49 protein-coding genes and 1 tRNA gene (1 of these 50 only partly in view) are annotated in these 57,671 nt (G+C 49.0%); 28 read left to right on the forward strand and 22 right to left on the reverse strand.

The features are described from left to right. The first annotated feature begins 41 nt into the window (after positions 1-41). The 3 genes from gldB (at position 42) to ABD880_RS15275 (ending at position 5,733) form a co-directional block, all read left to right on the forward strand. Positions 42-1,034, forward strand: a complete 993-nt coding sequence (gene gldB / locus ABD880_RS15265; RefSeq protein ID WP_345167917.1) for a gliding motility lipoprotein GldB — start codon at positions 42-44, stop codon at positions 1,032-1,034. Between the two features lie 539 nt (positions 1,035-1,573). Next, the gene (locus tag ABD880_RS15270) at positions 1,574-2,779 is read left to right on the forward strand and encodes a glycosyltransferase family 4 protein (RefSeq protein ID WP_345167920.1); all 1,206 of its coding nucleotides are present in this window, start codon (positions 1,574-1,576) and stop codon (positions 2,777-2,779) included. 80 nt (positions 2,780-2,859) lie between these two features. Then, positions 2,860-5,733 (forward strand): CHAT domain-containing protein, encoded by a 2,874-nt coding sequence (locus tag ABD880_RS15275; protein ID WP_345167922.1) that lies wholly within the window; start codon positions 2,860-2,862, stop codon positions 5,731-5,733. Here ABD880_RS15275 and ABD880_RS15280 read toward each other — a convergent pair. The 3 genes from ABD880_RS15280 to nth form a co-directional block, all read right to left on the reverse strand. Beyond that, on the reverse strand, positions 5,713-6,435 hold the full coding sequence (locus tag ABD880_RS15280) for a tetratricopeptide repeat protein (protein ID WP_345167925.1): 723 nt from the start codon (positions 6,433-6,435) through the stop codon (positions 5,713-5,715). The two genes, ABD880_RS15275 and ABD880_RS15280, sit on opposite strands and share 21 nt — an antisense overlap. A 20-nt stretch (positions 6,436-6,455) precedes the next feature. After that, the gene (locus ABD880_RS15285; protein ID WP_345167928.1) at positions 6,456-7,022 is read right to left on the reverse strand and encodes an RNA polymerase sigma factor; all 567 of its coding nucleotides are present in this window, start codon (positions 7,020-7,022) and stop codon (positions 6,456-6,458) included. A 348-nt stretch (positions 7,023-7,370) separates the two neighbouring features. Then, positions 7,371-8,048, reverse strand: coding sequence for an endonuclease III (gene nth / locus ABD880_RS15290; protein ID WP_345167931.1), 678 nt, complete (start codon positions 8,046-8,048; stop codon positions 7,371-7,373). A gap of 136 nt (positions 8,049-8,184) precedes the next feature. Between nth and ABD880_RS15295 the strand changes: the two genes are divergently transcribed. After that, positions 8,185-8,760 carry a hypothetical protein gene (locus ABD880_RS15295; RefSeq protein WP_345167933.1) on the forward strand — a complete coding sequence of 192 codons (576 nt, stop codon included), beginning with the start codon at positions 8,185-8,187 and terminating at the stop codon, positions 8,758-8,760. Positions 8,761-8,819: 59 nt separating this feature from the next. Here ABD880_RS15295 and ABD880_RS15300 read toward each other — a convergent pair whose 3' ends face one another. From ABD880_RS15300 to ABD880_RS15310, 3 genes are all read right to left on the reverse strand, one after another. Beyond that, positions 8,820-9,050, reverse strand: a complete 231-nt coding sequence (locus tag ABD880_RS15300) for a hypothetical protein (protein ID WP_345167936.1) — start codon at positions 9,048-9,050, stop codon at positions 8,820-8,822. Next, complete coding sequence (locus ABD880_RS15305; protein ID WP_345167939.1) at positions 9,025-9,624, reverse strand: RNA polymerase sigma factor; 600 nt, start codon at positions 9,622-9,624, stop codon at positions 9,025-9,027. Before ABD880_RS15305 ends, ABD880_RS15300 begins: the two co-directional genes overlap by 26 nt. Before the next feature lie 285 nt (positions 9,625-9,909). Then, entirely contained in the window at positions 9,910-10,548 is a 639-nt protein-coding gene (locus ABD880_RS15310; RefSeq protein WP_345167942.1) for a hypothetical protein, read from the reverse strand. Positions 10,549-10,730: 182 nt separating this feature from the next. Between ABD880_RS15310 and ABD880_RS15315 the strand changes: the two genes are divergently transcribed. After that, positions 10,731-11,135: a YidH family protein gene (locus ABD880_RS15315; RefSeq protein WP_345167944.1), complete on the forward strand. Its 405-nt coding sequence runs from the start codon at positions 10,731-10,733 to the stop codon at positions 11,133-11,135. Between the two features lie 676 nt (positions 11,136-11,811). Here the strand turns inward: ABD880_RS15315 and ABD880_RS15320 are convergent. Then, a complete protein-coding gene (locus ABD880_RS15320; protein ID WP_345168078.1) occupies positions 11,812-12,207 on the reverse strand; it encodes a group III truncated hemoglobin in 396 nt (131 codons plus the stop codon). A gap of 203 nt (positions 12,208-12,410) precedes the next feature. On the opposite strand from ABD880_RS15320, the gene ABD880_RS15325 reads away from it, so the two are divergent. Next, positions 12,411-14,066 carry a peptide MFS transporter gene (locus ABD880_RS15325; protein WP_345167947.1) on the forward strand — a complete coding sequence of 552 codons (1,656 nt, stop codon included), beginning with the start codon at positions 12,411-12,413 and terminating at the stop codon, positions 14,064-14,066. Between the two features lie 129 nt (positions 14,067-14,195). On the opposite strand, the gene ABD880_RS15330 is transcribed toward ABD880_RS15325, so the two are convergent. Then, positions 14,196-14,630: a hypothetical protein gene (locus ABD880_RS15330; protein WP_345167949.1), complete on the reverse strand. Its 435-nt coding sequence runs from the start codon at positions 14,628-14,630 to the stop codon at positions 14,196-14,198. Positions 14,631-14,812: 182 nt separating this feature from the next. Between ABD880_RS15330 and ABD880_RS15335 the strand changes: the two genes are divergently transcribed. Continuing rightward, positions 14,813-16,075, forward strand: a complete 1,263-nt coding sequence (locus ABD880_RS15335) for an MFS transporter (protein WP_345167952.1) — start codon at positions 14,813-14,815, stop codon at positions 16,073-16,075. 717 nt (positions 16,076-16,792) lie between these two features. Here ABD880_RS15335 and tpiA read toward each other — a convergent pair. Together tpiA and uvrA are read right to left on the reverse strand one after the other, a co-directional pair. Then, a complete protein-coding gene (gene tpiA, locus ABD880_RS15340) occupies positions 16,793-17,557 on the reverse strand; it encodes a triose-phosphate isomerase (protein WP_345167955.1) in 765 nt (254 codons plus the stop codon). Between the two features lie 234 nt (positions 17,558-17,791). Next, positions 17,792-20,614 carry an excinuclease ABC subunit UvrA gene (gene uvrA / locus ABD880_RS15345; protein ID WP_345167957.1) on the reverse strand — a complete coding sequence of 941 codons (2,823 nt, stop codon included), beginning with the start codon at positions 20,612-20,614 and terminating at the stop codon, positions 17,792-17,794. 275 nt (positions 20,615-20,889) lie between these two features. Between uvrA and ABD880_RS15350 the strand changes: the two genes are divergently transcribed. The 5 genes from ABD880_RS15350 (at position 20,890) to ABD880_RS15370 (ending at position 30,387) form a co-directional block, all read left to right on the forward strand. Continuing rightward, complete coding sequence (locus ABD880_RS15350; protein ID WP_345167960.1) at positions 20,890-21,042, forward strand: 30S ribosomal protein THX; 153 nt, start codon at positions 20,890-20,892, stop codon at positions 21,040-21,042. A 1,007-nt stretch (positions 21,043-22,049) separates the two neighbouring features. Then, a complete protein-coding gene (prmA, locus tag ABD880_RS15355) occupies positions 22,050-22,883 on the forward strand; it encodes a 50S ribosomal protein L11 methyltransferase (protein ID WP_345167963.1) in 834 nt (277 codons plus the stop codon). A 25-nt stretch (positions 22,884-22,908) separates the two neighbouring features. Further along, positions 22,909-28,056 carry a hypothetical protein gene (locus tag ABD880_RS15360; RefSeq protein WP_345167965.1) on the forward strand — a complete coding sequence of 1,716 codons (5,148 nt, stop codon included), beginning with the start codon at positions 22,909-22,911 and terminating at the stop codon, positions 28,054-28,056. A 238-nt stretch (positions 28,057-28,294) separates the two neighbouring features. Then, positions 28,295-28,936, forward strand: coding sequence for a glycerol-3-phosphate 1-O-acyltransferase PlsY (plsY, locus tag ABD880_RS15365; protein ID WP_345167968.1), 642 nt, complete (start codon positions 28,295-28,297; stop codon positions 28,934-28,936). An 89-nt stretch (positions 28,937-29,025) separates the two neighbouring features. Continuing rightward, positions 29,026-30,387 carry a dipeptidase gene (locus ABD880_RS15370; RefSeq protein WP_345167971.1) on the forward strand — a complete coding sequence of 454 codons (1,362 nt, stop codon included), beginning with the start codon at positions 29,026-29,028 and terminating at the stop codon, positions 30,385-30,387. A gap of 199 nt (positions 30,388-30,586) precedes the next feature. Here the strand turns inward: ABD880_RS15370 and ABD880_RS15375 are convergent, their stop codons facing one another. The 10 genes from ABD880_RS15375 to ABD880_RS15420 form a co-directional block, all read right to left on the reverse strand. Next, the gene (locus tag ABD880_RS15375; RefSeq protein WP_345167973.1) at positions 30,587-31,237 is read right to left on the reverse strand and encodes a porin family protein; all 651 of its coding nucleotides are present in this window, start codon (positions 31,235-31,237) and stop codon (positions 30,587-30,589) included. 155 nt (positions 31,238-31,392) lie between these two features. Then, on the reverse strand, positions 31,393-32,043 hold the full coding sequence (locus ABD880_RS15380; RefSeq protein WP_345167976.1) for a porin family protein: 651 nt from the start codon (positions 32,041-32,043) through the stop codon (positions 31,393-31,395). A 294-nt stretch (positions 32,044-32,337) separates the two neighbouring features. Beyond that, positions 32,338-32,901: a porin family protein gene (locus ABD880_RS15385; RefSeq protein WP_345167978.1), complete on the reverse strand. Its 564-nt coding sequence runs from the start codon at positions 32,899-32,901 to the stop codon at positions 32,338-32,340. A 146-nt stretch (positions 32,902-33,047) separates the two neighbouring features. Then, a complete protein-coding gene (locus tag ABD880_RS15390) occupies positions 33,048-33,698 on the reverse strand; it encodes a porin family protein (protein ID WP_345167980.1) in 651 nt (216 codons plus the stop codon). A 260-nt stretch (positions 33,699-33,958) separates the two neighbouring features. Then, the gene (locus ABD880_RS15395) at positions 33,959-35,497 is read right to left on the reverse strand and encodes a YifB family Mg chelatase-like AAA ATPase (RefSeq protein ID WP_345167982.1); all 1,539 of its coding nucleotides are present in this window, start codon (positions 35,495-35,497) and stop codon (positions 33,959-33,961) included. 893 nt (positions 35,498-36,390) lie between these two features. Next, the gene (gene lpcA, locus ABD880_RS15400; protein ID WP_345167984.1) at positions 36,391-36,972 is read right to left on the reverse strand and encodes a D-sedoheptulose 7-phosphate isomerase; all 582 of its coding nucleotides are present in this window, start codon (positions 36,970-36,972) and stop codon (positions 36,391-36,393) included. After that, on the reverse strand, positions 36,973-37,452 hold the full coding sequence (locus ABD880_RS15405; RefSeq protein ID WP_345167986.1) for a hypothetical protein: 480 nt from the start codon (positions 37,450-37,452) through the stop codon (positions 36,973-36,975). A 140-nt stretch (positions 37,453-37,592) separates the two neighbouring features. After that, a complete protein-coding gene (locus tag ABD880_RS15410; RefSeq protein WP_345167989.1) occupies positions 37,593-37,997 on the reverse strand; it encodes a hypothetical protein in 405 nt (134 codons plus the stop codon). A gap of 22 nt (positions 37,998-38,019) precedes the next feature. Beyond that, a complete protein-coding gene (locus tag ABD880_RS15415) occupies positions 38,020-39,852 on the reverse strand; it encodes an ABC transporter ATP-binding protein (RefSeq protein ID WP_345167991.1) in 1,833 nt (610 codons plus the stop codon). A 578-nt stretch (positions 39,853-40,430) separates the two neighbouring features. Further along, complete coding sequence (locus ABD880_RS15420) at positions 40,431-42,122, reverse strand: hypothetical protein (RefSeq protein WP_345167994.1); 1,692 nt, start codon at positions 42,120-42,122, stop codon at positions 40,431-40,433. Positions 42,123-42,275: 153 nt separating this feature from the next. Here ABD880_RS15420 and ABD880_RS15425 point away from each other — a divergent pair, with 153 nt between their 5' ends. The 4 genes from ABD880_RS15425 (at position 42,276) to ABD880_RS15440 (ending at position 44,975) form a co-directional block, all read left to right on the forward strand. Next, positions 42,276-43,238: a GNAT family N-acetyltransferase gene (locus tag ABD880_RS15425; protein ID WP_345167996.1), complete on the forward strand. Its 963-nt coding sequence runs from the start codon at positions 42,276-42,278 to the stop codon at positions 43,236-43,238. After that, complete coding sequence (upp, locus tag ABD880_RS15430) at positions 43,193-43,846, forward strand: uracil phosphoribosyltransferase (RefSeq protein ID WP_345167999.1); 654 nt, start codon at positions 43,193-43,195, stop codon at positions 43,844-43,846. The genes ABD880_RS15425 and upp overlap by 46 nt, the downstream gene beginning before the upstream one ends. Before the next feature lie 161 nt (positions 43,847-44,007). Next, positions 44,008-44,469 (forward strand): hypothetical protein, encoded by a 462-nt coding sequence (locus ABD880_RS15435; RefSeq protein ID WP_345168002.1) that lies wholly within the window; start codon positions 44,008-44,010, stop codon positions 44,467-44,469. A 26-nt stretch (positions 44,470-44,495) separates the two neighbouring features. Continuing rightward, the gene (locus ABD880_RS15440) at positions 44,496-44,975 is read left to right on the forward strand and encodes an SMI1/KNR4 family protein (RefSeq protein WP_345168004.1); all 480 of its coding nucleotides are present in this window, start codon (positions 44,496-44,498) and stop codon (positions 44,973-44,975) included. A gap of 143 nt (positions 44,976-45,118) precedes the next feature. Here the strand turns inward: ABD880_RS15440 and ABD880_RS15445 are convergent, their stop codons facing one another. Next, entirely contained in the window at positions 45,119-46,615 is a 1,497-nt protein-coding gene (locus tag ABD880_RS15445; protein WP_345168007.1) for a DEAD/DEAH box helicase, read from the reverse strand. Between the two features lie 364 nt (positions 46,616-46,979). Between ABD880_RS15445 and ABD880_RS15450 the strand changes: the two genes are divergently transcribed. From ABD880_RS15450 to ABD880_RS15480, 7 genes are all read left to right on the forward strand, one after another. Further along, entirely contained in the window at positions 46,980-47,420 is a 441-nt protein-coding gene (locus ABD880_RS15450; RefSeq protein ID WP_345168010.1) for a nucleotidyltransferase, read from the forward strand. Between the two features lie 26 nt (positions 47,421-47,446). Continuing rightward, positions 47,447-48,787, forward strand: coding sequence for a dihydroorotase (locus ABD880_RS15455; protein WP_345168012.1), 1,341 nt, complete (start codon positions 47,447-47,449; stop codon positions 48,785-48,787). Between the two features lie 33 nt (positions 48,788-48,820). Next, positions 48,821-49,270 carry a hypothetical protein gene (locus ABD880_RS15460; protein ID WP_345168015.1) on the forward strand — a complete coding sequence of 150 codons (450 nt, stop codon included), beginning with the start codon at positions 48,821-48,823 and terminating at the stop codon, positions 49,268-49,270. A gap of 147 nt (positions 49,271-49,417) precedes the next feature. Further along, positions 49,418-49,491, forward strand: a tRNA-His gene (locus tag ABD880_RS15465). 240 nt (positions 49,492-49,731) lie between these two features. Further along, the gene (locus tag ABD880_RS15470) at positions 49,732-50,640 is read left to right on the forward strand and encodes a PfkB family carbohydrate kinase (protein WP_345168017.1); all 909 of its coding nucleotides are present in this window, start codon (positions 49,732-49,734) and stop codon (positions 50,638-50,640) included. 216 nt (positions 50,641-50,856) lie between these two features. Next, a complete protein-coding gene (locus ABD880_RS15475; protein ID WP_345168019.1) occupies positions 50,857-51,171 on the forward strand; it encodes a hypothetical protein in 315 nt (104 codons plus the stop codon). A 64-nt stretch (positions 51,172-51,235) separates the two neighbouring features. Then, positions 51,236-51,532 (forward strand): hypothetical protein, encoded by a 297-nt coding sequence (locus tag ABD880_RS15480; protein ID WP_345168022.1) that lies wholly within the window; start codon positions 51,236-51,238, stop codon positions 51,530-51,532. Positions 51,533-51,645: 113 nt separating this feature from the next. On the opposite strand, the gene ABD880_RS15485 is transcribed toward ABD880_RS15480, so the two are convergent. Then, on the reverse strand, positions 51,646-53,364 hold the full coding sequence (locus tag ABD880_RS15485; protein ID WP_345168024.1) for a M61 family metallopeptidase: 1,719 nt from the start codon (positions 53,362-53,364) through the stop codon (positions 51,646-51,648). 195 nt (positions 53,365-53,559) lie between these two features. On the opposite strand from ABD880_RS15485, the gene ABD880_RS15490 reads away from it, so the two are divergent. From ABD880_RS15490 to tsaB, 5 genes are all read left to right on the forward strand, one after another. Next, positions 53,560-54,201 (forward strand): Pycsar system effector family protein, encoded by a 642-nt coding sequence (locus ABD880_RS15490; protein WP_345168027.1) that lies wholly within the window; start codon positions 53,560-53,562, stop codon positions 54,199-54,201. Between the two features lie 361 nt (positions 54,202-54,562). After that, positions 54,563-54,721 (forward strand): 50S ribosomal protein L34, encoded by a 159-nt coding sequence (gene rpmH / locus ABD880_RS15495; protein WP_071885432.1) that lies wholly within the window; start codon positions 54,563-54,565, stop codon positions 54,719-54,721. A 35-nt stretch (positions 54,722-54,756) separates the two neighbouring features. Further along, positions 54,757-55,170: a ribonuclease P protein component gene (gene rnpA / locus ABD880_RS15500; RefSeq protein WP_345168037.1), complete on the forward strand. Its 414-nt coding sequence runs from the start codon at positions 54,757-54,759 to the stop codon at positions 55,168-55,170. A gap of 32 nt (positions 55,171-55,202) precedes the next feature. After that, positions 55,203-56,867 (forward strand): S41 family peptidase, encoded by a 1,665-nt coding sequence (locus ABD880_RS15505; protein WP_345168040.1) that lies wholly within the window; start codon positions 55,203-55,205, stop codon positions 56,865-56,867. Positions 56,868-56,987: 120 nt separating this feature from the next. Then, positions 56,988-57,671, forward strand: partial view of a tRNA (adenosine(37)-N6)-threonylcarbamoyltransferase complex dimerization subunit type 1 TsaB gene (gene tsaB / locus ABD880_RS15510; protein WP_345168042.1) — the 5' portion only. 6 nt of this gene lie beyond the right edge of the window; only the first 684 of its 690 coding nucleotides appear in the window; the start codon lies at positions 56,988-56,990; its stop codon lies beyond the right edge, outside the window.

Below are 57,671 nucleotides of genomic sequence, written 5' to 3' on the forward strand. Positions count from 1 at the left end.
AATGTTAAGTAAATTTGGCTTAAAGATAAAGAAGGAATACCATGAAAGGACGTTTGCTGTTGTTTTTTAGTGCAGTGCTGTGGTTTGGCTGCCAGAAGAAAGGCTGTGACATACCCCAGGAGATTGCCAAGCTGCCGGTAAAGGTAGAGGTGGAGCAATTGGAGAAGCGCTTTTTCTCTATAAAGACCCTGCCGCAGATGCAGGCCTTTCTGCAGGAAGAGCCTTTGTTTGCTGACCGGTTCCTGCAACGCAAAGGGTATCCTTCAGAAGAGATGTTGGCCCAGGGCCTGTTGAAGCTAGCCACAGACACCAGCCTCACCAAGCTGGTGAAGCAGTCAGATGCGGCGTTTGGGGATTTGTCTGCCGTAGAGAAGGAGTTGGAAAAAGGCTTCAAGCACGTGAAACATTATTATCCAACGTTTTATGTGCCGCCGGTTAAATCCTTCATCTCTGGCTTGAACCGTGATTTACTGGTCTCTGACAGCCTCATTGTGCTGGGACTGGACTTTTTCATAGGCAGAAAGGCCACCTACCGCCCCCAGGCGCCGCAGTACATTCTGGAGCGCTATGAAAAGGAGAACCTGGCCCCGTCTGTCATGCTGTTAGTGTCCAATAAATTCAACAAGACAGACTTTGTGAACAGCACCATGCTAGAGGAGATGATTGACTACGGCAAGTCTTATTACTTTGTAGAGCGCATGATGCCCTGCACGCCAGACTCCTTGATTATTGGCTACACCAGCCAGGCCATTGCCGATGTGCAACACAACGAGGGCAAGGTATGGGCACACTTTATAGAAAAGTCCCTGCTGTATGAGTCCAGCCAGTTCACCATCAGGAAATACATTGGCGAGCGCCCTAACGTACCCGAGATTAGTCAGCGGTGCCCGGGCCGCGTGGGCGCTTGGGTAGGCTGGCAGATTGTGCGCAAGTACATGGCCAACAACCCAAACGTTACGGTACCCCAGTTGATGAATGAGAAAGATGCCCGCAAGATTCTGGACCAGTCTAAGTACAAGCCTCAGAAGAAGTAAGTTTTCTTAGACATAAGACGCAAGACAAAAGATTCAAGACAGACTAGTTGAGTAGGGAATTCGTTGTTTTTGGCCTGTTTTCTGAGAAATAGGCCAAAAACGACTTAGAGCTCAAACCAAGCTTTGATTGGTTTGTCTGTTTTTAAGCGGTTCTTATGTTTGTCTCTATATTCTATGCTTACAACCGGCGCTAACCTATGCTGCCGATTCAGCTATATAATGTTGCATCCCTTGCCATTGTTGGTGTTATCACCAACAATCTAAGGACAGGTCTCAAGGCGTTATGAAACATGATATAGGGGGCACCTTTATGTGGATATTCTACATGGCGCTGGCTTTCTCAGGTATTCCAAATACAAAATGCGTGCGGATACAAGCGGACGCCTGCGCCATGGCATTTGTATTTGAATAGTGTTTAAAGCACATTCGCATACCTTATGGCCGGGCTGAGCTAGGCCGCCTAAGTAACCAAAGTTTCCGCAACTCTCGTTTTTGGCCTGATTTTCAGAAAACAGGCCAAAAACGATTTTCTAACGCTTATGCACATAGCGCTGTTTCATCAGTACCATCATAACCCAGACTGCCCGGCCACGTGCCGGCACTACACGTTCATGGCAGAGTTGGTGAAGCGGCATAAGGTGACCTTGATTACGTCAAATGCCTGGGAAAGCAAGCGCTTGACGCATTTGCATCCTTGGGTGCCTAAGGGCGTGGAGCTGGTGTCGGTGCCCGTGCCTTACCACAATAGAATGGGCAAGGTGCAGCGCCTGCAGGCCTTCGGGAGTTTTGCCATGCATGCGTTAGTGAAAGGCCTTAGAATGCCTAAGCCAGATGTCATCTGGGGCGTGTCTACCCCCTTGACCACCGCCTGGGCCGCCAGCAAAGTAGCCAGTCTTAGAAAGGTGCCCTGGGTGTTTGAAGTGCAGGATTTATGGCCTTCCTTCCCCATAGAGATGGGCGCGGTGCCATCCAGGTTCCTGCAAAAACAGTTGTACCAGCTAGAAAAGAACCTGTACCGCTCCGCTGACCACATCATACCACTGTCTAAGGGCATGGAAGAATATGTGCAGCAGCAGGGCATACCGCAGGAGAAGGTGACTACCCTAGTCAATGGAACCGAAGTGTCTTTGGGACGGGTCCCGGAAAATGACCAGGAACGCCTGCGCAAAGAACTGGGGCTAGAAGGCAAACAGGTAGTTCTGTACGCGGGTACGTATGGTCGGGCCAATGACATGCCCTTGCTGATAGAAGCCGCCCGCCGGTTGCAGCACAGATCAGATATTGCGTTTGTCTTTACCGGGCAAGGCTTTGATGAGCCGCTGCTGCAAAACGCCAGCCGTGCGTTGCCTAATATGCTTTTGCTTCCGCCGCTGCCCAGGCACCAGGTGTTTACCTTGTTTGCGCTGGCAGACGTGTCAGTGGTTTCCTTTATAGACTTGCCGGTGCTAAACGCTAATTCGCCGGGCAAGTTGTTTGACAGCCTGGCGGCAGGCACCCCGGTTATTATTACCAATCCCGGCTGGACGAAGGAGTTGGTAGAAGCCCACCTTTGTGGGTGGTATGTACCTGCCCACGACAGCGCACAGTTGGCATCTACTTTAGAAACCAGGTTGGGTGCCCATGACACCTTGCAGCAAATGGGTCAAAATGCCAGACAAGTAGCGGTGACTCAATTTGATAGGCGGCACATGGTGCCTATTTTAGAATCTATCTTTGAGCGCGTGGTTTCTGCCCGTAAAAAGTAGTCGCTCAAATTCTAATGAAAATTGTCTAGTTTAGGGTATAGAACTAATCCTAGCGCTTGATTCTCCCAGCCCGTACCTGTATGATGCTTGCTAAAAGGCTTGGCTTCGGCCTCTGGTTTTACATGGTGAGTTGTCTATTCTCATATGGCGCGCAGGCTTCTCAGTCAGTTCCCAACCCGCAGGTACAAAAACTCATCACATCCGCTGAAGAAGACCGGTTAGTGTTCCAGTTTGTGCCCGCTTACCTTAAATACAACCAAGCCTTAACTACGTCAGGAGTACTGGATTCGGCCCAATGGGTGACTATTCAGCATGGTATGGCCGCCTGCCTTATCAGGCTTAATGCTCCAGAGTCGGCCCAGAAACTCTTGTCTGCCAGCCATAAGGTGATTGCAAGGAGGTTTGGCAAAAAGAGCGGCCAGATGCTGGAGTGGTATGACTTGATGGGGGAGCTGTATTACAAGCGGTTGGTCATAGATCCGGCCCTGGCCTACTGGAAAAAAGCGAACCGGCTGGCATTGGACTTGTACGGGCCAAACCACATACACACGGCCAGAACCTATAGGCAGTTGGGCAGGTTTTTTATTGGCGAGGCAGACGTTGCGGTAGACTATGCCCTTACGGCCGTAAAGATTCTTAGGCGGCAGCCCAGGTATCTGCAATACAAAGAGGCCGTGCTCTATTACAACGTGCTGGGGTACGCCATCCATGAAGAGCAGTATGACCCACAAGGCTACACCCAGGAAGGAAGACGCTTTGCCAGTAATTTGCACGCCGCGCTTGCCTATTATGACAGCGCCCTGCTAGCCGATAAAAGCAGCCGGGGCAGTCAAAAAGCCACCAGTGCCATGGTGTACCACAACATGGGCAACTCTTACAACAACCTGTACGGGTTTAGGCAGGACTTGGCACCAATCCTGCAGAAGAACGCAGACCAATACTTTACATCGGCTAATCAATATTATGACAAAGCCATTGGACTGTTTGAGCAAACCAAGGTACATCCGGGCAGTGTTACGCTCACCTTGGTTACCAAAGCCATTCTGTTGCAATTGAAAGACGATTGGGAAACTAGTTTGCTCCTGTATACCCAGGGCCTGCAACGGCTCATGCCCCATGAGAAAATCACTGATCCTCTGCACTTACCTCCTTTTCCGGCTGGCGTACCGCAGCGTGAGTATCTGTTGCTGTTGACGGGCAAGATCAAGTCTCTGCTAAAACTATATGAAGCCAAGAAAGACGTAGCGTATCTACAGGCGTATCACCAGCATGTGGTGCAGTATATTTCGTTTCTGGAGGCCGCCAAGCGGGAGGCAACCTCTCTGGCGGGCAGTAAAGACAGGATTGATTATGAAGGCGCCTCTGAAGGCTACGGCTGGGGCATTAATGCTAGTTACCTCCTCTACCAGACCACGCGGCAGGAGCACTACAAACAACAGGCCCTGGACATTGCCAATCGGTTTAAGAGCTATAGTCTGTTGCACAATGAAGTAAACCACCAGGCTGGCAACCGTGAAAAGCCAACGCCCGAAAGCCTAGCCCAACAACAACTTGAAAAACGGTGGAAACGGCTAGAAGAAAGAAAATCCCTGCTTTTGCTGTACCCTGCGTTGCAACAGACCCAGTACTTTAAAAACGTACCGGTAGAATGGCAACAGGTCAGAGACCAACTTCAGGCACTGGAAAAAGCCAGTAACAGGCGGGCGCTTGTTCCGTCGGTGCAGACGTTGCCTACCATACAGCAGTTGCAGAAAGAACTGGCACCCGACGAGGCCTTGCTGGAGATGGTACATTTTGATCAGGGCATTACGCCCCAGCGCAACAAGTTGTTTGCCTTTGTCATCAGCAAAGAAGACATCACCTTCTTAAAACTGGAAGACATGGACACCACGCTGTTAACCAAGATCCCGGCCCTGCACCAAGCTTTGGCGCAGCGCGAAGATGCCGCCTATAGAACCAACGCCTATCATGTCTACCAAGAGGTGGCCAAGCCGCTAATGCGCCATATGCCGGCCCACGTCAAGAAGCTTATTTTCTTGCCAGACAGTGAGTATTGGCGCATACCGTTTGGCGCGCTTCTGACCAAGCCCGCCCAGCATGCCAACTTTAAGACATACCCGTACCTGTTACAAAAATACCATGTAAGCTATGCGCATTCATCGGCGTACTGGTATGTTCTGCGCCAAGGCAATGGAAATAGAGGCATGAACCAAGAATCCAGGGTGTTGGCCATGGCTCCCTTTGCCTTGCCCGCTAAGTTTTCTCAAGACGCCAGCCTGCAGCTGCCGTTTACAGCCTCCTTGCTTCAATACTTGAAAGGGAAGTTGCCAGGCACGTATCTGGTAGATGAGAAAGCCACTGAAGCCTACTTTAAGCAAAATGCCAGCCGCTACTCCATCCTGCACCTGGCCACCCACGCAGAAGCCAATACAGAAGAACCCGGTCTGTCAAAGTTTAGACTAGCTACCGGCGGAGGAGAAGACGGGGAGTTGCACCTTGAGGAATTGCTTGAGTTGAACCTGCGCCCGGCTTTGGCCATTTTAAGTGCCTGTGAAACCGCGATTGGCGTGTCTACCCACCGCAACCGCGCCGAGGTGCAGAGCCTGAGCTGGAGCTTTAAGTTTATAGGCGCTCAAAGTACGGTGGCCACCCTCTGGAAAGTAGACGACCGTAGTACCGCCGCGGTGCTCCAGGACTTTTATGCCGGTATTATGGCGGGTGAGGATAAATCTGTGGCCTTGTCCATGGCCAAGCGCCGCTACCTTGCCCAAGCCCGTACCTCTGAGGAGGCGCATCCTTTCTACTGGGCGGGTCTGGTGCTCAATGGGCAGGAGCAGGGGTTTGAGACGTCTGTCTCGCTGGCCTTTTGGCTGAAGCTGTCTGTCCTGGCCTATTTTTTAGTGTTACTGGGGTATGGGGTGCAGAGAGTCTATCTACAATGCACCAGACGCTAAAATCTGCTGGGCTTCTTTTTGGAAGGCGTGTCTTGGGTTCTTGGCAATTTCTTTAAATACCTGCTTCGCTTCTGACCCCTTTTTTACCTGCCACAACGCGTATGCTTTGTAATAACTTGCCTTTTCTGCATAGCTACTGGTTTCTAAAGAAGCATCACTGAAGTGGGCAAGAGCCGCAGTGGGTTGGTTTAGTTTTAGAGAAAATAAGCCTTTAAAGAAAGCAGTAGTATCTGTGCCCGCGTGCGCTGGGAGTTCTTGCAAGGCCACCGCGTACTTGCCCACTCTATACGCGTTCATGGCTGGGCTCCAGGCTTGCGTAGATCCCATCAAGACCGGTAAACCTGGCTCCTCTACGTAGTTCTGGGCTGTGAAAGCAGGAGTCTGCATGGTTCTGTATAAAAAGAGCGTGCCAGACAAAACCAAGAGCAAGGCAATACTGGCGGCTATCTTCCAGATAGAATTTCTTGGTTGTGCCACTGGTGGCATCTGAGCGTCCCAGGATTGGAGCTTTTGCTTGAGGTCCTGGCGTTTGGCTTCCTTTATGCCTTCTACCCAGCTCAGGTACTCTTGGTACAAAAGCATGAGGGCAGGGTCTTGGGCCAGTTCCTGCTCAAAGGCAAGCCTGTCCTGGGCTGGCATCTGTTCTCTGCGGTATGCCTCAAAGGTGATGTAGTGGGCCTCTTCGTCTATCAATGTCTGCAAAGGCGCTTAACACACAACGCCTAGATGTTTAAAAGTTCTACTTTCTCTTTTAAGATAACGGACAACTTGCGCAGGCATTGCAGTTTTTTCACTTTGGCCACGTTGTCATTCTTATACCCCATCTCACGGGCAATAGAAGCCATGTCATAGTCATGGAAGTAATAGAGCTCCAGTACTTTTCTGCTGTCTGGCGGTAAAAGGGCAATGGCCTGGTGCACCAGCGTTTTCTGGTGGTCCTGGGTCTCTGCTTCTTCTAGCGTGTTGTCATATTCCTTAATGTCAGAAACATCAACAAAGTTAGCGGCAGACGCTTTATTTCTTAAAAAATTATGGATGTGGTTTTTTGCGATGGCAAAAAGGTAGGTCTTTAGCTCACAAGAAAGGTGGGTGAGTTTGCCAGAGGCGGCATTTTCATAAAAGGCAAGCATGGTCACCTGGAAAATATCCTTGGCCTCATCCTGCTCTAACTGGTACTGCCGGCACGCCCAGTGCACAAAATCATCACGGTGCTGTTGGTACAGGTCCCGCAAACAGGTTTCGTCACCAGACCTAAGCCTGCTCAGAATCTTCTCTTCCCCTCTTATCACTGCCTTTATATTAAATATGGTATAGCATGCCTTACCTGCATTTCTAGCGTCTAATCATGCTTTTTGGGGGAGAAAGGCAGGTAATTAGAAAAAGAAAAGGAGGTCTTGTTTTGTGACTGCTAGTTTACAAAATATAAAATTGGTGCTTGCTACGTATAAAAAGCGATTTGACGGGTATTAATACTGATTTTTTAAAGATGTTCAAAAATGGGTAAATACTATGAACCGCTGGGCTTTAGTTGTTTGGCCTTCACCACCTATATGTAAAGCTTTCTTGCTACTATGTGGTTTGCCGGGAGTTTTGATTTTTGCCTCTTTTGCGCAAAACAAGCCAAAAACGCCATGCAGTTACCCTAGCTTATTCTGTGGATCATCTGGTTTGTTGGGCCAGTTCTTCTGGTAGTAGGCGCAAAAGTGCGTAAGCGGACAGCGCTCACACTGCGGCGTTCTAGCCAGACAGATGTAGCGGCCGTGCAGAATCAACCAATGGTGGGCCTTGGGCACCAAGTCCTCAGGTATGTACTGGAGCAGTTCTCTTTCTACCTCTAAAGGTGTTTTGGCAGTAGCACTTACCAAGCCCATGCGTTTAGAAACCCTAAACACGTGGGTGTCTACGGCCATGGCCGGCATGTTAAAGATCACGGATGAGATGACATTGGCCGTTTTTCTGCCTACGCCCGGCAGTTGCTGCAGCTCTTCTATGGTGCTGGGCACCTCGCTGTTAAAGCGTTCTACCAGCATTTTGCCCAATCCTGCCAGGTGCTTGGCCTTGTTGTTGGGGTAGGAGATGCTTTTGATGAACGGAAAAATGTCCTCTGAGCTGGCAGTGGCCAACACTTCGGCAGACGGGTAGGCCTCAAAGAGGGCGGGCGTCACTAGGTTCACGCGCTTGTCTGTGCACTGGGCACTCAACACCACGGCAATGAGCAGCTCATAGGGCGTACGGTAAGCCAGCTCGGTCTCAGGCTCTGGAAAATGCTCTGTGAAATAAGAGATAAGGTGACGGTACCGTTCTGGCTTGCGCATGGCTAGAGAAATATCTTGTGCACAAATTTACGTAAATGAGTGGTGATATACCCTTAGTTACGTGGCTAGTTAAGCTTCTTTTAACTGTTGTGATGACGTGAAGAAACGCCTACATTTATGACAGGAGGTTGATTATATGAGATTTAAATATTGCTATCTGTGGTTCTTTCTTCTTGCAGGAAGCTGTTGTACGGCATGTGAGCCCAAGGAGAAGTATTATAGTTTTTCAGAAAAGGAATTAGACTTTGTGAGCTATGAAGAGAAAGAAACCTTCAAGTTAATAGACTCTACCAAGGCAATCCATCAAATGAGCCAGAGCTTATATGACAGGTACTTTTTTGAATGGATAGGTTTCTTTGGGAGTTCTAATGAGTTTCAGGAAGTCTACCAGGTTTCATACGGTTCTGATGGCCCAAGCCCTATCGATCTTTCTGTTAATTTGGAAAGTTATATAGGAGAAGGCCATTCAGCCTACGACTTAAGGATACAGATAAATGAATTTGAAGTGTATGCTAGCCCAAATAAGTTGACTCCCTCTGTAGTACCCCTAGAGATAATGGGCCGACCTTATAACCGCGTATACTCCTTAAAAGCATATAGCTTAAAAGTCCCTAATGTGATACAAGACTCGGCTATCGTTCTCTGGAACCGGGAGTATGGGCTTATCCAGCTCCAATTCTCCAACGGAAAGACCATCACCAGAAAAGACTAAAAACAGCGAGGCCCTGTCTATTTTGCTAGACAGGGCCTCGCTGTTAAAATGGTGTACAATTAGGGATGCAAACTCAGGTTTTTGGAGTACTGCAGGATGGCGTTGGTGACCCGGTCACTTGGCTGGGCGTAGGCTTCTTGTAGGCGTGCGTGGGCCAGAAGCAAATCTGCACAGTCTTCGGCCAAGTCCTGGTCTGCCATGAAGGCGTCCTCCAGTAAAAGGCGCTGCCGCGGGGGCAATTCGTTGTAAAGATACTGTACTAGATCATTTTGAGTAAAGGTTTTGATCATAGGCTGTTTTATCAAGGGACATTTTTTTACGCAAGTTGATTAAAGCGTATCTCATTCTGCCCAATGCCGTGTTAATGCTAACTCCGGTAGCCTCTGCAATCTCCTGGAAACTCATGTCAGCGTAGTGGCGCATGATGAGCACCTCTTTCTGGGCCGGCGGCAAGAGCTGGATAAGCTCTCTTAGGCGGGCATGGGTTTCCTCTTTGATGCGAACCGTCTCTACAGACTCCTCAGAGAAGCTCAAGGTGTTAAACACGTTGCTGCCGTCTTCCAAGGTGATCATAGGGCTTCGCTTCTCCTTCCGGAAATAGTCAATGGCCATGTTATGGGCGATACGGCAGATCCAGGATGAAAATTTGCCTTCCTCATTGTAACGACCACTCTTCATGGTGTTGATGGCCTTCACAAACGTTTCCTGCAAGAGGTCTTCTGCCGTGTAGGTGTCTTTTACAATAAGTAGAATGGTGGTGAAAACCTTGCTTTTATGACGGTTCACCAATTCCTCAAACGCACTCTCGTTACCACCGATATACGACGTTACTAACGCCGAATCGTTGAGCTGTACTGTATTCATCTAAATCTACATGTAAGGTAACGTAGAGGTTTAAGCCATATTGTGAGGTTAGCGTGAATTGATGGGAATAACTTATATATCAAATATAAACAGTCTGCTATGATAAAGCAACGGGTCCTTTTCTTTTTTCAAAAAAAAATCTGTTTTCCGGCTAATTCCTCAAAAATAGCCGGAAAACAGAAGTAAGATGGTAATTCTTCCTGAAGGTTTAAAACTTTCCGCCAAAATCTCTTTAGATAAGAGGAGGTGGGCGGTGTAAGTTATTGCAAGACAGGGGTTAGGATTTTATTTCTGGGTGCCCAGTCTTTGCAGGTCTCTCTCTACGGTGGCAATGCGGGCGTTCATGCCTTTTATCTGGGCGGCGGTCTTCTCCTTCTCAGAGGCGGCTAGTCTGGCCTCCAGCAGTTTGGTGCGCTGCTCCAACAAGTCTACCAGTTGCTGGGTAAGCTCTACCTGGCGTTGCAGACCAACGGAGGTGGTAGTGACTTTGCCAGACTCTTTAATGGAGGAGATCTGGCCGTTGATGACCACAATCTTGGTTTCTGTGTCACCGGCCACCTGGCGCTCCTGCTCCTGTATGGTACTGTAGGTAAACAAGTCATCTGCCACCAGCACAATCTTGCCCTGCGGGTTTATAGCCTGTTTCAATGACAAGGTAGACGTGCGGCCGTTAGACAGGCGTACTTTCCCTTCTGGCGAGATGGACGTGCCGTTAGGATATTGGACGGTAGCGTCTATGGGCTCCAGATTGCCTTGGTTATGGCGCACCAGCCTGTTCTGGTTCCAGAAGATGGTGTTGTCTTTGAGCGTAGAGCGCGTTACCAAACTGTCTGTGCCAGAGGTGGTTGTTTGGGCCATGGCGCCATTAGAGAACCCAGAAAAAGCCAGGACAGCTAGCAGAGAAAGCGTGAAAAGTGTTTTCATGTAAGATGAAATTAAGCTGTAGGTACAGGCATATTTTTCCTGCATTTTGGTTAAAAAGTTTGGACAATTCACAAGATATTTTAATTAATCTCCTATTTATAGGATAAAGTTAAAAAAAATATTAAAAAGTTTATATATTGCATCGAATCTAAGCGCTAAATAGGGCGTATATATTGAATACTATGGAATACAACGTTTACATGAGCCCTGACTTAAAAGACGAGGTGAAGAGGGACCTCAAACTACAAGAGAAAGCCAATGGGGAGATCAAGGATACTCTGGCCATTGAGCGGACCTCTTTCGCCAATGAGCGCACCTTCTTAGCCTACATGCGCACCGCGCTATCGCTCATTGTGGCGGGGTTTTCCCTGCACCAGTTCTTCAAGTCAGACATCTCCATGTGGCTGGCCTGCATCCTCATTCCGGCGGGGGTGTACATTGGCTACAAAGGCTACCTCAAGTTTGTGAAGAAGCGCGCCATGATTAAACGCAAGCGCGCCGCGTACGTTCCGGCCAAGCAGATGCTGGCCCTTTTAAAGGCAGAGAAAGCCCAAGCCAAGGCCGAAGAAAGAAACCAAAGAATTTAGAAGACATATTGCTCTCGTAAACGTATTCCAGATAGTAGGAAATGGTGCGGTGTTGTGGAGATTGTGATGTTGAAAAGACAAGCCGCCCATTTCTCTTTTTTTTGATTGCCCCGTGAAAAGTAGCTTCAGGCACTTTCTTCCCAAATGACCAAACAGATATATTCACAGAAAGCGGAGGCCCCAACAGGCCTCCGCTTTTTGCTTTATGCCATTTTGATGCAGGTGCCGTTTTTGGCCTGTATTCTGAAAATTAACCCAAAAACGCCAATCCAACACAGTCTCAAATCCTTCCATGGCGCAAGCGTCCGCTTTTGTCCGCACGCATAGATAATGTATAAGAGAGACGCCCTCGCAACCGGGATTGTTTCTTACTGAGACCTACGACGAGGCACTTCCGTTTTTAGGCTGATTTCTGAAAAACAGGCCGAAAACTAAAGAACTCTGGAAAAGCATCGACTTTCCTATCTCTATGAATTAAAAAGTCCCAAAGCCTTGTAAACAGAAACGCCTGACTTAAGCATTACGCTACATCAGGCGCCTCCATGAAAATTAAGCTGATAATGGTGAGCAGTAAACAGTTAATAACACTAGCTCAGTGTATTCTTAATAGGGTAGTCGTTGCGTGGTGTTCCATTAGCAATTAACAATCAACAACCAGCAATCAAATCAAATCAAATCAAGGCTTGACCAGCGGCGTGGCCCAGAGACCCATCTTCATCTGGAAGATGTTGGCAATGCTGGCGGCTTTCTGCTTGGCCTGGTCGGCCATGTCACCAGAGAACAGCTCGTCTATGGTTTGGGTGAACAAGTGAATCCAGCGGGTAAAATGCTTACGCTCCACGGGCAGACCCATGTGCTTAGGAAACGGCTGACCCTTGTACGCCATAGACCCGAACAAGACCGTGCTCCAGAATTTGTACATGGTAGGCAAGTGGTGGTCCCAGTCTACCTGCGCGAAGTCATTGAACACCGGTCCTAGCAAGTCATCCTGGTTGACGTGGTCATAGAAGGTGTCCACCAAAAGTTTGATGTCTTCTTCTGAGGTGATGTCTGGTTTGCTGGGCGCGGTCATGGTCTTCAAATGTCTGTTCTGCCTGTAAAACAATGCAAGGTTACAGATTGGTGCCCCGCCGTCCAATGACATTCATCACTCTTGGTCGTTTTTGGCTTCTTTTCTGGAAAACAGGTCAAAAACGGGGCAGGGAAGGTTAAACTATTGGCCGGTTCAGTAGAAATACCTATTTTCAAAGCTTATTCCACTGCAAACAACAAACAATGTCTCAAGCAACCGGCAAACACCCTAAGGGGCTTTACTACCTTTTCCTGGCAGAAATGTGGGAACGCTTCGGCTATTACCTCATGATTGGTATCTTCTTCCTGTACATGACAGACGCCCAGAGCGGCGGTATGGGACTACCCAAAGACCAGGCCTCAGACATCTATGGAACCTTCATTGCACTAGTATTCTTAACGCCTTTCATTGGCGGGTTGCTGGCAGACAGATTGCTGGGCTACCGCTTGTCCATCACCCTGGGCGGCTTGCTCATGGGCTTGGGCTACTGCGGGCTGGGCATTCCCGGCGATTCTTTCTTCTACCTGTCCCTTGCCTTTATCATCATTGGAAACGGTTTCTTCAAGGCCAATATCTCCACCTTGCTGGGGAATTTGTACACCGAGGAAAAATACCTTCCGCAGAAGGATGCGGGTTACAACATCTTCTACATGGGCATTAACGTGGGGGCGTTCATCTGCAACTTTGTGGCGGCTTACCTACGCAATACCTATGGCTGGGGCTGGGCCTTTGTGGCGGCTGGTATTGGTATGTTCATTGGCTTGATCATCTTCTGGGTGGGCAACAAAACGCACCAGCACGCAGACATTAGAAAGCCAGCGCAACCGCATGACATGTCCCTGCTCAAGATTGTGGGTACGGTTATCTTCCCGGCGGCCATTGTGGGTATCTTGAGCTGGGTATTAATTCCGGGCAGTGTGTTTGGGTCAGACTCAACGGATGCGTTCATCTTCGGGTCTATTCCTATTGTATTGTTTTATGTGAGCCTTTGGGCAAGAGCCTCTAAGGAAGACAAGCGTCCTATTGCGGCTTTGCTGTCCATCTTTGCGGTGGTGATTGTGTTCTGGGCCGTCTTTAAGCAGAACGGTACGGCGCTCACCATCTGGGCCGAGCATTACACCGATAGAAGCATGCCGGCGCCATTAGAGAAGCCAGCCGCTTCTTTGGGCATGGTGCAAAGCATTGACGCTTCTACCAAAACAGTTCCAGACTTTGACAACGCCTTCAGGACCCGCACTGACGCAGATGGGAAAGTAGTCACAAAAGAAGGACTGGACCCTTACGTGAACAACCTGCCTAGAGAAGAGTGGCCTACGGAAGAGCGTTCTTTGTCATTGATTTCTACTGAGCTTTTCCAGTCCATCAATCCGTTCTTTGTGGTGATATTGACGCCCATAGTGGTGTCTTTCTGGGGTTTTATGCGAAGAAAAGGAAAGGAGCCGAGCACGCCCGCCAAGATGGCTTGGGGTCTTTTTATTACTGGTTTGTCTACGCTGGTGATGGTGGGTGCCGTTTGGGCTGGTGACAACGGTCAGGACAAGGTGTCCAGCATGTGGCTGGTAGGAACCTATTTTGTAGTGACCATTGGCGAACTCTGCCTGAGTCCTATGGGCTTGTCTCTGGTTTCTAAAGTGAGCCCGCCGCGTCTGACGGCCTTGTTGATGGGCGGTTGGTTTATGGCCACGTCTATTGGTAACAAACTGTCTGGGATTCTGGCCAGCCTCTGGGACACCTATGATGACAAGCAGTATTTCTTCTGGGTGAACTTTGCCGTGACTGTAGCCGCCGCGGCGGTGTTGGTGCTCATGCTCAAGTGGCTGAGAGAAATCATGGAAAACCCGTCTGGCAACAAAGCTTAACCAAGAAATCCGTTTTTGGGTTGTTTTGATGAAAACAGCCCAAAACGGATTCTTAAACACTTATAAAAAAGAAGAGGCGCTCTAACCAATAGAGCGCCTCTTCTTTTTTATGGAAAATCTGGTAGGAAGTTATTTGACTACTTCTACCAGCTGGCATCTTTTCAGCCATTGCAGGGCATCCACCTCAGAGGTGAAGCCTTCAAACTCTACAGCCTGGCCGTACCATTCTTTCTGGCGGAGTTCGTCTGCATGCGCCATGGTCACTTCATCTTCGGCGTGGCCAGGGGTAAGCAGGTACGCCACGTAAATCAGGCGGTCTATTTGGTTGTGCAGGGTGGGGTAGAAGACCTGTTTCACCCATTTCATGTCTTTCTCTGACAAAGGGCCCCTGCTCCTGATGTCAAACAGCCAATAGCGGGCATTGGTCTCCTGGGCCAGGTCCAGCACCTGGGTATAGACTTCGCGCGGTTTTAACGCATACACAGGCTGGGGCCAGCGCAGAAACAGCACGTCCATGTCTGGTCGATGGGCTAAGGCAATAGCGTCTAAAAATGCTGGAGACATAAGCTTTTGGTAAAACGGAAACAAATCTACTAACAAAACCCACAACCTCTTCTTTTACCTATTTAAAAAATATTGAGCAGTGGTATATAGCCAACATCTATATTAAATAATAGTTCAGTGTATGGGCAGTATAGGCCAATCGCCTTAAAAACCAGTAGCTTTGCTTTCTAATACTTTTGACTGTGTCTACACCTTCTTTTTCTCCCGGGCCTGAACGCCATGACCCCTACGCGGTGTTGCGCCTACCCGAGTTCAGGCTTTTTGTCTCTGCCCGTTTCTGCATCACGCTGGCCATGCAAATACAGGCTGTGGTGGTAGGCTGGCAGATCTATGACATCACCAAAGACCCTTTCTCCCTGGGCTTGATTGGCCTAGCCGAGGCCGTTCCTTCCATCACCGTGGCTTTGTATGCCGGGCACGTAGCCGATATTATGCCCCGCAAGCGCATCATCATTACCGTATTGAGCGTGTTGCTTTTCTGCTCGCTGGCCTTGCTAGTGTACACCATGGGCATCGGCGAATTTCTGCGGATATGGGGCACCATGCCCATTTACAGCATTATTTTCCTGAGTGGCATTGCCCGGGGTTTCATGGGGCCGGCGGTGTTCTCTTTTATGCCCCAGTTGGTCAAGGATAAGAATTTGTACTCTAATGCCATTTCCTGGAGTAGTACTACCTGGCAGGCGGCTTCAGTGGCGGGTCCGGCATTGGGCGGCTTGCTCTATGCGTTTGGCGGGGTGACCATGGCTTTTTCTGTAGACGCGGCGCTGGTACTATTGGCTCTGGTCTTTTATGGTCTCATTGCCGGCAGGCCTTTGCCTGAAAGCCAAGGCCCCAAGCTTAACATCAAGGAGAGTCTGCAGACGGGGCTCAAGTTCGTGTTTGGCAACCAGATCATTTTAAGTGCACTGGCGCTGGATATGTTTGCAGTGCTGTTTGGCGGAGCCGTGATTCTGTTGCCAGTGTTTGCCTCAGACATTCTGGAAATCGGGCCGCAGGGGTTGGGTGCCTTGCGCTCGGCGCCGGCCATTGGCTCGGTGGGGATGGCCTTGTATCTGGCCCATCATCCCATCACCAAAGGAGCGGGCAAGAAAATGCTTTGGTGTGTGGCTGGGTTTGGGGCATGCATCATTGGGTTTGGCTTGTCTAGCTGGTTCTGGCTGTCTTTTGTTCTCTTGCTATTAAGTGGTTTGTTAGACAGCGTCTCTATGATCATCCGGTCTACGCTTATTCATACGTTCACGCCTGAGTACATGAAAGGACGCGTCTCATCCGTGAACAACATCTTTGTGGGCTCAAGCAATGAGATTGGCTCTTTTGAATCTGGTCTGGCCGCTAAGCTGATGGGCGTGGTGCCGTCTGTAGTGTTCGGCGGGACCATGACTATTCTCATTGTAAGCTTCACCGCTTGGAAAGCGGATCAGTTGAGGAAGCTTAGTTTCTGATAGCAGTTATGGGGAGGTAAAGGTCTTTTATGACAGACCGTTTTTGGCTTATTTTCTGGGAATTAGGTGAAAATGGTTTTCTAATTGTTAATTGCTGGTTGTTATAACACCTTGACAATACAGCCCGCCGTTGTTGGTGTTATCACCAACGACCAATAATGCCGTCTGAGTCGTCTTTCCCTTTGCAATCTGGTGTAAGAACTATCCGCCTCTACCTCCCAAACTTGTCTTCCCATCTTCCTTCATTCTTACTTTCTGCCCGGGTTTGTCACTTTTCTCCTTGATGAGAAAAGTAACCAAAAGAATCAAGAAGAAAAGAAACTCGCTGAACGCTCGGACAGTCTTTTCTTCGGATTCTGCACCTGGCTGGCGAGATTTGTTTCATAGTGAGCTTACGCCGCTGCCACTTTAAGCGTCATTGATTTCTCCCTCGTGAAAAGAGACTTAAATTGACCAGTCTCTTTTCCCTCGGTCAAGGGCCGGCGGACTGCGGTTGGAGAAGTTGCAATGCCTTCATCGCCCTTTGGGCGGGATAAAAGATTGACTCGCTACTCAGGAATTTTCCAGACCTCGTAGTGTGTGGAGCTCCTACGAGTGCCTTCTGGCGTTTTAGCCTATTTTCCAGAAAACAGCCCGAAAACGAAAACAGCCGCTTCTCCAAAAGAAAAGCGGCTGTTTTATTACTAGTTGACTCGAGACTCAGAACTCGCGACTCATCTAGAAGGATTTGATGATGTCTGTGAAGTCTCTTGATTTCAAGGAAGCGCCGCCAATCAAGCCGCCGTCCACGTCTGGTTGCGCGAACAGTTCTTTGGCGTTCCCTGGGTTGGCACTGCCGCCGTACAAGATGGTTTTGTTGAAGGCAGCTTCAGAATCAAACAGTCTAGACAGTTCTTCTCTGATATAGGCGTGCATGTCCTGCGCTTGCTGGCTGCTAGCCGTGCGTCCAGTGCCAATCGCCCAGATAGGCTCATAGGCAACTACAATCTGATCAAACTCTTCGTTGCTCAAGTGCGCAACGGTGTCGCGTAATTGCTGGCCTACGTACTCAAAATGCTTTTCAGACTCGCGTACTTCTAATGGCTCGCCGCAGCAGAAAATAGGCTTGATGCCTTGGCCCAAGGCGGCTTTCATTTTCTTCAATAGCAAATCTGCATCTTCATGGTGGTACTGACGGCGCTCAGAGTGACCTACCAATACATATTCTACACCCACAGACTGGAGCATAGAAGCAGAAACTTCGCCGGTATAGGCACCGCTCTCATGCGCGCTCACATCCTGCGCGGCCAAATGAATGCGGTCGTTGCCTTGAATCAACTTGCCAATGGACTGTAAAAACGGGAACGGAGGCGTGATGATCACTTCTACGTTGTCTGCAGTGACTTCATCCTTTACCATGTTCTCAATCTCGCTTACCAGCGCCAAGGCGTCTTGGTAAGTCTTGTTCATCTTCCAGTTGCCGGCAACAATGTTCTTTCTCATAGTTTCTTATGTGTAAATGGAAACGCCCTTCTTGCACAAAGGCGTTTTTAGGTTCTTTTCTGGAAATCAGGCCAAAAACGGCCTGCTCTCTTCAAGTGCTAAGTTAGTGATTTGTATAAAACTGCTGGCCTTAATACAAATGAAAAGCCTCTTGCACGCTTATAGTACAAGAGGCTTTTGAATAATGTTGGTTTTATTTTTAGCCTACTTTCTGGAAAACAGCCCGAAAACGAATTAAGAAATCAACTTCGGCTTCAAATATTTGGCCGTGTGGTTTTCCTCAGACAGTTTGGCCAAATCCTCCGGCGTACCTTCAAAGAGCAAGTGACCGCCGTTGGTACCACCTTCGGGGCCCAGGTCAATAATCCAATCCGCGCATTTGATGATGTCCATGTTGTGCTCAATGATGAGGACGGTGTTGCCGTTTTCTACCAACGCGTTCAGGGCGGTTAAGAGCTTGCTGATGTCATGGAAGTGAAGACCGGTGCTGGGCTCATCAAAGATGAACAGGATGTTGCCGTTATGTGGCGTGGCGCCTTTGGTCAGGAAAGACGCCAGCTTCACGCGCTGGGCTTCACCTCCTGATAAAGTATTGCTGGACTGACCCAACCGGATATAGCCCAAGCCCACGTCTTGCAGGGGCTTCAGTTTCTCCAGAATCTTAGGCTGGTCTTCAAAGAAAATCAAGCTGTCATCAATGGTCATGTCCAGTACCTGCGAGATGTTACGCTCGCGGTAGGTGATGTCCAGAATGTCTTGCTTGAATTTCTGCCCTTCGCAGGCCTCACAGGTCAGGTAGATATCGGCCATGAACTGCATCTCAATCTTCACCTGGCCTTCGCCTTGGCAGACTTCGCACCGACCGCCCTCAATGTTAAAGGAGAAGTGCGAAGGCTTGAACCCGCGCGCTTTGGCCAAAGGCTGGTCAGCGTACATGGTCCTGATGGCATCATAGGCCTTCACGTAGGTCACCGGGTTGGAACGCGACGACTTCCCGATGGGGTTCTGGTCCACAAACTCTACGTGGGCTACGCGGTTCATATCACCGGAAAGCTTGTCAAACTTACCCGTGGCATCTGCGTGCCCGCCCAAAGATTTGATTAGCGCCGGCGCCAGAATCTTCTTTATTAAAGTAGACTTACCCGAGCCGCTCACGCCCGTCACTACTGTCATCACATTCAGCGGGAACTTCGCGCTCACGTTCTTGAGGTTGTTCTCCCGAGCACCGTGCACCTCCACGCTGTTGCGCCAAGGACGGCGTTGCGCCGGAACCGGCACTTCCATGCGGCCGCTCAGGTAACGACCGGTGTAGGTATCGCTCTTGAGCAGTTCCTGGAACGTACCCTGGAATATGAGATTTCCGCCGCCAGAACCGGCCTCCGGGCCAATGTCCAAAACCTGGTCGGCTACTTCCATCATGCCTTCTTCGTGCTCTACCACAATCACAGTGTTGCCCATTTCTTGCAGGGAGCGCAACACGCCAATGAGTTGGTCGGCGTCCTTGGGGTGCAGGCCAATGCTGGGCTCATCCAGAATGTACATGGAACCCACCAAGGCGCTTCCCAAAGAGGTAGCCAGGTTGATGCGCTGGCTCTCGCCACCAGATAAAGTATTAGATAGTCTATTCAAAGTCAGATAACCCAAACCTACGCGCGTCAAATAGCTTAAGCGGTTGGTTACTTCAGTGACCAGTCTATCGGCGATGGCTTGGTCGTGCTCGCTTAATTGTAAGCCTTCAAAGAACTCCAGCGTTTTGGTCACGGGCATCAACACCAAGTCTGTGATGCTTTTGCCGTCTACCTTCACATAACCGGCGTCTTTGCGCAGACGTGAGCCTTTGCAATCTGGGCACACGGTACGGCCGCGGTAACGGGACAACAGCACGCGGTATTGAATCTTATGCGTCTGCCCTGAAATGTGCTTGAAGAATTCTGTTAGGCCGCCAAAGTACTTGTTGCCTTTCCAGAGGAGTTCCTGTTGTTCCTCGGTGAGCTCGTTGTAAGGACGGTGGATAGGGAAATCAAACCGGATGCCGTTTTTGACTAAAGGCTGCAACCACTCGTTCTGCTTTTCGGTGCGCCAGGGCGCGATGGCTCCTTCAAAGACCGTGAGGCTTTTGTCTGGGATGACCAAGTCTGGGTCAATGCCGAGGACGCTTCCCCAGCCTTCGCAGGTCTGGCAGGCGCCGTAGGGGTTGTTGAAGGAGAAGAAGTTGACGTTGGGCTCTTCAAACACCATTCCGTCCAGCTCAAAGCGGTTGGAGAAGACGCGCGTCTCGTCGCCAATGCGGACGTGACATTCGTCGTGGCCTTCATAGAACGCGGTCTGCACCGAGTCCGCCAAACGCATCTGTAGGCTTTCGTCTTCCTCGTCCTGCTTGATGACGGTGCGGTCAATGAGCACAAATACATCACCCTTGGGCTCTGGCTTGTCATCCCCAATGAGTTCTTCAATAAAGAAGGCCTCGCCGTTCAGCAACACCCTAGAATAGCCTTTCTGCAGGAGCAGGTCCAGTTCTTTGCTGAGCTTCCGGTCTTTAGTCTGCTGAAGAGGCGCCAGAATCATGATGCGCGTATCATTGGGCAGAGTCATAAGATTGTCCACCACGCTAGACACGGTATCTTTCTTCACTTCATTGCCAGATACCGGCGAAATGGTCTTGCCAATGCGGGCGTACAGGAGCTTGAGGTAATCGTAAATCTCGGTGCTGGTGCCCACGGTGGAACGGTTGTTCCTGATACTCACCTTCTGTTCAATGGCAATGGCCGGACTGATGCCCCGGATGTAATCCACGTCAGGCTTGTCCATGCGGCCCAGGAACTGGCGGGCATAGGAGCTAAGGCTCTCCACGTACATGCGCTGGCCTTCGGCGTAGAGGGTGTCAAACGCCAGGGAGGATTTACCGGAGCCCGAAAGGCCGGTCACCACAATGAACTGGTTGCGCGGCAGGGCCACGCTCAGGTTCTTTAAATTATGAACGCGGGCCCGCTTGATGATGATGTTCTCGCGGGCATCTAATGCGTCTATTTCTGAGTCTTGGATGAGATCTTCTGTCATAAGAATTTATAGCCTCTCTAGAACATGAACCGCGGCAGAATAATTCTGTTTACCGGCAATTAAACAGCCTGAGACTAAACCGCAAAGGTAGACATACGCATTGGCATTTAGAAGAGTCGCGCTAGCCTGCGTTTTTGGTCTGTTTTCTAGAAACCAAGCCAAAAACGAAATCAGAAACTTGCGCTAATTCTGTGTACTTTGTAACTTTCTAGACCAGTTTCTCATAAGAGAGTACTTGTCACATCATGTTTCACTTATAAATAAACACTACCATCATGGGAAGAGGAGATATCAAAAGCAAAAAAGGAAAGATCAGCAATGGCTCATTTGGCAACAGCCGTCCTAAGAAAGCGAAGAACGAATTGACCAAAGAAGCCAAGCTAGGCGGCAAGAAAGAGCCTAAAGCCCCAGTTGCCGCCGCTGAGTAAGCACCTGTTTTAAGCAAGAAAGAGCCCGCCCCCTGCAAAAGGGGCGGGCTCTTTCTTTTAGGAGCAGAATGAATGGGATTGGATTTGATTTTTCAGGATTGGGGAAGATGGTTGTTGAAGTTGCTGAAGAAGGAAATGCGTGGGAGACAAGGCAATGCCCTTGTCTCTACATCTACAATGCCACCCCCCTCATCCTAACCTTCTCCCTAAGGGAGAAGGAACTGCGGTACATCGTTTTTGGGCTATTTTCTGGGAAATAGGCTAAAAACGCTTCTATTGTTGGTTGTTAATTGTCAATTGCTGGTTGATACATCTACTAATGTAAACACCCCCATCCGCCCCCCTCAAGGGGAGAATCTACCACTTGGGACGGCATTGGTGTAGAACCTCGCTAGTGCAACACTCAAAAGGGAAATCTGCTTTTGGCAAAGGCCTTTGCTACTGGCACCTGATCCAGTCTTTCCGTCGAGTCGCCTAAGCAGGTTGCCTCCTCTGAACCAGACAGCGGTCACGACAAAGCAGAAACCATCCGCCAACTATCAAAGGTGCCACGCAGAGGAGGCAAGTTGGTACAGCGCGAGGCGGGAAGACGGGGCCCCGCGGCCGCGAGCGCTTAGCGGTGAGGATGAAACAAGGCGGCATAAGGGCACCGGAAGAAGCAGTCTTTCTCAGGGGTAGCCAAATGCGTGCACAAAAGCTCTTGCAGGAGGTAAACAGCGGCTGGGAAGGCTGTTGCAGTCGTTGGTGATAACACCAACAACGGCGAAATTACACAATCTTATGGGCGGAGACGCAGTTGTGGTCATTGGGAATATCACCAATGACGGCGGGCGGAGCTGGGTACGATACCATTCAAGAAAGTCAATCAACAATCATCAATCTACAAATCTCAAAACCCGGTTTTACCCTATTTTCCAGAAAATAAGCCAAAAACAGACGAGGATAAGCCGTATCTTCGTTTATTCTAATAATCTGGCCCTTACAGGTCAATTTTCACAGCACAATTCATGGATTATATTGAAGTAACGTTTACCAGCTCCCCAGACTACACAGACATCCTCATCGCAGAACTAGGCGAGCTGGGATATGACACCTTTCAGGAAACAGAGACCGGTTTTCAGGCCTACGCCCCAGAGGACCAATTCTCTGAAGAAGCCCTGCAGGAAGTGGTGGAGCGCTACAGCTTTGCCGGCAGCTTTCCTTATGAGGTAAAGCGCATTGCCAAGCAGAACTGGAACGAGGAGTGGGAAAAGAACTTTGAAGCCTTGCTCATCAGCAACCAAGTATCTGTTCGGGCAGATTTTCATCCCAAGCCAGAAGGCGTAAAGTATGACATTGTGATCACGCCTAAGATGTCTTTCGGGACGGGCCACCATGAAACTACCACGCTCATGATTGAGAACCAATTGACCATCAATCACGTAGGAACGCGCGTATTGGACATGGGTTGCGGCACCGGCATCCTGGCCATCATGGCCGAGCAGCTAGGCGCCCGCGAAGTGCTGGCTGTGGACATTGAGGACTGGACCGTAGAAAATGCCAAAGAGAACGCCGAGCGCAATGCCTGTAAAACCCTGGACGTGCGCCTAGGAGATGCCTCTGTTCTGGCAGGTGAGGCTCCCTTTGACATCATCCTGGCCAACATCAACCGCAACGTCTTGCTGGAGGACATGCCTGTCTACAGTGAACTATTAAAAGCGCAAGGACCGTTGGTGTTAAGTGGCTTCTACACAGAGGATTTGCCTATGTTGCAAGAAAAGGCACATGAGTGCAACCTCACGTTTGAGACCTCGCGCACTAAGAACAATTGGGTTTCCGCCATTTTCCGGAAGAACAATTAATATTTGAATATTTTCCCCTCTTCTTATGAAGCACTTTATTCTCTTTTTATTTCTGTTTCTGGTTGGGTTTGTGGGATATGGGCAGAGTTATAAGCTGTCTGTAGAAGACCCGCAACAGTTTTTGATAGACGCGCGCGCCGTGATGGCTGGTACCAAGAACGCTGCCGCCCTGGAGGTGGCCACGGGTTTGGAGACTGCCTGGAACAGCGGTAAGCTGAGCGCCGGCCAGAAAACCAAGGTCATGGAGCTGTCTCAGCAGATGCTCAAGAAGAAGATGAAGTCGCGCCCGCACTTTGAAAGTTTCTGGGGGGCGGTGGGCAGTGCCGTGAACGTGCACCAGTACAGCGGTGCCAACATGGACCAGTTCCTGACCGTGACCGAGCAGACCCTGCAAAAGCAAGACTTTAAAGTGTATGAGAAATACCTGAACACTGCGTACGCCTTCTTAGGTACCAAAACGCTGTACAAAGGCCCTACCAACGGTCTAAGAGTATTAAACGGGAGCTTCAGTTTTGAGTACCGCGAAGGTACCGCAGACGCAGGGTCAGATGCCGGTTGGGGAGAAGAACCTGTAGCAGAGAAACCTGTGGCCAAGCCAGCCACGCCAGCACCCGTGGCGGCGGCCAAACCTAAAACCCCCACCCCCGCAGCCAAGAAGCCAGCACCGGTTAAGAAAGTAGAAGATGACCCTTGGGCCAGTTGGGATCCGCCTAAAGCGGCCAAACCCGCCGAGGATGACCCTTGGGCCAGCTGGGACAAGCCTAAGAAAAAGGCTCCGGCCAAGAAGACAGCCAGCAAGCCTAAGACTACTACCACCACCAAGAAAGAAGAGCCTGAGCCCCTTAAGGAGGTGACGCAGCCAGAGCCTATGCGTTTTGCCTACACTGCTGCACCGCTACCAGAAATCAAAGGGCCGGTGGTGGTTTTAAAAGACGTGGATCTTTTACTGACGGCGCCGTTTGACTCTGTGACTATCAAGAAAACCTCAGGCGCGGTGTCTTTGGGCGGCGGCATGTTTGTGGGCAACGGCGGTACGTTCACGTGGAACAGTCTGGGCGGTGACGCTACGGCCACGTTCAAAGGAATAGCCATTGAGGTAGCCAAAGCCGGCTTTAAGGCAGAGGATGTGACCTTGAACTTCCCGGCGGTATTGGACAACAACATCCAGGGTAACTTAGAATACAAACTGGTGCGCACGCCGGCCAACGGACAGAAAGCCTATCCAAGGTTTATCTCGCATACCAATGACGCCAAGATCAAGCGGTTTGGCGCAGATGTGCAATACGTGGGTGGTATGTCCCTGCTGGGCAATAAACTCATGAGTGCCTCTCTAGATGAAAGTCCTTCTACCATCTGGGTGTCTCAGGGCCGCGAGAAGAAATTCAGGTCCTGGGCCCGCAACTATACCATCACAGACAGTTTAATCTCTGCGCCTGAGGCGGGCATTGCCATGTACCAGGGCAAAGACTCTATTGCTCACCCGGGGGTTCAGTTCAAGTACAACAAGAACTCTAAGCGCCTGTTGCTCATGAACCCAGACGGTCTGTACAAAACCACGCCGTATTCTAACTCTTACCACCAGATAGAGCTTACCTCTGAGATGGCGGTCTGGGATTTGCAGAAGCCGCAGATAGACTTCGGGATTGTGACGGCCAAAAACCAGGTGCCAGCCCAAATAGCGTCTAAAGAATACTTTACAGAAACCGTTTTTCAGCAGATCCAGAACATCTCTAACTTTCATCCGCTGTATTTGGTGGCGGGTTTTGCTCAAAAGAAGGGAGCCAAGGGGTTCCATATCTCTGAGATGATTGAGGAGTTTAAGATGAAGCCGGCCACCGCCCATGCCACGCTTAATACCTTGATGCAGGGCAATTTTGTGGACTATGACGTGGCCTCTGGTAACGTGCAGGTGCTGGACAAGGCGTTCCACTACGTAGAAGCCTCCCGCAACAAGAAGGACTTTGACTATTTGCAATTACAAGCTTTGTCTCCGGCGGGCAAAAATGCCTCTCTAGATTTAACCACCGGTGATTTGATCTTGCGCGGCGTTAAGAAGTTTCCGTTCAACGGCGACTCTACGGTCTATGCCATTCCAGACAGCCAGATAGTGCGCATCCAGAAGAACCGCAACATTGCGTTCAATGGCAAGGTAGTGTCTCCCAACTTCAGCTTTAAGGGCAAGGAGTTCTTTTTTGACTATGATGGCTTCTTTATCAACATGGCCAAGATTGACTCTACCATTGTCACTACCAAAGCCACCGACAAAGACGGCAAGCCCAAGCAGTCTAACTTTGCCATGGTTAGCCGTGGTGACAAAGGAACGGCCAAGTTGTACTTGAACCGTCCAGACAATAAATCTGGGAGAAAAAAGGTGCCTGGGTACCCGTCACTGGATGCCGTTTCTGGGGCTACGGTATACTTTAACAAGCCTGAGATTTTGGGTGGCGTGTATGACACCACCGTGTACTTTACGGTGCCTCCGTTCAAGATTGACAGCATGACCAGTTCCAAGGCCAGCGCCATCAGTTTTAACGGTACGTTCACCTCGGGCGGGATTTTCCCAGATTTTCCTACCAAACTGAGTGTGCAGCCAGATGGTACCTTGGGCTTTAGGTACATCATCCCGAAGGGTGGTTTTAACGCCTACGGCAACAAAGGCAAGTTCACAGACACCTTGACCATGGATGGCAAAGGCCTGCGCGGACGCGGTACCTTGTCTTACCAGACGGCTACCATGTACTCGACTAACTTTACCTTCTTTGTAGATTCTGCCCATACAGACAAAGGCGTAAAAGGAAGCTTTGTGGCCGGGTCTGTGGCCCAGGGATCTTACCCAAGTGGCAGCTTTAATGCGTTTACCATGCAATGGTGGCCTTACAAAGACACCTTAGAGGTAAGAACCAAGGGCAAGGACGTCATGAAGTTGTTTAATGACCGCTTCACTTACAAAGGCATGCTGGGCTTTACGCCGTCTGCCTTGTTTGGCGATGGCGTAGCAGAAAGCAAGGACGTGGCCATCAAGTCGCCGTTGTTTGTGTTCAAGAAAGGCTTGATTCATGGTAATAGAGCGTCCATGGAAATCAGCTCGGCAGATGCCAAACGCCCGGCCCTTTCTACCTATGACATCTTCCTGGACTTTTATTTAGACGAAGGCTACGCCAAATACGCGCCAGAACGCAAAGGCTTTGCCAGTACCGTGTTCCCGTTTGCGCAGTACAAGTCCTCACTGGGTGGCGGACGTTGGGATTTCAAAGAAAAGAAACTGACGCTGACCTCAGGGCAGGATGACAACACCTCTTACTTCTATTCCATGAAGCCGGGTGTAGACTCGCTAAGATTTAAGGCCACCGGCGCCGTATATGATCTAAGCAAATCTACCTTGTTGGCTACGGGCGTGCCGTACATTCCGGTAGGTGACAGCTACGTGATTCCGGACAGTAACCGGGTGAACATCCTGGAAAACGCCAAGCTCAAAACCTTTAAGAACGCAGGCTTGGCCATGGACTCCTTGCAGAAACACCACCAACTGGTGCGTGGCGAAATCCATATTGACAACAACCAAGCCTTGACGGGTAATGCCATCTATCAGTTCGCTAACGCCGCCACAGACAAGTACAACATCAAGTTCAACAACTTTGCCTGGAACGAGACCAGTGGTGACAAGAAGGACCGCAAGAAAGAAGAGGGCGCCAAACCATTCTTCCTGGCATCTGCCACGGTGAATGAGAAGGACACCTTGTACATTCTACCTAAAGTGCGGTACTATGGAGACGTCAAGCTCCATTCCAATAAGAAGCACATGGACTTTGACGGCCACGCTAAGCTCAGCTTTACCGGCATGGAGAAATCTGACTGGTTTCCCTACAAGCGTGAAGGCCTGAACCCAGAAGACGTGCGCCTGGAGATTTCCAAGCCAGCCTTGGCAGACGGTACTCCGCTTAAAACGGGTTTCCACATCAACAACGGTACGGGTAAAATCTACAACACCTTTGTGTCTCAGAAACAGGATCAAACCGATTTGGACGTGTTTGAAGTAGAAGGCTTCCTGTCCTTTGACAAAGAGACCAAGAGCTTTAAACTAGGCGATGAAGGTAGAGCCTACGGCAAGTCGTATACCGGTAACATGCTGCAATACAATGACGCTACCAAAAAGCTAACCTATGACGGTACCTTCAAGTTGATTGAGCCCACCAAAGGGTTTGCGTTGAAGGCCGCAGGAACAGGAAATGCCCGCACGGATAGTAGCTCTTATAACTTAAACACCTTCCTGGCCTTTGACTATGACATTCCGGCGCAGGCCCTTGAGAGCATGGGCAATACCTTGGCTAAGAATGTAGACGGTGCACCAGAAGCCATTGACCTCAATGATGCCACGCTGCCTTATAAGTTAGCTGCATTCTTAGGAGACAAGGGCGTAGAGGAGTTTAAGAAGCAGACCGCTGCTGGATACGTACCTTTCTCAAAGATTTCGCCTAAGTTGTTGCATAGCCTGGTCTTGAACCAAGTGCAGTTTAAATGGTCGCCTAAGACCAATGCCTGGTATAGCGTGGGTCCGTTGAGTTTGGCGGGCGTGGGCAAGAAAGACATCAACGCTAAGATTAATGGCTACATAGAAATTAAGCGCGGAGCCTCTGGTGACGCGGTGGCCATCTTCCTGGAGCCTACGCCATATGCGTGGTACTTCCTGAACTTCTATGAAGGCGCATTGGGATTGGCCTCCTCAGATGAAGGCTTTAATGGCATCATCTCAGACAAAGCCAAGGGCGGCGGGCCAGGCGCTGGGTCTTACAACTTTTATCCGGTAGAGCAGATTGAGAAGATGGAGTTTGTGAACTACTTCAGAAAGAACTACCTGGGCAAAGAGCCATTAAAGGCCGCGCCAGCGCAGCCGGTGTACAATACCTTTGACACCGCGCCAGAAGAAGAGACTAAAAAGTCTAAGAAGAAGAAAGGCAAGTCTGATGAGACCACAGATGCGGTTCCCTCAGGATTTGAGCCTGCTAAAACCCAGGAAGAAACTCCAGCTAAATCTAAGAAGGAGAAAAAGAAGAAGGACGCTGAGGCAGAACCTGCTCCAGACATTCCGTTGGCAGACCCTGTAACTGAGGATACTAAGAAAGACAAGAAGAAAAAGAAGAAGGACGAAGGCACTCCGCCACCAGACATCAACTAGGCGGGAAACTGAGTCCCCGTTTTTACCTTGTACAACTTTCTGCCGCTCAGGTAGTACTATACAGCATCCCGTTTTTGGCCTGATTTCTCAGAAATAGCCTAAAAACGGGATGCTGTATTTCGGGTCTAAGCCATGCAAGGGCTTGGGTAGTACAATGTGCTTTCTCTATATTTGGAGAATTATAGAACCACACACGTAGAAGATAGAGACCGTTGGGTCTGTGTTGACAAGAAGAAGCATGGAAGGACTGATTATAGGAGGGATGTTTTTGGCCGCGTATCTCATTGGGGCTTTGCCTACCGCCGTTTGGGTAGGGCAGGCGTACTATGGCATAGACGTGCGCGAACATGGCAGCGGCAACGCAGGCGCTACCAACACCTTTAGGGTACTGGGCAAAAAGCCGGGCGCGGTGGTGATGCTGGTAGATATTTTCAAAGGCTGGACGGCCACCTCGCTGGCGGGTTTCCTGCTTATTTTTGGGGCCATATCACCAGAACAAGTGGTGCTCTATAAAATACTCTTAGGCACGCTGGCCGTGATTGGGCACGTGTTTCCGGTATATGTGGGCTTTAAGGGCGGCAAAGGCGTAGCCACGCTTATGGGCATGGTGCTGGCTGTGCAGACAGACGTGGCGCTCATCTGCCTGGGTATTTTCATCATCGTGCTCATTGCCTTTAAATATGTGTCTTTGGGTTCTATGCTGGCGGCCATCGCGTTCCCCTTGCTGTTACTGTTACCCCAGTTTAAACCAGAAGAGCCGCTGTTAATGATCTTTGGCGTGTTGATTGCCCTTTTGGTCATCTTTACCCACCGCAAGAACATTACCCGACTGCTACAAGGGGTAGAGAGTAAGATTAGTTTTAGCGGGAAGAAATCCTGATGCATGTCCATATATAGATAAGACCAAAAGCCATTCTTTAGGAGAGAATGGCTTTTCTTTTTAATTTAAACCTTTGTTAACTACCTACTATGAAAGACTATATCCAGGAGAATAAAGACCGGTTCATTAATGAGTTGCTTGACTTGTTGCGCATTCCGTCTGTGAGCGCAGACCCGGCCTTTAAAGGCGATGTGCTCAAAGCCGCTGAGTTTTTAAAGCAGAAACTGCAGGAAGCCGGCGCCGACAACGCCCAATTGTTTGAGACCGCAGGCAACCCCATTGTCTACGCTGAGAAAATCATTGATCCCAGCCTGCCCACGGTGCTGGTGTATGGCCACTATGACGTGCAGCCCGCCGACCCGTATGAGCTTTGGGACTCGCCACCGTTTGAGCCGGTCATCAAAGACGAGAAGATTTACGCCCGCGGCGCCTGTGATGACAAAGGCCAGACCTACATGCACGTGAAGGCCTTTGAGACCATGATGCACCACAACCAGATGCCGTGCAACGTCAAGTTCATGATTGAAGGCGAAGAAGAAGTAGGCTCAGTGAACCTGGCCACCTTCGTGAAAGCCAACACTGAATTGCTCAAGTCTGATGTGATTGTGATTTCTGATACCGGTATGCTGGCCAATGACGTGCCTTCTGTAACCACCGGCTTACGCGGCTTGAGCTATCATGAGGTAGAGGTGACCGGCCCTAACCGCGACCTGCATTCAGGTCTGTATGGCGGTGCCGTGGCCAATCCCATCAACGTGCTGTGCAAGATGATTGCGTCTCTGCATGATGAGAACAACCACATTACCATTCCAGGCTTCTATGACAACGTAGAAGAGTTGAGCCAAGAAGAACGCGCCGAAATGGCCCGAGCACCCTTCAGCTTAGACAACTACAAAAAAGCACTAGATCTTTCTGACGTGCACGGCGAAGCCGGTTACAGCACTATGGAACGCAACTCTATTAGACCTACGCTAGACGTGAACGGCATCTGGGGCGGCTACACCGGCGAAGGCGCTAAAACCGTGATTCCTTCCAAGGCCTATGCCAAAATCTCTATGCGCTTGGTGCCGCACCAAACCGCAGATGAAATCACTGAACTGTTCCAGAAACATTTTGAGTCCATTGCACCGCCTAGCGTGAAAGTGGTGGTAAAACCTCACCACGGCGGTGAGCCAGTAGTGACGCCTACTACCAGTGCCGGCTACCAAGCGGCCGCAAAGGCCATGGAAGAAACCTTCGGGAAGAAACCGGTGCCTGTACGCAGCGGCGGAAGCATTCCTATTGTGGCTATGTTCAAGTCTGTGCTGGGCGTGGATACTGTATTGATGGGCTTCGGGTTGGACTCAGATGCTATTCACTCCCCTAATGAACACTACGGTATTTTCAATTTCATGAAAGGTATTGAGACCATTCCCGTGTTTTACAAGCACTTTGCGGAACTACAAAAATAGACGCAAGACATAAGACGCAAGATTAAAGACTTTTCTTGAAGGCTGCTTTAGCCTTGCATCTAGATGAATACCATTTTTAGCCTGTTTTGACCAAAACGGGCCAAAAACAAAAATCCCCGCCCTCCAGAAGAAGGCGGGGATTTTTTATACATGCACAAGTCCTGTGTCTTGCGTCTTATATCTTGTGTCTGCTAAAAGCTTATTTGCTCAGCGGAAAACCTACAGACAATTGGAAGACAGAATGGCGAGCATCTTTGAAATCGCCGCGGGCGGGAGAATCATCAGATAAGTCTGTGAAGGCGCCATTGTAGCGTAAGCCTAGGCTCACCCCACCCGAAGTGGCAAAACCTAAACCAGCCGCGTAACCTACCTCAAAGTCTGAGTAGCCTTCTTTGCTTTTCTCGCTGGTAGACCGCTCTTCTAGCTGGCCGTTTACATAGGTTTTAGTCTTGTCATTCACGTTGATGAGGTAAGACAACTGCGGACCCGCCTCAAAGAAAAATCCTCCGGCTTTTACTCTGGCCATCACTGGCACGTCTAGGTAATTGAAGTTAGCAGAACCCTCTTGGCGCGTTTCTGTGCCAAACAGAGATGTGGTTACCTGGTCATCATACTTAAAGCCTTTGTTAGAGTACAGGAACTCCGGCTGAATGGAAAACAATTCACTGATTACCGGAATGTTGGCATATAAACCGCCATGGAAGCCCAGCTTGTTGTTGAAACGGCTTTCGTCTTTTAGGTCGCCAGACAGGTTAGAATAGTTGGCGCCTGCTTTAATGCCAATGGTGGTCTGGGCTTGAGCTGCAAAAGATCCTACTACTGCAACTATAAGAATAAGTGCTTTTTTCATGGGTTTTACGTTGGGGTTGTTTAGTTGTAATTCTGACAAAGCCTTTTCCAAATCTTATGCCAGTTTTAGAGAATATGCAGGATTGGCAGGGGTATGACACACAGAAAGCCCTGCATAGCAAGGCTTTCTGTGTGAAAATAAACTTTTAGGGCTTCTTATTTGCGTGGAAAGGTAAAGCCAATAGTTGCCATAACTACAGAGTGACGTGCATTGGTCAACTCGTCTTCGTCTTCTTTGGCCAATGAGCTTATACCACCGTTGTACCGTACACCTAGGCTAAGACCATTGTTTAACTGGTAGCCAACGCCTGCGGCATAGCCAATCTCTAACTCAGAGAAGTCATCTTTGTTATAACGCTCAGTTGACTCATAGCTCTCATCGTTTACTTTAAACTCGCTGTTGTCTTTTACAGAAAGCAAGTAAGACAATTGAGGACCGGCTTCAAAGAACAAGCCACCAGCGTTCACTCTTAACAGCACTGGCAGATCCAGATAGCTGTAGTTCACGTCGCCTTTGATTTTGTAATCTGTACCGCCTACCGTGAATTTCTCATCACTATACTGGTAGCCTTTTTGTGAATACAATAATTCTGGTTGCAAGGACAGGAAACCGTCGCCAGAAAGGTCAAAGTTGGCGGTTAAGCCCCCTACAAAGCCAAATTTGTTTTTATACAGGTCTTCGTTCTCTAAATCTCCTGAAAGGTTGGAGTAGGTTACCCCGGCTTTTAAGCCAATACGTGGTCCAGACTGTGCGTTCGCGAAAGAAAAGGAAAGTGCGGCGGCTACAAATAATACAATCTTTTTCATAATCATGTTTGGTTTGTAAAAGTGAATAGACATGTCTGCCTACCCGTAATTGTGGGTGTTATACGACTACAACGTAAAAGGTTGTGCAAATTGTCTAAATAAGCGGTGTGCTTTTAAATTTAGCCCTCTGGAAAAAATCTAATACTTAACATAATCTGAGTAGCCTAAAAGTTGTCTGGATGTATGGTTGCGGTAAGTGATTGAGCCTCAGAATCCCTTAAGGTGCCTCTGGGGGAGGGCATAAAAAAAGGCCTGTCTAAGACAGGCCTTTTGGTGTATTATAGTAAGCAGATATTATCTGGTACCTAAGGTATAGCTCAAACCCAATTGGAAAACTGAGTTAGTGATCTTGTCAGCGTCATCATTGTCAATGATGCTGGTCAAGCCACCTTGGTAGCGTAGGCCAATGCCCAAGCCGCTTGCCAATTGGTAACCCAAGCCAGCCGCGTAGCCAAACTCAAATTTCTTGTAGTCGTCTGTTTCGCCTTCGCTTACAGATACCAGGTAACCCAAAGTAGGACCACCTTCAAAATACAAGCCACCAGCGTTTACTCTTACCATGATAGGTAAGTCAATGTAGCGCAGGCTTTGGTTGAAGTCATCATCACCCGCACCGCTCACGGCAAAGCCTTTGGTAGAGAACAAAAGCTCTGGACGGATAGACACCATCTCTGAAATGCCATAGTCCAGGAAGCCGCCCACGTGGAAACCAAACTGAGAGTCTAGCTCATCTGTTCCATCACCGCTAAGGGAGCTGTAGTTAACGCCGGCCTTCAAGCCCAATTTGATGCCTTCCTGCGCCTGAGCGGCAAATGAGAAAGACAGCATTGCTGCGAAAATGAATACTAATTTTTTCATAGTAGAAATTTTTAAAGTGTGAGACTCTTGTAAAGCTTTCGCTAAAGGTATTAAAATAATATAGATAATTAGCAGAAAGTGAATATAATTTAAGCAAATGGAGGTGGTATAACTTGTTGATAGCTAGTCATATCACCTCTATTTGCTTACTTAGAAAAGCGGTAGCTTACAGAAAACTGAACAACAGAGTTTTTAACCTTGCCATCATCATCATCTTCTGCAATGCTCGTGAAATCACCGTTGTAACGCAGGCCTAAGGCCAAGCCGTTAGACAACTCATAGCCAGCGCCTAATGCATATCCAAAGCCAACAGATCTTAATCCGTCAGTAGAAGAATCGCTTTCCTCTTCGCTTTCAGAAGTGCCATCTGCTGCTTTGTACGTTACTTTGGCAGTGCCTTTAGAGCTTAACAAGAAGGAGATTTGAGGACCAGCCTGGAAAAAGAAGTTACCTTGCTTGATGTGAGCCAATACCGGAACATCAATGTAGTTTAACTGTTGCGTCATTTCTATGGTGTATTTGTCTCCAGACTCAAACACGTTAGACTCAGACTCTTCCATCTTAAAGCCTTTGCCAGAGAAAAGAACCTCAGGACGGATGGAGAACATATCATTGACGCCGTAATCTGCATAACCGCCAATGTGGAAACCAAACTTTGGATCAATACCAGAAACATCATCTCCGGTGAGGGTGGCATAGTTCACACCAGCTTTCAATCCTAATTGAAGGCCACCAGTTTGAGCCTGAGCCATGGATACTGTGCACACAGCAACAACTAAAAGCAATAATTTTTTCATAATAATTGGGTAAGCTTAATTGTTAAAAGGGTTTAAGATGGAATTTAGAATGCTTTTTAAGCAATGATAAAAAGGTAAAAGCTTAGACAGGTATGTTACTGCTCAAGCGACTACTTTCTAAAAGACAAAGAAACATAGGTTTACCCCTATATACAAATCCTATATTTTTAAGCGGACAAAAAAACGGCTGGCGCCTTCTGCAATAGAAGGAACCAGCCGTTTTTGGCTTGTTTTCTTGAAAGTAGCTTAAAAACAGAAGTTTATCCTGCCCAGCCTTCGCGGTCCAGGCTGCGGTATTGAATGGCTTCTGCCAAATGCTCAATCTTGATGTTCTCTGACCCAGAAAGGTCGGCAATGGTGCGGCTCACTTTCAGGATGCGGTCATAAGCCCGGGCAGATAGTCCTAGTTTCTCCATGGCCGCTTTCAGGAGCAGACGGCCGGCCTCATTAATGGGGCAGAGGTCTTTCACCATCTGGGGCGGCATCATGGAGTTGGAATGGATCTCAGGAAAATCAGCGAAGCGCACGGCTTGCCATTGTCTGGCCCTCTCTACGCGCTCTCTAATGTCGCCACTGCTTTCGGTTTTGCGTACCTCGGTCATCTGGTCAAAAGAGACGGGTGTCACTTCTACGTGCAGGTCAATGCGGTCTAGCAAAGGCCCACTCACTTTGTTTAAATACCGCTGCACAATACCCGGCCCGCAGACGCATTCTTTCTCGGGGTGATTGTAGTATCCGCAAGGGCATGGGTTCATGCTGGCCACCAACATGAAGTTCGCCGGGAAATCAATGCTCACCTTGGCGCGGGAGATGGTAACCCTGCGTTCCTCTAAAGGTTGGCGCATCACCTCCAACACAGTGCGTTTGAACTCAGGCAACTCATCCAGAAACAAGACGCCGTTGTGGGCCAAAGAAATTTCGCCGGGCTGGGGATTGCCGCCACCACCCACTAGGGCCACATCTGAGATGGTATGGTGCGGCGCTCTGAACGGACGTTGCGCCAATAGTGACGCTTGTTTGCCCAATTTGCCTACTACCGAATGTATCTTAGTCGTCTCTAAGGCTTCATGCAAGGTGAGCGGTGGTAAGATAGAGGGCAAGCGTTTGGCCAACATGGTCTTACCAGCACCCGGCGGGCCGATCATAATCACGTTATGGCCACCAGCGGCGGCAATCTCCAAGGCGCGTTTGATGTTTTCCTGGCCCTGCACATCGGCAAAGTCTGCCGTGTATTGATGGACGGTGGCTTGGAAGATGTCTCTAGTGTCAATCTTTACTGGTTTAATCTCCAGATTATCATTCAAGAAATCAATGGCTTCTTTGAGCGTAGAGACGCCAATGACGTCTAAATTATTGACAATGGCGGCTTCTTGTGCATTTTGGATGGGAAGAATGATACCCTTAAACCCTTCCTTTCTAGCTTGGATGGCAATAGGCAAGACGCCTTTGATAGGGCGCAACTCACCACCCAAAGCCAGCTCGCCCATAATGACATACTCACTCAGGCGTTCAATGGCTAACTGGTCAGAGGCCGCTAAGATGCCCAAGGCAATGGGAAGGTCATACGCAGATCCTTCTTTGCGCACGTCTGCCGGGGCCATGTTGATGACCACTTTCTGGCGCGGCATGCGATACCCGTGGTGCTTGAGGGCCGATTCTATGCGTTGCTCACTTTCTTTGATGGCATTGTCTGGCAGGCCTACCAGAAAGTACTTGGTGCCGGGCGTTACGTTTACTTCAATGGTAATGGTGAAGGCATGGACGCCCTGCACCGCACTGCCAAAGGTTTTGACTAGCATAAGAGCAACAGATGATTTTTCAGTGATTTTATATTGAGAGGCCCAACATACGGAAAGCTCAATAAATTCCGAAGCTACCCAGGCAATTCTGTTTTTGGCGTATTTTCTGGAAAAGAAGCCAAAAATGGATAGTGCCTTGCCCGTGAAGATAGGTTTTTAACCCGGTTAGTAGAAAGCTCTCCCATTAGAATTAGCTCTATGCCTAAAACTCTTGGTTGAGAAAAAGTCTGGATACGGCTAAAGTCCTAGCGCAGACGCTCACAGGTCCTGCCGGATGCTACGAAGTCTTTTAAGCAGAGGCAGTTGCTGATGGCTGATCGTCAATTGATTTATCCGTTGGTGTAAACTCCCCCCTTCGCCCCCCCTCAAGGGGGGAGTCTGCGTTAAGCAAAAGCTTCTACTACCCACACCCAAATCCAGTCTTTCCGACGAGTCGCCTAAGCAGGTTGCCATATCTTAACCGGTCAGCGGTCATGCCACAGCATGAACCATCATTTACCCAAGGAAGCTTCTATGCAAAGAAGGCAAGCTGGTACAGCGCGAGGCGGGAAGACGGGGCCCCGCGGCCGCGAGCGCTTGGCGGAGAATATGAAACAAGGCAGCATAAGGGCACCGGATCAAGCAGTCTTTCTCAGGGTCAGCCAACGGAAGTGCACGAAACGAGGCGCCGAGGCAGTCTGGGCCGTTGGTGATAACACTAACAACGGTGAGGAGGGAAAGGCCAACGGAAGCGCACGGCGCAGAGAATTCACTTCCGCGCCATAGAAGGGGCACAAATCTAGTCAGAAAGGCAGACGACGGTCATTGGTGAGAATACCGACAACGAGGGAATATGGCCCGCAATCAAAACTTCGTTTTCCATCTACTTCCCAGAAAACAAACCAAAAACGACTTTACTCCATCTCCTTCTCCAAGAGCAGAATCAAAATATGAATCACCTTGATGTGGATTTCCTGAATTCTATCGGCGTAGCCGAAGTGGGGGACTCTTATCTCAACATCACTTACCGCCGCCAATTGCCCGCCGTCCTTGCCGGTAAGACTCACCACTTTGGCGCCTTTCTGCTTAGCGGCCTGAGCGGCTTTAAGGGCGTTGCCCGAGTTACCGCTGGTGCTAATGGCCAAGACCACGTCATTAGAATTTGCCAGGGCCTCTACGTAGCGGGAGAAGACGTACTCATAGCCGTAGTCATTGGACACGCAGCTCAAATGGCTGGGGTCTGAGATGGAAATGGCGGCCATGGGCGGCCGGTTCTCGCGGTAGCGTCCGGTCAGCTCCTCGGCGAAGTGCATGGCATCACACATGGAACCACCGTTGCCGCAGGACAGGATTTTGCCGCCACTCTTCAGACTTTGGGCCATTACTTGCGCTGCTGCCTCAATAGACGTGATGGTTTCTGGCTGGGCCAGAAAATTGGTTAAGACCTGTTGGGCTTCCTGAAGTTCAGCTATGATGGTTGATGCGTGTGTACTCATTTAGGGTAAGGGTCTCTCATGGTCAGGCAACGGACGCCACGTGTCATCTGCCGGATCATTCGGGTGAATGGTTGGCTGATGGGGCTGGCTGCTACCGGAGCGCATGTTCTGTTCTATCTCTATTTCTCTGCCCGAAGCGGTGGTCGTGCCAGTCTCGGTTCTTGGGTTTCTGGGCGTGATGGGCTCAGAAGAGGCCGCTTTTAGCCGTTGGTCAAACAACTGGGCCTTGGCTTCTGTCAATTGCCGGCGCTCCCGCTCCAAGCCTTTTTTTAAGGTGGCAATATACGCGTTTTCTACCAAGAGTAGGGTAAAGAGCAACAGCGCACCCACCCACAGCAAACTGTAATAGAAGGAGGCGTTGTCTGCCATGTCAAAGAGCATCACAAACTTAGACACGCTTAAAATGCGCAATAGAAACAGGAATGTGATGAGCAGATACACCATCACCAACACGTTGAGGACTTTTTTAACAGGTTCCATACTATATAGTCTTTACAAACATTAGAATCATTGAATATTCTCCTGTACGCAAAACCTGTAAAAACAAAGAACCGTTTTTGACCTCTTTTCTGGAAAGTAGGCTAAAAACGGTTCTTTGTTGGTTGCTGGCTGTTAAAATTCTACTTACATCTAACCTTGTACTCAATAGGGAAATACACTACAGAATCTTCACTATTGGCAAGGATGAACTTAATGCTTCCATCCATGGAGTTCGTTTGGATGCCGTCTTTTATAGGGTAACTGTTGTTGCAATTGGGCGCGGTAAACTCCAAGTGTCCTGTGAAGTCATTGGATTGGGGAATTTGCCGGTTGTCCACATAGAATTTGACATCCGAGTAGTTCCTTGTTTTTAGATTATCCCAATTCTTGATTTTAATCTCCGCTAAAAATCTGGTTTTCCCATCTACTACCTCCTTGGCAGGAATAACTTCAAATGCGAACTCTTCAGTCTGGCTCTCCTTTTTATTAGTGGAGCAAGAGAATAGTATAAGTAGTAATAAGGCATTTAACTGAGCTGTTTTCAAAGTCATACTGGTTGACAACTTATTAAGCATGTTGCATCTGTGTGAGTTTGAAATACAAGCCACCTTGCTGTACCAATGCCGCGTGGTTGCCGCGCTCTACAATACGGCCAGCTTGCAAGACAATGATCTCGTCTGCGTGCTGAATGGTGCTTAGACGGTGGGCAATGACCAGAGAGGTGCGGTTTTTCATGAGGTTGGTCAAGGCTTCCTGCACTAGTTTCTCAGACTCAGTGTCCAAGGCCGAGGTGGCTTCATCCATGATCAAGATGGGCGGGTTCTTTAAGATGGCGCGGGCAATGCTCAAGCGCTGGCGCTGACCACCCGAAAGTTTTCCGCCGCGATCTCCAATAATGGTCTGGTAACCGTCTGGAGATTGCATGATAAACTCATGGGCGTTGGCAATCTTGGCAGCGGCTATCACTTCGGCCTCAGTGGCGTCTGTCTTGTTAAAGGCGATGTTGTTGAAGATGGTGTCATTGAACAGGATAGACTCTTGTGTCACAATGCCCATCTGCTCTCTGATAGAATGCAGACTACAGTCGCGCAGGTCTACGCCGTCAATAGAGATGGTGCCTTCGGTGGGGTCATAAAAGCGCGGTAGCAAGTCAGCTAGCGTAGATTTTCCGCCGCCCGACGGACCTACCAAGGCAATGGTCTTTCCTTTCTCAATGGTCAAGTTGATGTCCTGCAAGATGGGCTCGGCACCGTATTTAAAGCCTACGTTTTTGAATTCTATGGACTGCGTGAAAGCCGGTAATGTCTTAGAATCTGACTTGTCTCTGATGAGCGGCTCAGTATCTATCAATTCCAACACGCGCTCCCCGGCCACCAATCCGCGCTGAATGTTGCTGAACGCATTAGACATGGCCTTCACCGGCGACAATACCTGTGAGAAGATGATGAGGTAGCCAATCAATTCAGAGGCCTCTAAGTCTGAGTTTCCGCCTAACACCAAAGAGCCGCCATAATATAAAATGCCTGCCACTACTGTGACTCCTAGAAATTCAGATACCGGCGAGGCCATGCCGCGTCTGTTAAAGATGGCCGTGGCTACGCGCGCGTACCAATTATTGCTCTGCTCAAATTTATGAATCACGTACGGCTGGGCATTGAATCCTTTGATGACCCGCATGCCGCCCAAGGTTTCGTCGATGATGCTCAAGATGGAGCCCAAGGCGTCTTGCCCGCTACTAGACTGCTTGCGTAGTTTCTTAGAAATCAAGGCGATGATGCCCCCCGAAATAGGCAAGACCAGCAAACTGAAAAACGTCATGCTAGGTGACAGGTAGAACAGCACCACAAAGTATCCAATGAGCAGAAACGGCTCCCTGAACAACACATTCAAGGTACTTACCACGGAATTCTCAACTTCCTGCACGTCATTGGTTAAAATGGACATGACGTGGCCTTTGCGCTGGTTAGAGAAGAAACCCAGTTGCAACTGCGTCAGTCGCTCATATACGGCCATGCGCAGGCGCTTAATCACTTTGGCCCGCACCACGCCTTCAATCCTAAGCCCCAGATACCTGAACACGTTGGCCAGAAAGACAGACCCGATCAAAATCAAGCAGATGAACTTCAAGGCTCCTAATTTGCCCTGCTCCTGAATGATACTCCCGAAGTTGTAGTAGAAGAATTGTTTGATGAACCCCAGTGTGAAGGAAAACTCAGGCTTGCGGGTCATTTGCGCGGCCTCAGCGGGCGTCACCTGGTCAAACAGCACCGACAAAAGCGGCATCAACAAGCTGAAGTTCATAATCCCGAACACCGTGGCCAGCAAAGTGGCAAGTGCGTACCAGGGAACATATTGATTAAAGGGCCTCGCAAAATTGAGGATGCGGAAATACGTTTTCATTGCCGCAAAGGTACGCTATAGCCTTGAAAGATAGCGCATACCCAAAACCTACCGTTTTTGGTGTATTTTGACCAAAACAGGCTGAAAACGATTGAGGTACTTTCTTGAAGTTATACTTATTAGAACAGGGTTTCGTCCCCCTTTGAAGGGGGTAGGGGGATGATTTACTCAGGCTGATGATATTCCCTTCTCTATTGTCTCCTATCTACTTCTCTTCTCCTCTTTGTCATCCTGAAAGGATCTTGTGGGCAAGCTGTAGTAGCGTTTACTAAAAGGGATTACGTGAGCTAAGCTATAAAAAGAAGTGCCCCGTTTCATTGCTAATGCCTGTCTAGTTTGCAACCAAGATCCTTTTAGGATGACAAAAAAAAGGGAGGTAGACCCAACGCTTATAACTCCAGACTCAGAACTCAACACTCGAGAGTCATCCCCCTACCCCTTTCAAAGCGGGACAAAACGCGTGAATATTGTAAATGATTTTTCATTTTTGGCCTGTTTCCTCCAAAACAGGCTAAAAACGAAAAGGCCTTCCATACTAGGTACAGAAGGCCTCGGCGTGAAAATTGAAAGCTAATTATTTAAAACTCATGTGTGCGTTGTGGAATATTCCATCTAAACGATATTGAGGAGAAAGAAGTTTTCTGATCATAGGCAGAATCTTCTGCATTGGCGCGTCTCACTACCTGCGTCACGTCCACAAACATGTTGTAGAGAATCTGGTAGGACAGGTTAAACTCGCCGTAAAACTGGTTGGTTTTTATGCCGCTGCCCACTTCAAAGCCGTAGTCTCCGGGACGCGTGTTGTAGGGTTTTAACACGTTGCCGCCGTAGTTGGGCTCTACTCTGTTGCCAAATTCATCTCTGGTAGTAGGCGGGTCTTGACCGTATTGCGTGGCAATGGCTTTGGCCACCATGGTCAATCTTGGAATGGGCTGGTACCGGATAATGCCAATAGCCTCTGCCAGGTTGGCGCCCATTGGGTGGGCCAATGGTTGTTGGTAATGTTGGTAGTTAGTGTAAGCCGCCTCGTGCTGATAAGTAAATGGGCGCACGTAGTTCAGCTCGCCCTGCAGATCCAAATTAGAAATCCCGAAGGCGTCAATGTACTTGGCGCCGCCTTGCAAGGCATATTTGTTGGCCCACCAGCCGTTACCCGCTTTGATTTCGCTTAGCAGGAACTCATCCAAGACCAATTGGCCGTATAGTTGCACGCGGTTGAGGATGTTCCATTTGGCGTCCATGCCCAGCAAGGCGTTGTCTGATGAACCTAGGCCTTGTTCTACGGCGCGGTAGAAGATGAGCGGGTTTAGGTACTGCAGCTCAAACCGGCCTTTGTCCCGCCCGAAGATGGTAGACTCAAACACGCCAATGTTTAGGTTGGGCAGCAGGTTTACGCTTAAATGGTGCAGGGTCATGTACTTTTTAGGGTACAGTTGATCAGAGCGCTCATGATCGGCGTTGAGTTCTGCGTAGAGGTTGGTGTACTGTAGTTTCCAGACCTGGGTCTGCAACTTAAGAAAGAAATAAGGTGCCGAGTAGTCAGACAGTATTAAGGAGCGATGCCCGTTCCCGATGAAGTTACGGTCATGGCCCAGCATGGCGGTGATGTGCTTGGTAGCGGCGTACCGGATGTAGCCACGGGCGGTGAAGAAGTCATAGCCATCGCCTTTAAAATCCTTCCAGTAGCCTTCATGCGGCACAATGGTGTCGCGCACAATGCGGTTGTTCACGTAGCCCGGAAACTTGACCTGATTATCCGTCAGGAAGGTGTAAAAGCCCAATTTTTCATCTAGCGCACCTTCTACCTGAATACCGCGGGTGTTCACGTAGCGCAGGCCATCCGTCTCATTGTCGGTACCGGCCTGTAAGCCAATTACTGGGTTTACTCTCAGTGTGAACTCAGGGCTCTCGTAGTGGTAGAAATCGGTTTTGTTCTCGAAGAAGTGGTTGAGAATGCTCCTGCGGCTGGCGTTGTCACGGTCGTAGCGCGTGTAGTTCCAGTTGTCGTTGAGCAGGTAGTTGACGTTGTACTCATCTGCCGGCGACTGCTGGTTCATGTCCTGGTCGGCGGTTTCGGCGAGCTTAGCCACGCGCATGCGGCCGTACGGTTTAAAAGACGTGTGCAGGCCCTCGGTGTTGTACTTGATGTGGTACCGATCAATGAGGCGGTAAACGTCAGGGTTCAAAGGCACCTCGGCGTCCTGCGCCCAAGCGGGGCTGGATACTGTGGCTGTTACCGCGAAAAGTAGGAGGAAGTATAAATATCTCATTTATTGAATATATGGACAGGCGAAGGTACTAAATTTTGTGCGTGTACTCTTAAACCGTCCCATAGGTTGTGTACTTGTAAGAGGCAATAGCAGGGATAGTCGTTTTTGGCCTCTTTTCCGGAAAACAGGCCAAAAACCGTATCTTGCTCCTGCATGATTCAACTGCTGTCACACCAAGAAATTGACGTTGCCCAATGGGAGGCCTGCCTAGCTTCCTGTCCGCAGCCCTTGGTGTACGCGCACGCTTGGTACCTGAACATGGTGACCAAAAATTCCTGGCAGGCGCTGGTAGAAATCAAAGATGGTAAGTATGTGTCTGTCTTGCCGGTGGCCATTAAAAAATGGATAGGGCAGAAGCAGGTGTACCAACCACTGTTCACGCAGCAACTAGGATTATTTACTACTGAAGAAAGTAGCCATACAACAGTTGTGGAATATCTGGAGGCGTTGGCGCAACACTTCCAACAACTGCAGTACCAACTGCCAGCCTCAGAAAGCTTTTCACTACCAAATCAAGCCAGTTGGCAGATGCGGCCTAGGCCTAACTATGAATTGCCTTTGGCCGCTCCTTATGAAGTTCTTTACAAGGGTTATTCTCAAAACCTGAAGAGAAGCCTGAAGAAAGCGGCGCAAGCTGGATTAGTACCTGTATTAGTGTCGTCACCAGAGGCCGTCATTCGCTTATTCACCCAGACCAAGGGCAAGGAATTGCCCAGTCTGCAATCTCGGCATTACGCCATCCTGCAGAAACTTACGGCAGAAACTCAAAAGCATGGAGTAGGCGAAGTCTGGGAAATACGAAAGTCGGGTGAATTGGTGACAGGGGCTATTATCTTAAGGGACGCTCACAGAATCACGTTTTTGTTTGGGGCTAGTTCTGCGCAGGGGAGAAAGCTGGGAGCGATGGGCTTTTTATTAAACTACTTAATTGAGCAGGCATCCAACCAACACATCATTTTTGATTTTGAGGGAAGTGAAGTGCCAGGGGTGGCTAATTTCTACGCGGGTTTTGGTGCAGAGCCAGTCTCTTACCTATCTTTAAGCTTCCAACGTTCAAACACAAGCCCGTCATGGACCAGAACCGTCTTCACATCCTTAGCCAAACGCCTTCCATAGCCAACCATTTCATCTCTGAGTTGCGGGACGTGACCATTCAGACGGACACCATGCGGTTTAGAAAGAATCTGGAGCGCCTAGCCGAGGTGATGGCTTACCGCATTTCTGAAACGTTGCAATTTGCGCCGCAGACCATTCAAACGCCTTTGGCGCAGACACAGCAAACCTTGTTGCAGGAGTTTCCGGTGCTGGCCACTGTCTTGCGCGCAGGCTTGCCGTTCCATCAGGGTTTTCTCAACTATTTTGACCGTTCTAACTGTGCGTTTGTGGCCGCATACCGGGTAGAGGGTGGTAGAGAGTTAACCGTGCACGTAGATTATCTGGCCGCGCCAGACTTGCAGGACCAAGTCTTAGTTCTAGTTGACCCGATGCTGGCCACCGGCAAATCTCTGGTGCAAACTTACAACGCTTTGTTGCGTTTCGGTACGCCTAAGCGCTTTATCATTGCCGCCGCCATTGCCAGCCCCGAAGGCGTAGAGTTCCTGCACCAAGAGCTACCCAACGTAGAAATCTGGGTAGGTGCCTTGGATGAGAAACTGGACGAACATTCTTACATAGTGCCGGGCCTAGGCGATGCCGGCGATTTGGCTTTTGGTGCTAAAAAGTAGAATAATCCAATACAGAAATATTTTAGTGGGTAATTTGCTAGTTTAGAAGGGTTTAATTTATATTTGAACGCTTTGAACTAGCAATGCACTTAATCTTCTCATGTGGTGTTCGTATACCTGAATGAGTTGTTTCTTTAGTACTACTGGGGGGTAGTTGATTTATGATTGCGGCATTTGTAAAATATATCTCTGTCTTCTTGTTGAGCTCCGTCAAATTCTTGGGCGGACCGGTGGCCGGGGTCACCATGGGCCTCTCTTTTGGAGCTACTCTTGCTTTGACCGTGGCCGGCATGATGACCAGCGTGTTTCTGTTCTCTGTGATTGGCAACGCCGTGCATAACCGCTACGTGGCCCGCCAGCGCCTCAAGAACAAGCCTATGTTCAGCAAAAAGAACCGCCGCATTGTCACCGTCTGGAAACGTACCGGCATGTGGGGCATCGCCTTTTTAACCCCCATCTTACTCAGCCCAATTGTAGGCACCGTCTTAGCTACCGTGCTAGGCGTCTCGCAAGGCCGAATCCTTTTTCACATGCTTTGGAGCGCCGTTTTCTGGGGATTCGCGATTACCCTCACCATGTTTGAGCTAAGCCATCTGCCGTTCCTGCAGTTTCTGCATAAGTAAATGGTAGGCCAAATTTTAAATAGCTAATGGCAATCAATAAAGATGAATTCTGGGATGAAAATTACTATAACCATCCTCCCTTGACACATGACATGATTTCTACTGCGGAGAAAATGTTGAATGTAAAGTTGCCCAATCTTCTAATTGAACTACTGAACATACAGAATGGCGGATACACTAAGGGATTTGCCTTTCCGATGATAGAAAAAACAACTTGGGCAGAGAATCATGTGCCATTATCAGAACTTTTTGGGATAGTGACAGATGAATCCATAGAAACGGCTCAAAATATTCTTTCTTCTCATTATATGACTGAAGAATGGGGTTTGCCTGAAAAGCAAGTTCTTTTAACAGGAGACGGACATTGGTGGATTACCCTTGACTATAGAAAAAGCAGTATTCCTTCTGTAAGGTGGATTGATGTGGAATGTGGGGAAGATATTCATGTAGCCCACTCATTTGAAGATTTTATGAATGGTCTGGTTTCTGAAGACGTATTTGAATAAGAATAAATAAGTAAATACTGTTTGCAAGATAATGGTTTATAAAAACGAAAAAGCCGCCTAGAGAAATCTAGGCGGCTTTTTCGTTTTTAGGCTGTTTTCACCAAAAGAGGCCAAAAACGATTGCTTCAACAATCAACAATTAACTATCGTCTCTTACTGCTTTTGCGCTTGCTGGCCCCACCTGACTTGGTTTTCTTCCAGCCGGCTTTCTTTTGGTCTCTCACTTTGGCGCCTTTGCCAATGTTCTCGCCGTGGGTGAAGGCTTTTTTCTCATGGAACGCGCCTTTAAAGTCTGGGTCGGCTTGGCGTTTGTGATGGTCTAGCTCGCGGTCAATTTCCTGTTTCTCCTCAAACGGCGTTTCATAGATGTGTACTTCCTCGGGCATAGACGCCATAGGAATCTGCATCTTAATCAGCTTCTCAATGCGCTGGATGTGGTGCATCTCGGCCTCATTGGCAAACGTGATAGACGCGCCTTTCTGCTCGGCTCTACCCGTACGCCCGATGCGGTGCACGTAGTCTTCATAGATAATAGGCACGTCAAAATTAATCACGTGGCTCACGTCATTGATGTCAATACCGCGGGCGGCCACGTCTGTGGCAACCAGGTAACGGACCTCGCCAGCTCTGAAGGTTTCAACAGCATTAATGCGCGTGTTCTGGCCTTTGTTGCCGTGCACTACGCGTACGCCGCCATCGCCTTTGCGGTCCAGGAAGGAGGTGATGTTGTCTGCGTTGGCTTTACTACGCGTGAAAATCATGACGCGGTTAAACGTTTCGCGGTCTTGGAACAGATGCTCCAGCAAAGCAATCTTGGTGCGTAGGTTGGGAACCTGGTACAAGACCTGCGTCACTGTTTCTACCGGCGTGGCCTGCGGGGTCACAGCCACTATCATCGGGAATTCAAGGAACTCCTCAGAGAGAATGTGCACGCGCTCATGCATGGTAGCCGAGAACAGCAGGTTCTGGCGCTTGCGCGGAATAATTTCCAGAATCTGGCGTATCTGCGGCATAAAGCCCATGTCCATCATCTTGTCGGCCTCGTCCAGTACCAGCGTCTTGAGTTCTTTGAGCACCAACTCGCCTTTGCGGTAGATGTCCATGAGTCGGCCTGGGGTGGCGACCAATAAATCTACCCCAGCCTGAATGCGCTCTATCTGTTGCTTTGGTCCTACGCCGCCGTAAATGCCCACCGTCCTGATGTCTGTGTACACGCTCAGGTTTTTGATGTGCTCTTCTATCTGGATGACCAGCTCGCGGGTAGGCGCTAGAATCAACGCACGTGGGTGTTTGCCCTGCGCGTATTTCACTTTCATGAGCAATGGCAACGTGTAGGCGGCGGTTTTACCGGTACCGGTTTGCGCAATGCCCATCACGTCATGACCTGCCAAGGCCAAGGGGATGGTCTGTACCTGCACCGGCGTAGGCTTGTTAAAACCCTGCTCGGCCACGGCGTTCAGTAATTGCTTGTTCAGCTTGAAATCCTCGAAGCTAGGCACTTCCTCCTCTTCCTCTTGCGCTGGGGTTTCCTCGGTTTCTTCTCCCTCCAGGGAAAGTCCTTCTGACGGCACATTCTCCTGCTGGGCGTTTATATTCTCGTCCTGCTCAGGGGCAGAATTCTTGTTCTCTTCTTCTATCATCAATGCAAAGGTACGGATTTGAATTTTGATGTCTCTGACTTAGTGAATGATGGACTGATTGGATGATTGAGAGAATGGCGAATGGAGTTTCTACCATACCACGTAGCGTCTAGAGGTCTTATAATTTATTATACTCCGTTTTTGGCCTGATTTCCAGAAAATAGGCTAAAAATGACTTTGACTACTCCTTTGTGAGAATTGCGTATATTTAATGGCTAATCAAGTTTCTAAATGGAGAAGGTTGTAAAAATAGGTACGCTACGGGAGCAAGCGTCTGACTTTCATTATTGGAAGGACAAATCTCCTTTGGAACGGCTTGCGGCCTTAGAGCAACTGAGGCAACAGTACATTCAATTCAGAAAAGATGCTCAGCCAAGACTTCAGCGAGTTTGTCGCGTTATTAAATCAGCATAAGGTTGAGTATCTGATTGTAGGCGGTTATGCAGTTACAGTGCACGGTTACCCAAGATATACTGGTGACTTGGATGTCTGGATTAACTCAGAAGAAGACACGGCTACCAAAGTGATGCAAGTGCTGGAGGAATTTGGCTTCGGGGCGTTAGGTCTACAGAAGCAAGATTTTTTAGAGCCTGAAGCCGTGGTGCAACTGGGGTATCCTCCTGTTAGAATAGACATTCTCACTTATATTGATGGCGTTACGTTTGCAGAATGCTATCCTCAGAAAGTAGTTCTGGACATTGAAGGACTGTCAGTTAATTTTATTAGCCTGCCAGATTTATTGAAAAACAAGAAAAGCTCCGGCAGGACCAGAGACTTGAATGATTTGGAAAATCTATCTGAATAAAAGAGGGCGTCTGCTATCTTAGCAACATGAACAGCATCCTCATCAAAAACGCCCGCCTGGTCAATGAAGGCCAAATCCAGGAAACAGATGTCTTCGTCAAAAACGGTCTTATCTCGCGCATTGGCCAAAACCTGAATGAGGTGGCAGATACGGTCATTGACGCCCGTGGACAATACCTCATGCCCGGTAGTATTGATGACCAGGTGCATTTCCGGGATCCGGGCCTTACGCACAAGGGTGATTTGTACTCAGAGCCTAGAGCGGCGGTGGCGGGCGGCGTGACTACGTTCATGGAGATGCCGAATACCGTGCCCAATGCCACCACGCAACAGCTGTTGCAGGACAAGTATGACACCGCGGCGCAGAAGTCCTTGGCCAACTACTCCTTCTTTATGGGCGGCACCAATGACAACCTGGAGGAAATCCTGAAAACCGATACGCGCTCTGTCTGCGGAATTAAGCTGTTCATGGGCTCTAGCACCGGCAACATGCTGGTAGACAATGTGCACACGCTAGAAGAGATTTTCAAGCAGAGCCCCATGCTCATTGCCACCCACTGCGAGGATGAGGCCACCATCAGAGCCAACACCCAGCGCTTTGTAGAGCAGTACGGCGAAGAAAACATTCCCATGAGTGCGCACCCTTTAATTAGAAGCGTGGAGGCCTGTTACAAATCCTCCAGCATGGCGGTGGAGCTGGCCAAAAAGCACAACACGCGTCTGCACATCCTGCACATCAGTACAGAAGAGGAGCTGGCCTTGTTCGCGAATGACGTGCCTCTGGAGCAGAAGCGCATCACCGCCGAGGTCTGCGTGCATCATCTCTGGTTTGACGCTAGCCAATATGACACGCTGGGTTCGCAGATTAAATGTAATCCCGCCATCAAAGAAGCCCGTCACAAACAGGCGCTGTTCCAAGGCTTGCTAGACAACAGACTAGACATCATTGCCACCGACCATGCCCCGCACACCTGGGAAGAGAAGCAGGCCGGTACCTATAAAGGAGCGCCCTCGGGATTGCCGTTGGTACAGCATTCCTTGCAAGTGATGCTGGCCTTTTACCAACAGGGCAAGATTTCTCTGGAGCGCATAGTGGAGAAAATGTGCCATGCCCCGGCCATCTGCTTCCAGGTAGAGAAACGCGGTTTCGTGCGCGAAGGCTACTGGGCCGACTTGATCTTGGTAGACTTAGAGCAGAACTTTACGGTAGCCAAAGACAATGTCCTGTACAAATGCGGTTGGTCTCCTTTAGAAGGCCAGACCCTGCCAGGCGTGGTGACGCATACCATTGTCTCTGGGCACCTGGCTTACAAGGATGGGGCTTTTGATGAGAGTAAAAAAGGGGAGCGGGTGTTGTTTAGTAGGTAGGCTGAATTAATAAATATGAGGAATTTACTTAGTATGGCACTCATAGGATTTGTTACTTCTTGCACAAGTGCCTCCAAACAGAATGATGAACTGAGTGAGTTCTACTTTCCCCATAAGGAAGGGATTAATAATGACGGAGGACATTTGACTTCTTTCTCAGAATCCCGCATGGTGGAAAATGGAGGCACCTATAGAATCAAGGTATTCTTGGCGAACCGTGACAAAGTATATGATGGGAAAGTCACAGAGCCTATTATCAAATATAAATTAAAGGATTTCACAACTTGGAGTGATGTACGTGAAAACGGCATCTCTGCCAAGGTTATAGATGATACCGCATATTTAAAATTCACCGTTAAGGATGATAAATTAAAAAAAGAGCAAATTAAGATTGAGACGTTATATTTTTCTATAATAATTCCTAGACCGAACGGTGATACTGTATTTTCTCATGCAAATGAATACGCTATTAAAGGAAAATAGCATCAGGCTGTAATTGAGTAATATCCGCTTGAGTCAGAGACTTTTGAAGGAGCTTGTAAAGGCGCTTATCACAACTTTTAGGAAAAATTTAAGTAAAATACTTGCGTTGAATAGCCAAAGGCGCTACTTTTGCTCTCCAATTACACGGTGGTCGTAGTTCAGCTGGTTAGAGCACCAGATTGTGATTCTGGAAGTCGTGGGTTCGAACCCCATCGATCACCCAAAAAGCCCCTGAGAAATCAGGGGCTTTTTTTGTTTTTGGCCTGTTTTCCAGAAATTAGCCTAAAAACGAAGCTTGGACAGTTGAAAGCACCTTGACGACAAACTGTATTAAAGGTAAGTTTGCGCTTTTCTAACTGTCCCACAAGATCCTTTCAGGATGACAGAAAGGAGAGGTTGTTGAGTAATTCGTGCTACGTGATACCTGCTACTTGATACAGGTTTCACATAAATAAAAAAATATGAGTCTATTGGTGATTGGATCCGTGGCGTTTGATGCCCTGGAAACCCCCTTCGGAAAGCGTGACAAAATCATTGGCGGTGCCGGAACGTTCATTTCTCTGTCGGCGGCTAACTTTGTGAAACCAGTGAACCTGGTGTCTGTGGTGGGTGGTGACTTCTTAAAGTCAGACATTGCCATGATGCAGGGCAAAGGCATCAACACAGACGGTCTGCAGATCAAAGAGAATGAGAAGTCGTTCTTCTGGTCGGGCCGTTACTTCAATGATATGAACAGCCGCGAGACACTGGCCACTGAGCTGAACGTGCTAGGCGATTTTGACCCGATCATCCCGGAGAGCTACCAAGACTGTAAGTACTTGATGCTGGGCAATCTGGCTCCGCAGGTACAGCGCCAGGTGATTGAGCGCCTGACCAACCGCCCTAAGCTGGTGGTGATGGACACCATGAACTTCTGGATGGACATTGCCTATGATGACTTGATCCAGACCATTGGTATGGTGGATGTGTTGAGCATCAATGATGAAGAAGCCCGCCAGTTGAGTAAAGAATATTCTCTGGTGAAAGCGGCCAAGAAGATCATGGCCATGGGACCAAAGTATTTGATCATCAAGAAAGGCGAGCACGGGGCCTTGCTGTTCCACCAGGATGAGATTTTCTACGCGCCAGCCTTGCCGTTAGAAGAAGTGTTTGACCCAACCGGCGCTGGTGACACGTTTGCCGGTGGTTTCATTGGCTATCTGGCTAGCACAGATGACATCAGCTTTGACAACATGAAGCGCGCCGTAATTCATGGTTCGGCTATGGCGTCTTTCTGCGTGGAGCAGTTTGGCACTGAGCGCCTGGTAGATTTGAAGGAAAAAGAGCTAGCAGAGCGCGTGGCGCAGTTTGCCAAGTTGGTGAACTTCTAAGAAGAGTAAGCACCGTTTTTGGTCTGTTTTCCAGAAAATAGCCTGAAAATGAGATGAAGGATAAAGAGAGAGGCCACTGATGATTTTTCGGTGGCCTCCCTCTTTATGTGAAAACCAGAAGCGTTGGTTTAGCTTAGATTCAAGATAAAAGTCCATCTTTGTTTTTAAGGATTTCGCCGGAGGGCAAAGCGTCTACAAACATGAAAACCAAAGGTCATGAGTAAGAAGAATGATGAGGCTTTTGCCATTGTGATGGGGGCCATTATCTTCCTGGCGCTAGAGGTGCTGGTATATTACGGGCTGGTGACCTGGCTGATTCCTACAGATCCAGAAGTGGAGGCGGCCGGCGGGGCCGTGGTACGCAACTGGAACAAGGTGATGTACTTTATTCTGGCCTATATGGGGATCTTGATTACTGTCTTGCTGGTGGCCAGTTCTATGGTGCCGCGTCCTTTCAGGCGCCATGTCATGTTCTGGTTCTATCTTTCTCTGCCCACCATGCTGGTGATGTTATTTGTAGCTTTCAACTAAGGCGAGGCATACTTTTCTGCTAACCCTGCGTATAGTAGGGTACATTTAACTAAAAGGAGGTTTTATGAGCAGCAATAAAAAGAACGATAGCAATATGCACGGCGAACATGACGCCATTGCCAAAGGGAAGGAAGATCAGTCCAACCAACATGACAGCAAGAAATTTGACCCAACCGGCAAAACGCAAAACGATCCGGTAGACAAAGGCTTGCAGGAAGATGACACCAAAGTGCAGAATCCTAACCGCAACCTGGCCAAAGGAGGCAACCCCAGCCGCGAAGACATTCCTAAGGGATATGGCAATGACGGTAACCGTCCGCGTAGCAACCCAAGTGACAACCAACAAGACAGAGGCAAATAAGCCGTACACTTGTTAAGCAATAGAAAAGGCCACCTGTTATGGGTGGCCTTTTCGTTTTTGGGCTGTTTTCCAGAAATCAGCCTAAAAACGGCATATGGACTGTTGGTAGTTGTCTAAAACTCTTGCTTCAGCCAGGCTTTGAAGTTTTCCTTTTGAGGCGGCGAGGCTTCTGGGTTGCGGGTCACTTTGTACTGGGGCAAATGAATTTCGCCGTCTGGTTGGAGGGTCACGGTCATCAGTTTCTTCTGCCTGAACAAGGTGAACTCTACTTTCTCTTCTTGGGCAAGTAAAGCCTGTAGGTTCAGATTCTCCAGTTTTCTGCTGTTCAAAGCGATAAGCTCATCGTCTACAGAGAAAACCTTGGCCGCAGGCGAGTCTGGCGCAACGTAGCCCACGGTGAGCGTTGGGGTAGGCGCCAATCTAAAGCCATAGCGGGATTCATGGAGCAAGGCCGAGGGCAATTTCTGCAATTGACAGCCCACATACTCTAGAGCGGGCGCCAGCCACTTCTCAAAAGGCACCGTCCCAAAGATCATCTCTTGAAAATAAGTCTGTAGCGACACTCCTGCCACCTGTTCAGCCAGGGTCTGGTAATCTTCTTCTGTATACCCAATGCCTTTCTGACCGAACTCTTCCCATAGGCGGCGCATGACCTGGTCCAAGGACTGGGCGTTGTTGGTGGCTTTGCTTATTTCTATGTCTAAGATCAGCGCGGCAATACAGCCTTTGTGGTAGATGCTCACCTTGCGGTCTGGGATGCCGGGCTTGTAGCCGTCCAGCCAGGTGTCAAAAGAAGAATCTGCCACAGAAAGGCTTTTTTCGCCTTGGTCGGCGGTGTGGCGTTTGATGACGGTACCTAGTTCTGCAAAGTATTGGTCGGGGGTAAATACACCGCTTCTGGCTAGCAGGTAGTCGCCGTAGTAGGTGGTGACGCCTTCGGCCACATAACCGGTCCTAAAGTAATTCTCCTGGGTGAAGTCATATGGCGACATCTCCTGGGGGCGGATTTGCTTGATGTTCCACGTGTGGAAGAGCTCGTGACAGCTCACGCCCAACAGCTCCTTGTACAGCGCCGGGCTCATCAAAGCCTCTGAAGGTCCCAGCGTGATGACCGTGGAGTTCAAGTGCTCTACGCCGTGGTAATGCTGATAGGGCAGAATGATGTTGATGAAATGGTAGTCCTGCACCGGGAACGTCTTGAACAAGGCCAACTGCTCCTGGGTGAACGCCTTGAAGTGCGGAAGAATCTGCTCCCAGTCTGGCGTGCAATCCCCATAAAACCAGACATGAAACGGAATGCCCTGCTCCTCATAGGTCTGGCGTTGCAAACTGGCGCTGGCAATGAACGGAGAATCTACCAGATGGTCAAAATCACGCGCCTCTAAGGTGTTTCCTCCTGAAACTGGCAAGCCGCAGGCAATCTGCCAGTCCGCGGGAATCTCCATCGCCAAAGAGCAGGGGAGATGCTCCTGGCCCTGCGCGGTGAGCAGGCAGTTGACCGGGTTTACATACAGGACTTGTTCATCTACCCAAGACCCACCGGCGTCCATCTGGCGGGCGTAGAAATTGTAGCGCACTTCTAGTTCATTATTTCCTTGGGTGTCTACCTGCCAGCGGTCTTTGTTTACTTTCTTAAACGGCAGGGCTTCTCCGGTCAGGGTCAGCACCTCAACCGCTTGTAGTTTTTGCGCGAAGTTCTGGAGTTCGTACCGGCCGGGTCGCCAGGTGGGCAGTTGCAGGAAGAGGGTAGGCTCTGTAATCTGAGTGATATGGGTGCTGACTTGTATGTAAGAGCTCAGCGGGTTTCGGCTGGAAAGGCGGTACTGTATCATATAGCGTGCTAACGAACTTCTTGAATGGATAACGGCCGGAAGTTGCAAGATTTTAGGATGAGAGGCAATAAACATCCAGCAACGTTTAGCATAGCGCAGGTTTAGGCCATACTTTTAAACTAAGCCTGCCCAGGGCCGTTAAATCAAGTATATGGGCTTTAAGTTTTTGATTGTCTGTTGTTTCAGGGAAAAGATATGGATGAAATAGAAGAACAAGAAGCCGCCCTTAAAAAGCAAAAGAAGAAGGCCAAGGAAAAAAGAAAGGAAGAAGAGAAGGCTCAAGAGAAGCAGGCGGCACTCATTGCAAAGGAACGGATTAGCGGTCTTACCAACATGTACCGCACCGCGGCTAGAAATCACGTGTCCTACATAGCCATAGGGGACCGGCGCGCCAACATTTTGATAGGTATCTGCACGCTGGCCATCTCAGTGATGTTTACGGTGTACTTGCGCAAGTTTGAAGAAATCAGCATTTACCTCATCCCTACCATCATCTTAATTTGTACCTGTACCGGCACCATGGTTTTGGCCATCATCTCTACCAGGCCAGACCATACGCGCGGGTATTATACTTTAGACGAGGTAGCCGATAAAGAAGTAAACCTGCTCCATTTTGAGAACTTCCATAAGATGTCCATCCGGGAATATGAGATGGCCATGGACAAACTCCTGGAGAACGGAACCCGCTCCCGGCACGCTCTCATGCGCGATTTACACGGTCTGGGGGTTTCTGTGGCCCGCAAGTACCATTACCTCCGGCTAAGCTACAATGTCTTGATGGTAGGATTTGTGCTTACGGTGCTGGCGTTTTTTGTGGTCATTTTCATTCATAGGTAGACTGTTTCTTCTTGGTTGCGCATACTGCTCTTACAGCCCAATTCTCTTGTATTACTGAAGTTTGTGACAAGGCAAACTAGGTCTTGTGCTGTCGTTTTTGGCCTGTTTTCTGGGAATGACGCTAAAAACAGGATTTGCTTTTACCAGTGCATAGGCCTTTCTTTGTTGGGTAGTACGTCGTTTTTGGCTTGTTTTAGAAGAATTAGGCCAAAAACGGTTTGACGCTGAGCCCTATATGGAAGCATAGCTTTTAGCTGAGACGGGTAACGTGCAAATAATCAAATTAAAATATGGGAGCAGGGTTGATTTATCAGATTTGATTTCTTAATTTTGCAACCCTTAATATAATGTTTAGTGTAAGATGAAAAGAACATTCCAACCTTCGCAACGCAAAAGAAGAAATAAGCATGGTTTCCGCTCAAGAATGGAAACTGCCAATGGTAGAAGAGTATTAGCTAGCAGAAGAGCTAAAGGCCGTCACAAACTGACCGTTTCTGACGAAAGAAGACACAAAGCCTAATTTTTCTGAGTAGCTCGCTGCAAGGCGCCTCGCGAATGGGTACCTTCACTGAACATTCTGCAGAAGAGCAACCGATTTCTTATAGATTTCAGAGAGAAGAACGTTTACGGAGCAAAAAGCTGATAGACCAGCTGTTCCGTGAAGGTTCTTCTTTCAATTCTTACCCTTTGCGGTTTGTGGTCCTCAGGTTGCCGCAGCCCAGCCCAGGCTCCTCGGTGCAGGTCTTAGTCTCTGTGTCTAAGCGCCATTTCAAGAAAGCGGTGGACCGAAACCGGCTCAAACGCCAAATACGCGAGGCTTACCGTCTCCAAAAACATGCCATTACTGCGTCCATTTCCCCGGACACTACCCTGCTTATCGCCTTTTTATTTACAGGGAAGGAAAAATCTTCTTTCAATACCATCTGTAAAAAACTAAATTCAGGGCTGGAGCGTTTGATTTTAGAATAGCTTCTCATTTTTCCCTATTCCACCTGTGTAATATGCTGAAGAAATCTTTCGCTGGCCTTCTTGTAGCCGGTGCGGCATGGGGCCTTTTCTCTTTTACCAACTCAGACACCTCTGAGCGGTACTTTGACATAGCCAAGAACCTGGACATTTTTGCTACGCTCTTCAAGGAGGTGAACACCTACTATGTAGATGACGTGCCGCCTACCAAGCTGGTGCGCGTGGGGATTGATGCGATGCTCAAGTCCCTGGACCCTTACACCAACTTCATTCCTGAAGATGATATAGAAGATTTCAGGACCATGACTACCGGGCAGTACGGCGGTATTGGGGCTTTGGTAGGCAAACGCGAAGGGCGCACCATCATCTCTCTTCCACATGAAGGCTCTCCCGCTCAAAAGGCCGGTCTGCTCATTGGCGATGAGATTTTAAAGATTGATGGCGTTGACCTGTCCAAGAAGAATGACAATGAAGTAAGCAAGCTCTTGAAAGGGCAGGCCGGTACGCCTGTTAAGCTAGAGATTAAGCGCTTTGGCGTGGACAAACCCATGCTGGTGGACGTGACCCGCGCCAACATACAAATCAACAATGTGCCGTATTATGGCATGATTAATTCTGAAGTAGGCTATCTGCAACTGTCAGGATTTACCGTTGATGCTGGGGTAGAGGTGCGCAAAGCTGTTACTAAACTAAAAGAGCAAGGCGCTAAGAAGATTATCCTGGACTTGCGTGACAACCCGGGCGGTCTGCTGAACGAGGCAGTGAACATCTCTAACCTCTTCTTGCCGCGCGGGAAAGACATTGTGAGCACCAAAGGAAAAGTGACCGAGTACAACAAAATGTACAAAGCCCTGGACGAGCCTTTGGATGTGCAGATGCCGTTGGTGGTCTTGGCTAGTTCTAACAGTGCCTCGGCGGCAGAGATTGTGGCCGGTGCTTTGCAGGATTATGACCGTGCCGTGTTGGTAGGGGAGCGTACGTATGGCAAAGGCCTGGTGCAAATGACACGTCCATTGTCTTACAACTCCCAGTTGAAAGTGACTACGGCTAAGTATTACATCCCAAGCGGTCGTTGTATACAGGCCATTGACTATGCGCACAGGAATGCAGACGGCACGTTAAATAAAACGCCAGATTCTTTGCGCGCGGCTTTTAAGACTGCCAATGGCAGAACGGTATATGACGGTGGTGGTATCTCTCCAGACATTGAGGTAAAGGACAAGCCTCTGCCAGATATTATAAGAGTACTCATTACCAAGAGCTACTTGTTTGATTATGCCAACCGGTTCAAGGCGGCTAATCCATCTATAGCCTCAGCCAAAGACTTTAGATTGTCTGATGCCGAGTATCAGAAGTTTGTCTCTTACCTAAACGGCAAAGACATCTCTTATTCTACAGACGTGGAGAAAGCCTTAGACAACATGATCAAGAAGTCCAAGGAAGACAAGCACTATGAAGACGTGCGCACAGACATTGAGCAGATCAGAAAGAAAGTGGCTACCAACAAGAGTAATGACTTGGTGCGTTTCAAGCCTGAGATTACAGAGATGTTAGAGCAAGAGATTGCGGCACGTTATTACCTGCAGAAGGGGATAGTGGAATCTACCTTTGATGATGACCAGGATATCTTGGCCGCGCTGGATGTTTTGAACAACCCCACCAAGTACCAAAGCTTGTTGACCGCTTCGGCTAAAAAGTAAAACCACTCTATTATATATAGTGTAGTAAAGTAAACTAAGAAGGGCGATGCATGCATCGCCCTTCTTAGTTTCAAAACCTGTAGCTTTGCAATAGAAAGTGCTCAATGCATATAATATAGAATGGCCTACATCCTTTCCTTAGAAACCTCTTCATCGGTCTGCTCGGTGGCTCTGCACCAAGACCAGCAACTGCTGACCTATGCAGAACTTAGATTAGAGAAATCGCATTCGTCGCACATTACGGTCATGGTCAACCAGGTGCTGGAGTATGCAAGCGTTTCATTAAAAGAAGTTGATGCCGTAGCAGTTTCGGGTGGCCCGGGCTCTTATACCGGTCTACGGATAGGTTCAGGAACAGCCAAAGGCCTTTGCTATTCTCTAGACATTCCATTGATAGCCGTTGATACGCTTATGTCCATGGCGCAACAAGTGATAGGGACTACTCCTAACAAAGAGGGGTTTCTCTATTGCCCCATGCTAGATGCCCGTCGGTCTGAGGTGTATACCTGTATAGTGACGCATGATTTAAATACTGCTCTGCCAGTGGAGCCTTTAATATTAGAGTCCAGCAGTTTTGCCCCGTACTTAGAAACTCAACCGGTGGTGTTCTTTGGGAACGGGGTCACCAAGGCCAAAGAATTGTTGGCCCCGCATGAGAACGCATTTTATCTGGAGAATGTTAAACCTTCAGCAAAAGCCATAGGAGAACTGGCTTTCGCAAAATTACAAGCACAGCAGTTTGAAGATGTGGCCTATTATGAGCCCTTCTATTTAAAAGAAGTATATATCACCAAGCCTTCAATC

It is taken from the genome of Nibribacter koreensis, assembly GCF_039541795.1.
Taxonomy (GTDB): domain Bacteria; phylum Bacteroidota; class Bacteroidia; order Cytophagales; family Hymenobacteraceae; genus Nibribacter; species Nibribacter koreensis.

Excerpts from the sequence above, each read along its gene's own strand:
- ABD880_RS15480 (WP_345168022.1), top strand. The coding sequence starts at position 51,236 with ATGAGCAGCAATAAAAAGAACGATAGCAATATGCACGGCGAACATGAC.
- upp (WP_345167999.1), top strand. The coding sequence starts at position 43,193 with ATGGACCAGAACCGTCTTCACATCCTTAGCCAAACGCCTTCCATAGCC.
- ABD880_RS15325 (WP_345167947.1), top strand. The coding sequence starts at position 12,411 with ATGTCTCAAGCAACCGGCAAACACCCTAAGGGGCTTTACTACCTTTTC.
- ABD880_RS15485 (WP_345168024.1), bottom strand. The coding sequence starts at position 53,364 with ATGATACAGTACCGCCTTTCCAGCCGAAACCCGCTGAGCTCTTACATA.
- rpmH (WP_071885432.1), top strand. The coding sequence starts at position 54,563 with ATGAAAAGAACATTCCAACCTTCGCAACGCAAAAGAAGAAATAAGCAT.
- tpiA (WP_345167955.1), bottom strand. The coding sequence starts at position 17,557 with ATGAGAAAGAACATTGTTGCCGGCAACTGGAAGATGAACAAGACTTAC.
- ABD880_RS15415 (WP_345167991.1), bottom strand. The coding sequence starts at position 39,852 with ATGAAAACGTATTTCCGCATCCTCAATTTTGCGAGGCCCTTTAATCAA.
- ABD880_RS15360 (WP_345167965.1), top strand. The coding sequence starts at position 22,909 with ATGAAGCACTTTATTCTCTTTTTATTTCTGTTTCTGGTTGGGTTTGTG.
- ABD880_RS15370 (WP_345167971.1), top strand. The coding sequence starts at position 29,026 with ATGAAAGACTATATCCAGGAGAATAAAGACCGGTTCATTAATGAGTTG.
- ABD880_RS15380 (WP_345167976.1), bottom strand. The coding sequence starts at position 32,043 with ATGAAAAAGATTGTATTATTTGTAGCCGCCGCACTTTCCTTTTCTTTC.
- ABD880_RS15350 (WP_345167960.1), top strand. The coding sequence starts at position 20,890 with ATGGGAAGAGGAGATATCAAAAGCAAAAAAGGAAAGATCAGCAATGGC.
- ABD880_RS15420 (WP_345167994.1), bottom strand. The coding sequence starts at position 42,122 with ATGAGATATTTATACTTCCTCCTACTTTTCGCGGTAACAGCCACAGTA.
- ABD880_RS15375 (WP_345167973.1), bottom strand. The coding sequence starts at position 31,237 with ATGAAAAAAGCACTTATTCTTATAGTTGCAGTAGTAGGATCTTTTGCA.
- ABD880_RS15310 (WP_345167942.1), bottom strand. The coding sequence starts at position 10,548 with ATGAAAACACTTTTCACGCTTTCTCTGCTAGCTGTCCTGGCTTTTTCT.
- ABD880_RS15275 (WP_345167922.1), top strand. The coding sequence starts at position 2,860 with ATGATGCTTGCTAAAAGGCTTGGCTTCGGCCTCTGGTTTTACATGGTG.
- ABD880_RS15455 (WP_345168012.1), top strand. The coding sequence starts at position 47,447 with ATGAACAGCATCCTCATCAAAAACGCCCGCCTGGTCAATGAAGGCCAA.
- ABD880_RS15300 (WP_345167936.1), bottom strand. The coding sequence starts at position 9,050 with ATGATCAAAACCTTTACTCAAAATGATCTAGTACAGTATCTTTACAAC.
- plsY (WP_345167968.1), top strand. The coding sequence starts at position 28,295 with ATGGAAGGACTGATTATAGGAGGGATGTTTTTGGCCGCGTATCTCATT.
- ABD880_RS15450 (WP_345168010.1), top strand. The coding sequence starts at position 46,980 with ATGCTCAGCCAAGACTTCAGCGAGTTTGTCGCGTTATTAAATCAGCAT.
- prmA (WP_345167963.1), top strand. The coding sequence starts at position 22,050 with ATGGATTATATTGAAGTAACGTTTACCAGCTCCCCAGACTACACAGAC.
- ABD880_RS15390 (WP_345167980.1), bottom strand. The coding sequence starts at position 33,698 with ATGAAAAAATTATTGCTTTTAGTTGTTGCTGTGTGCACAGTATCCATG.
- ABD880_RS15460 (WP_345168015.1), top strand. The coding sequence starts at position 48,821 with ATGGCACTCATAGGATTTGTTACTTCTTGCACAAGTGCCTCCAAACAG.
- ABD880_RS15315 (WP_345167944.1), top strand. The coding sequence starts at position 10,731 with ATGGAATACAACGTTTACATGAGCCCTGACTTAAAAGACGAGGTGAAG.
- ABD880_RS15320 (WP_345168078.1), bottom strand. The coding sequence starts at position 12,207 with ATGACCGCGCCCAGCAAACCAGACATCACCTCAGAAGAAGACATCAAA.
- ABD880_RS15435 (WP_345168002.1), top strand. The coding sequence starts at position 44,008 with ATGATTGCGGCATTTGTAAAATATATCTCTGTCTTCTTGTTGAGCTCC.
- ABD880_RS15470 (WP_345168017.1), top strand. The coding sequence starts at position 49,732 with ATGAGTCTATTGGTGATTGGATCCGTGGCGTTTGATGCCCTGGAAACC.
- ABD880_RS15305 (WP_345167939.1), bottom strand. The coding sequence starts at position 9,624 with ATGAATACAGTACAGCTCAACGATTCGGCGTTAGTAACGTCGTATATC.
- ABD880_RS15475 (WP_345168019.1), top strand. The coding sequence starts at position 50,857 with ATGAGTAAGAAGAATGATGAGGCTTTTGCCATTGTGATGGGGGCCATT.
- lpcA (WP_345167984.1), bottom strand. The coding sequence starts at position 36,972 with ATGAGTACACACGCATCAACCATCATAGCTGAACTTCAGGAAGCCCAA.
- ABD880_RS15440 (WP_345168004.1), top strand. The coding sequence starts at position 44,496 with ATGGCAATCAATAAAGATGAATTCTGGGATGAAAATTACTATAACCAT.
- gldB (WP_345167917.1), top strand. The coding sequence starts at position 42 with ATGAAAGGACGTTTGCTGTTGTTTTTTAGTGCAGTGCTGTGGTTTGGC.
- ABD880_RS15425 (WP_345167996.1), top strand. The coding sequence starts at position 42,276 with ATGATTCAACTGCTGTCACACCAAGAAATTGACGTTGCCCAATGGGAG.
- ABD880_RS15385 (WP_345167978.1), bottom strand. The coding sequence starts at position 32,901 with ATGAAAAAATTAGTATTCATTTTCGCAGCAATGCTGTCTTTCTCATTT.
- ABD880_RS15445 (WP_345168007.1), bottom strand. The coding sequence starts at position 46,615 with ATGATAGAAGAAGAGAACAAGAATTCTGCCCCTGAGCAGGACGAGAAT.
- ABD880_RS15505 (WP_345168040.1), top strand. The coding sequence starts at position 55,203 with ATGCTGAAGAAATCTTTCGCTGGCCTTCTTGTAGCCGGTGCGGCATGG.
- ABD880_RS15330 (WP_345167949.1), bottom strand. The coding sequence starts at position 14,630 with ATGTCTCCAGCATTTTTAGACGCTATTGCCTTAGCCCATCGACCAGAC.
- ABD880_RS15395 (WP_345167982.1), bottom strand. The coding sequence starts at position 35,497 with ATGCTAGTCAAAACCTTTGGCAGTGCGGTGCAGGGCGTCCATGCCTTC.
- nth (WP_345167931.1), bottom strand. The coding sequence starts at position 8,048 with ATGCGCAAGCCAGAACGGTACCGTCACCTTATCTCTTATTTCACAGAG.
- ABD880_RS15270 (WP_345167920.1), top strand. The coding sequence starts at position 1,574 with ATGCACATAGCGCTGTTTCATCAGTACCATCATAACCCAGACTGCCCG.
- ABD880_RS15490 (WP_345168027.1), top strand. The coding sequence starts at position 53,560 with ATGGATGAAATAGAAGAACAAGAAGCCGCCCTTAAAAAGCAAAAGAAG.
- ABD880_RS15405 (WP_345167986.1), bottom strand. The coding sequence starts at position 37,452 with ATGGAACCTGTTAAAAAAGTCCTCAACGTGTTGGTGATGGTGTATCTG.
- ABD880_RS15295 (WP_345167933.1), top strand. The coding sequence starts at position 8,185 with ATGAGATTTAAATATTGCTATCTGTGGTTCTTTCTTCTTGCAGGAAGC.
- uvrA (WP_345167957.1), bottom strand. The coding sequence starts at position 20,614 with ATGACAGAAGATCTCATCCAAGACTCAGAAATAGACGCATTAGATGCC.
- rnpA (WP_345168037.1), top strand. The coding sequence starts at position 54,757 with ATGGGTACCTTCACTGAACATTCTGCAGAAGAGCAACCGATTTCTTAT.